Consider the following 57,394-nt stretch of genomic DNA (forward strand, 5'->3'; position numbering starts at 1 on the left):
ATTCCATAAACGTTTGAAGTCCTTGCCTCACTTTTACAAGTCTCACTTGTGGCCGAACAATAAAACAGTGAAATGCCAGCGGCACTCATCCGATTTGCCTGCTTTATCAAAACCTTTTTTGGTGGGCTGGTAATTTCCTCAAATTTTAACGGAAACGGGTTTGTGGACTGAAAAGTTCTGGCCCTGAAGAACTGGTTCCCGGGCTTAATAATTTTAAACAGTTTTAATTTTTTAAAGTCCCGAACTATTCCATCGAACATGCCTTTTGTGTCTGAAAGAAAAAATCGCTTTTTATGCTTGATAAATTCACAATATGAAGTCCAGTCCTGAAACATCACATCACTTGGATCATCTGAGTATGGGTTCTTTTTGCACCACAAGGTGTGCTCAAATGCACCCCGAACGGCATCCAATACACAGGGATTTTCAACCTCAACCAATTCCTCTAAAAGATCGTAGGTGTCAGTTGTACTGCCCAGGTATCCGCCCTCAGCAGTTTCATAGGCCATATGTTCAGCGGGATCTTCATAGTGGCCCCGTATGGCTTCTGAAATTCGTTCAATAACATCATTAATATTTCTACTTTTTCGTTTTTTGGCGCCGACGTCTTCACAATAGTCGCACCCGACGCCATCAGAACCTTCGATAATAAATTTTTTGAGTTCATCGTCTACAAAACACCGCGTGCAAACTTGGGAATCTTCGATAGGGGCCCACTTTTCCTCTTGCCGCCGTTCCCACTCTCCTTTTGCCAGGCCCATTTCCACCTACCTAAATTAACCCTGATATAAATTTTCCCTTGCCGCCGTGCTTTTTAATTACCTTTTCGATTTCGACAATTAGGTCTGCCGTTAAATCTTGGGTCTTCGTTCGAATGTATTCACCCTCTTGTTCTGAGACCCCCATCCATCCTTTTAATAATATCTCAGCCTGCGCGGAGGCGGCCTCGGCCTCAGATTCAAATTTATATTTACCCATTTTATATTTCCTTTTTCATGCGAGAAATTGAAAATTAATCTTCTGAAGATCAATTTTAAAAACATCTTTATTTTTCTTCGCCAATGTCAGGCTACTCTTTAGGTGTGCAAATTTACCATCGATGAGGCCTTTGATCGTTGTCATGTTTCTATGTCCATCTGTTCCAGCCTTGTGATTAATAGAATTCAATCCAAAGGTGATTCCGGTAATACAATCAACCGGAAATACATAGTTGGTAGGCAGCCTGAATGCTCTGACTTCTTCTTCATATGACCAGCTACTAAATTTATACTTGATATAATTATCAAACGTCGGGCTCGCAAAAATGCTAAACTCAGGTACCCGCTCGACATATTCAACGTCTATCCATTTAATTTTATCCGGCCCGTTGGCACAGGCATTCAGTTTCTCAATATCAAACTCAAGACAAAATCCACTGTGGCTTTTACAGTAGTGAGACCACATTAAAATTATGTCTGGGGACTTGCTGAAACAGCAGATCCCAAAGTTAGAAAATAATCCCTCCATGTTCTTCCAAACATTGTTTAGTTTTAATGTGGAAAGATATTTCTCGACCTCAACCTCCGAATTCATTCTGTGAATAAAATCACTATCAGGATTTCCGGCCTTTAAAACTTTGAGTTTTGTTTTCCAATCAGCACTTTGATTTGCTTTGAAGTAAAACTCATAGGGGTCGTTGAAGTTTTTGTAGGTATTAAAATAGAGATAGTTGTCCTTCAGGGGGGCCTGCCAGTATCCTTTCTCATCAAAGGAATAATACTTGTATAACTTTTTGTGATTCACAGGTGTTGCGCCTTTGGTTCGAAAGAAACTTAGGAGGTCAAACATCGTGTTCCAACCGTTCTACCTGGAATATCTGATGCCGAGCACTAGGGTTTTTCCTCTGAATCTTTCTTGCCCTTACCCTTTTTTGGGGTGGATGATTCCGGCAGTGCCAGAACTGGCGAACCATCAGTTTTTACGAAGCCCAGTGCTTTAGTTTTTTCGGCAATCTCTATATAATACTTTGAATCATCATCAGGTTTAGCAGCCGAATCCTCTTCTTCTGACTCCGGTGGTTCGCACCTAATTTCTATATTAAATCCACGATCAATTCGGTTCGCGATTTTATTCATCGAAAGTTTTAGTTCAATTTCCAGTTCATTCTTACGTCCGGCGTCCAGCTTTTTAATTGATCGCTCTTTCAGGATTTCTTTGGCTGCCTTTTCAATTCCGTCGCCAATCATTTTATTGAGGTGGGCTTCAATTCCCTCTAAGCTCTCCTTGGGGACATCCTGACCCTTCAATTCATTATGAAGTTTCTTGATCTCGAGATAATTTTTATACATAGCCAAAATTCGCTCCACGGCAATTGCGGTGCATGCCGCTACCTCGGGAGCCATATTCAAAAATATTCCGAAATCGCTTGAGGATATTGATTTAACAGTAAGGCCTGGTCTGGAGCCGGTTGTGATTTCCTCAAAAACAGAGAATATGTCCTGTAGTTCTTCGAGTTCTTTGCCTAAATCAGGTAATTTATTGTCTACAAAGGCTCTAGGAATTAATACTCCAACTTCACATTCACCCGCATCTAGCGTTTCAGACTCCAAACCCAAAGCATTAAACGACGTGACTACTTGGTCAATAGCCGCGCTTTTGCTCTTTAGTGAGGCCTGGATTTCTTTAATTCGTTCATGTGCCGTAGCTGGTGTAATTTTATTGTGCTCAAAAATTTCAGCTATGCGCATTGACAGCCGCTCACCCAAGAGATCACTCAGGCCCAGCTCAGCAAGGACTTGGTGCCATAAGGGCGAAAAGTCATTAACCTTTGATGCCTTTAGATTTTTTGTGAGCTGTTCTAGTTGATTGCTGAGTTGTTGTTGATGCTGAGGTTGTTGCGGTTGACTAACCACATTTTGAAGGGTGCTCGCCAAATTCCCAATCAAGCTTTGGAGCTGAGTTTCTTTCAGGTCGGCCTGTAAGGTCTGAGCAATTGAGTATAATTTTTCAGTGTTCATCCCCCGCGCCTTTCATCAATCAATTTCAAACATGATTTATAATTCACCCTAATGGGGCTCTTCGCTCTGCCTAAAATTAAATTGATTGAGTTTATAGCACTTTGCTTTAGGCGATACCAGTCAAATGATGCTTGGGCAGGCTTCGTGGCGATGAGGAAGTTGTAAACGTCAGCCGAACTGATTTTAAAAAAAACTATCTTCAATAGTGGGATTACTCATTCTGGAGTGACACTTTGAGTAAAACTTTTGAAGCCATCCATCGACCTGTAAACGCTGTGACGGCGACAATTCGATCTTTAAGTCCGGCCTTGAGAGATCCATTAGGCAGGATTCCTCGTGATAAAGTCTCGAACCGATGAGACTAATAGTGCAACTTGATCCTTTGTATATTTGGAATAGTGACCGTGGGCAGCATCATTTCTAAGACCAAGCCAAGCTGTTACATTTTTTTGGTCCAACTTTGTTAAAGCGCCAGCCGAAGCCAAATCAGTATTCATGGCCTCTGCTTTTTTAGGTGAACCATCTGTCTTGGTAATGTCTACTCCAGATTTCATGCACAGTTTTCTCAAATGTTCCTCCAATACACCACCCGCCAATACTGCGGCGGGGTCCTTGTAACCCTCTGAATTTAGATGTTCCGCCATATCTAGAAAGTCGGAGAAAACGTCTCCATGAATCAATTCCTGGATACTCAATAAAGAACCTGAAGCATATTCAGCCTTCAGTGCACCTAGAATACCAAATAAAATCTCCGTGCCATGACTGTTGGCCACTCCAAGTTGTTTAATGCAAGCATCCGCGTTTGAAATGTGCTTACTTCCGGCAGGAGAAAATCGGGCGATGGTTGAGTGGATTGCAGACGTTGCCTCTGCAAGGTGATTGCTATCTATCTCCTGATAGACTCCTGATTGATTAATTCTGCTGACAATTCCTGCGTACTTTTGAAGTATGCCATCAATTTGTGAAACTACAGCCTGTTGAGATAATCCAGCCATTCGAACTCCCCAATAAAAAATCTCGAACCGCTACCCTCGTTTCAAGTACGGGTTTTTTTTTTTTTTTTTTTTTTTTTTTTTTTTTTTTTTTTTTTTTTTTTTTTTTTTTTTTTTTTTTTTTTTTTTTTTTTTTTTTTTTTTTTTTTTTTTTTTTTTTTTTTTTTTTTTTTTTTTTTTTTTTTTTTTTTTTTTTTTTTTTTTTTTTTTTTTTTTTTTTTTTTTTTTTTTTTTTTTTTTTTTTTTTTTTTTTTTTTTTTTTTTTTTTTTTTTTTTTTTTTTTTTTTTTTTTTTTTTTTTTTTTTTTTTTTTTTTTTTTTTTTTTTTTTTTTTTTTTTTTGGTTGCGGGTTACGGGTGAACATTCTGCACCAAATTTTTATTGAATTTTAAGAAGGGCCCGTAATTTCCAATACCTACAAAGTCAAAATTGGCTCAGGTGGAGGGACTCGAACCCCCGACCAAGCGGTTAACAGCCGCTTGCTCTACCAACTGAGCTACACCTGAACACAGAGGTGGAGAACTTAAAATTCCCAGGATACTTTGTCAACTTTCTTCACCAAATCAATCGTTTGAGTTACCCTTTTGGCTAGGCAGGATTTCCAACCGCTTTTTGGCCTCATCAAGGTCCGAAGAACGAAAGGCTTGATTTTCAGCCAAATAAACCCCACTTTTTGAGCTCAAAATATGCAATTGAGGCCCAGAACAAAAGAGAAAACCAGATCAGGCGAAAAAGAGCTAAATCAAGGCCCTCAATCGGCACCGAAAATGGATAAGCTGCATGACTGCGCGAGCCAATTGCTAACAGCAGCAGTCTCCAACCATTCCTTTTTTCCAATTTGAAGCGTCCACTTGTCGGTTTTCCCTAAATACTCGACGGCCGCCAGCTTCGATCGCTGTAACCTGAGACAGGCACCAACTCCATACGCGAGACTTCTCGACATTTTCAGTTAGAACGTCATTGTTCGGCGCGCCAAAGAGATCATTCATGCCATCTCTCAAACCTTCAGATTTCAATCGAATCATCAAAAAGATGACGACAATGAGACCCAGAACCAAAAAATTGATCTTTAAAATTTGAGCAAGTTTCATATTCAAAGTACCCCTCAACCCGCACCGGCGATCATTGCAATCTTTTTAGAATTCGCCAAGAAATTTTTGCTTTTAAAAGATTGATCTAGGTGGACCAAGGGAAAAAATGTCAGCTACGCCCCGAGCCCCAAAGGGATAGGATTGTCTCCGTGACAAATTGCTTTTCAACCTCTAGAACCCGCTTCTCCAAAGTTTCCGCCGTATCGATTGGGAGTACTTTGACCTCTCTTTGAGCCAAAATCTGGCCCTCATCGTAATGCTCATTCACGTAATGAATTGTGATCCCCGTAACTGGGTCGCCGGCGGCGATGACGGCCTCGTGAACTCGACGACCGTACATTCCCTTGCCCCCGTGAGCAGGCAAGAGAAGGGGTGCGAATTAAGAATACTGTTGGGAACTGCTGGAGTACGGCGGGGCCGAGCCTCAGGAGAAAGCCGCTCATTAATACCCTTTCCGCTCCCCAGGCAATGAGTTGTTCACACAAAGCTTTATCCTACATCTCATCCGATGAAAAATCTCTTTTCAATCGTGACTGAGGCGATTCCATGGTGACGAGGCAAGCGCAATGGCTCCAATCCCAGGGCGACTTGCGATGAGGCCAACTATCTGCAAAGCGGAATCGGATTTCTTTGCTCGCTTCAATCAAAGGAGCCAATACCCGCCCCCTGCCCACTGGCCAAAACGGCAACTTTCACCCTTGCCGGCCCCAAAGATTCCCAGGATTCCGAAACCTTCTTAGATCCCTTGCCTGATGCCTGCTTCTTCTCTGTCATTATTAACCTCTCCTGGAGGCAAAAAAACACTCGAATCTAGATACCTCCAATGGTTCCTCTAAAGCAAACGAAGGAATGAGGTTCACGATGAACTCAGAAGCCCGCACCGCGATTAGGCCTAAATCCACTCGGTATTGGCCAATTTTGATAATTTTTACAATTATTCGCTTTTGAGGGCATTGATAACTGTCCCCTTTTGTGGCACGTCAGTTGCTGATACTACAATTTATTGGTCCCCACGCTCTTATACTCGAAGGGTCACTTGATGAAGAGATTTTCAGTTTTTGTGTCAAACCTTGTTGCTGTTGGTTTACTCGTCCTCCCTGGAATCGGATGCCAAGACGGGAAAAAAACACCATTGTCACCAAAGAAAAGGGCTCTTCTGCAAGGGAGAAGCTCCTTCCGCTTCCCAACCAAGAGGCAAGGGATAGACGCTTGCCTCGATTTACCTGCATTTAATTAAAGATTTACACTAATCGGAACAGGTATTGTTCGAGTCTTCACCGTTGATCTTTTTGTGTCGAATATTGAATCAAAATCGCTGGAATTGAGCGATGGAGCCACCAGTATTGACTCCGTGGGGGTCGATCTCCTTAAGCGCTCAAAGCCTCATGCTTCCCTGCCCTTTGCCAAAGAGTTTGAACATGGATGGATTGAGTTTCCGTTCAAGCAAGATGAATGCCGCTCCGTCTCCTTTCTCCAGACTGGAGACTCCAGCCAAGTTCCTGCCGATGGAACAGCCGCGCCCACCGCCTCAAAAAATGTGGATCAAAAGGCCACACAGTTCCCGAGGATTCTGGTGACTTCCCAGATTGTTGAAAAGAGTCAGCGTTCTATCGTTTATGATTTTATGGTGGGCAAATCCATTACTCGCTATAGGATTTACGCACAAGGTGCAGATTCAATGCTTATAAAGATAGCTTCCTATCGTCCCCCCCCCTCTCACCAGAGGGAGGCGAAAAAAGACATATCTCAACCTTCGAATCTCAAAACGCGTCCAGTGGGGAAACTTAAAAAGCGATGTCACTATCAGTCTCCGTTTGGCTCGGATTTGGATAAAAGCACTTGGCGAAGAGCAAGCCCCTCGAGTGGTTGTGGAGAGAGTAAAGAAGCAGAAGCCAGATGCGGACCCCGATAGTTTGATTTCGATACCCCTAGATGCCTATGTTGCTATGAATGCATCAAAAGAACTGCAGAAATAAAATTGCACCACAAAAGCAAGGGTCCAAGGCGAAAAGGATTAGCGTAAATGAATTCGGTTTGGATAAATATATGTTACAATTGTGGAAATTTAATATGTATTATATTTGTTCACCGGTTTTTTTCCTGTACCTCAGAAAGGAAACCCGCAACAAAGCCGGTGTCCCCCAGGTCGGGTCGCAACAAGGTAATGGCCAATACCAGAAGCCTGATCCCAAATTGTGTTTTGCCCAGAGGGGCTACCGAAGTTAAAAATTATCCCATGACAAATCAATTTTCGAAGGTGGATTTTATATATTTCTCCCGGAGATTTATTTGCAGAAAGCGAGTTCCCCACCGGCTCCCCAAAACTTCAAGCAAACAGAAGTCCAAGCGTGAGTCCAGGGTTTTAAATGGAAGCCGTGTGGAAACCGCGCCGGCTGTTTGCGAGGTTATATATATCAGGAGAGGGCTCCGACGGCGCCCGAGGCCAGACTCCATAAACACCGGACTTGTGGTGCCTCAAGATATAGGTAGGGTCCTTAATAAGCCGAGGGGGTGATAATTTAATGATAAGAAAGACTGTAGTAATTCTGTTTCTTGAAAGACAGGGCGATGATGCAAACTCGATCTTCCCTGATGTCCGGGGAGTTTCTACCTGCAATTGAAAGACTTTATTTATTCAGTGTATTCGGAAGGATGCGGGCAAAACCGCCTAGTGCTTGAAGACAAGATATTAAACAATTAATAGAACGGTAGGGGATTTACTCCGTTGGGCGTCTCCGAAAAAAAAAAAAGTTATGACGAGTAGAGAAAGATTTAAGGACCATAGAGGGTCGGGTTTCCCTTCAAGGCAACGGATGAACTAAACCATTTATTTAATGTTCAAAGTGGCAGGGATAAATGTAGAACTGAATTGGTTCAGTGAGATCCGGACATCTGACAATTGTCGGTAAGCAAAGATATCCGATGTCTTATTTTTCCCACTTAGTGACTCGCTGAAAGATTGTTCCAAACAGGCTGTTGCCATTTTTGTCCTTCATTTCAATCTTTACGGAGTCTCCAACCTTCATAAAGGGAGTTTTAAAAATGCCTTCATGAAGCTTTTCAAGCATCCTTTTCTCAGCCAAACAGCTTGATCCTCGCCCCTCTTCTTCGTTCGAGACCGTCCCGCTCCCAATTATTGTTCCAGCGGTTAGATTTCTTGTTCGAGCAGCATGTGCAATCAGTTGCCCGAAATGAAAATGCATTTGACCCGCATCGGCTCGTCCGAAAATCTCGCCATTGTATTCAACATGAAGAGGCAAATGAACGCGACCCCCTACCCAAGCACTTCCCAATTCATCGGGAGTTACAGCAAAAGGCGACAGAGTGGAACTCGGCTTACATTGCAAAAAACCAAGTCCTTGAGTCATTTCGTCGACAGCCAAACCCCTTAAGGATACGTCGTTTACCAGAACGACCAATAGAATATATTTAAGCGCATCATCTGAACTTACGCCCATTGGCACATCATCTAAAATGACGGCAACCTCAGCCTCAAAATCTGTGCCGTGTCCGGAATCAATTTGAGGGATATCTTCCCGAGGTGCAAGATAGCAGTCGCTTCCGCCCTGATACATAAGCGGAACTGTCAGCATATTCTCAGGCAACGGCATATTTCTAGATTGACGAAGCAATTTGACATGATTGATAAAAGCAGAACCGTCTAACCACTGAAATGATCGTGGCATCGCTGCGTGCATTTGGTTCTCATCAATTTCAAATATTCCATTTACATCGTTCTTGTTTAGCAAATCCTCAAGAACTCTTAGCTTGGGATAGCATTCATTCCAATTCTCAACAGCCTCACGGAGAGAGGGAGCGACTGCTTCCGCCTTCACACCGCGTTTGCCATCTCGACTCACGACAATCAATTCGCCATCTCGAAACTTCGAACTTTTAAGAGATCCCAATTTCATTTGTTCACCTCAGTTATATTGCTCATTTTAAAAGAAAGATTAAATCGAGACTTTTCTTATTTATAGGGCTTTTGTCACAAAATCCTCCAAGTCGGAGAGGCTATCGACTGAATTTATTTCCGCGATTGACCTGACAAATTGAACGAGAGCCCAACGATCAAGCTTATCCAAATGTCGATAAGACCCCATCGAAGTCCCGTCAATCCCTTCAGAAATGGTGACGAAAAGTTCTTTCGATGAACCGCCCTTTCTCCATCGAGCGGCGACCAAATCACGAGGAGGAGGAACGATACCTGCCCCACCGGGCCCGTCTCCGCGACCTCCCTTTCCATGACACGAAACGCAATACATTGTAAAGACCTCTTTCCCGCGGCTAACCATTTCCTGCGAATGCTCCCAAGGCCGTCGACCAGAAGGTCGGTTGCCCCCCAAAATTGAATCGTTCTTTGTCTCATTTTTCGAAGAACGAGGACGCACAAGGGTGAAATAGCAAGTAACCAAAATGATGAAAAAAAACAGGACTGAAATTGAAGAAACTAAGAAAATCCTAAACTTTGATTGAAAACGCTTGTGAGCCATAATTAATAATTCATCGATTCGCTGAATCGCCTCAAAACTGGCTTGCGACCAATACAAATAAAAAAAAGTAGATAATTACCAGTATCTCAGCTCGAAGTTGTTGAACAGGCATTATAAAGTCTTTCAGCCTTTCCTGTGGACTTTTCATGGCCTGCCAGCCACTCCCCCCCAGGTTTAGAGAAATTATTGCGATATTTGTTAAGGTTCGCTATACACCACAGTGCACCCTGCTTAGTCAAAACCATTGAAACACGAATTATCGATACAAATACGCTGAAAATCATTTAAATGGCACTTCCTCCGACTAATTCGGGTAAACTGACTCATTATGAGATTTGCCCTCCCCATTTTTGATTCTGCGCACTAGACTAAAGTGGAGGCGTTCTCCTCAGAAATTGTGGGGTGCCCCACCCGCCTCTGGAAAATGATGAATAGGACTGTCTAACATGATTGCTCGCCACTGCGTATGGCTCTCAGTGAAGCTACTCTTTATTGGATTTGTCTTTTCAACGGCAGGATGCTCAACGCCAGCCCATATGGCCTTTGATACGATTCAAGTTGGTCAGTCAAAATCAGATGTTGTAGAGATCATGGGTTCACCCCAGAGAACTTTTCGCGTTAAGGATCAGGATCAGTGGGTTTTTGTCTTTTTTCAGGGTGATGAACAAATCGTCAAAGGGGTCTCCTTCGAGAACGGACGAGTTGTGACAATCGAACAGTTCCGCTCAGAAACTCCTTTGGAAAGGGAACTGAAAAATGTTTCCTCTATGCATGAATATGAAGAGAAAATAAACTCTTCGCGTCAAAAAACCGAAAACTTGAGATCCATTGATCCTGTCGAGGAAGAAAAGGCCCCCCAAAAATGAATATCAAGAAAGAAACCACTTCACTTACTAAAAAATGTGCGGGGCGCGAAGGGTTTAATTGATGCCAGTCGGTTTCTCTTCTCCGGAATTGTCGTCTGACGGCAGATAGAGATTCCTCCCCGTCCTTTCAAATTTAAATTTGGGGACGAATCCATCAAATACCATTGAGTACAGAACGCGACTCGCTCGTCCCTTTAGCAGATCTCGTGGAACTGTTCCCCAAGCCCTGCTGTCGTTGCTGTTGTCTCGATTATCTCCCATGAAAAAGAAATGGTCATCGGGCACTCGAAATTTGATTGCATCGTACTGTTCCCGATAAGGTAGCCGCTGAACCGTGTGCTCATGTCCGGACATCAGCTCATGATACTTAATACCGAGTCCATTTTTGTGAGCGTTCTTCAATTGTTCGGGAGGGTCCTCTCCCGGAAGAAAGAATGTCTCTCCATTAACTCGTATGAATCCCTCTTCTATTTCCAAAAAATCCCCGGGGAGTCCAATCAGGCGCTTTACCATCACAGTGTGATCGCCGGGCTTTTCGAAAACCACGATATCTCCCCTGAGTGGTTCACCCAACTTAAATAAAACCAAGTTTGTGAACGGAACTTTTACCTGATAGGTTAGTTTATTGACGAAAATTCTATCACCGATGGCAATTGTGGGTTCCATAGATCCGCTTGGAACATGGTACTGATCGGCAATGCTCACCCTAAAGAGAACAACAAAAACAAGAAATCCGACAAAAACCTTATTGGACTCCCAAAATTGAATTAACTTCTCACGCATTTTGACACACCCTTGAAAATTTGGGGCATAGTACCCCCTGATCAACTCTGACTCAAGCTCATTTCACCAATCGAATTCTCTCGTCCTTTTGTATGCCCTCCTTGCGATGAGAAGAAGATGGCGACCGCTTTCCGCCTGAATCTGCGGTTCCGGATAACTTCGCGTCTGGCCCCTGAAAAGGCGCATATTTCTTATCAATTTTTCTTTGATGGCAGAGAGAGAAGCATCAATTCCCATTTCCCTCTCGATCTGATCAATCGTCCGATTTTTCATCGGAGCGTATTGCCGCTTTGATTCATTTCCTTTTTCGGGAAACCGATAGGTCAAATCTTTGAGGGTTTGATTGTACTGGCTGATCGACGCTTGCAATTCAGCATGCACACGCAATATTTCTTCGACAGTTTGATTTCTGGAAGCAGCATCAGAAGCAGAATTTTTTCGAAGTATAAGTGCCTCTAGGGCTTTCTGATGAGTCGAGATTTCAAGCTCAAGATTCGACTTCTGCGAATAAAGTTTCGTGTATTCGTTACCGCCGGTCTTGGAAAATGATACATCCGCTCGCATCAGAACAAGAATGAAAATAAGCATTTGATAGAGCACCGGTATTATATCTCTCCTCAAACCTTGTTAATTGCGGACTGTTCCCAACGGACTTCCAAAGGAAGACCCTTGATTCTCTCAATAAAGATAGCGGCTTTCAAAGGCGTTAGACTTTCGATGACCAAACAACCCGAGTTAATCGTTCGCATTATTCCCTCGACATCCCACAAAAATTTTCTGTCCGTCAAAGCACCCTTCACTTCTTCACGTATCTCTGGCGAATCAATCCCCTCGACAATAACCCGTACTCGAAGAGGTCCCTCTCTGCCCATCGACTCCTCAGAATTGCCATAGGCGGCCAGATCATTCATGTTGGATAAATTACCCACTGACCCATTCTGGTTCTGGCTGATATTTTGATCTGTGCCGGAGGAATAAACTTCTCCTTGATTTAAACCGAGATCCCCATCCAAAAAATTTTGATCTAATCTCAAATCCTCACCCTTTTGTGAATCATCAAGTCCCTGATCATCAGCTTGAGCGCGACCACGATCCCGGTTTGGATTTGATTCTGACTCTGGTTCATCCTCATTCGGTTCTGAATTAAGGCCGACACCAAGACCAAATTCTTGATCATGATAGGGTCCCTTGTCTTCGAGAAGCATTCCTTCATCTGCGCCCTCGTCCAAGGGAAACTCGACAACAGCCATACTGTCTACAAACTCAATAGATCCATCGCCTCCGCTGATATCTTCTGAGTCGACGGGTTGAATTTGAATTTCTGATGGCCCCAAAGATGGAGGACTTTCCCCTTTTCTATCCTCGTCATAGCTTCGAACTGAGCCATCAATTTCAAAAAACAAGGAAGCGCCACATGTCGGACAGCTCATAAGACCAAAATCTTCTTCGAGAAAGCCATTGCACACAGGACAAAGGACAGCCATATTCAATCCTCGCTCGGAGCCAATCCCAGGAAACAGCTCCCCTCATCCTACTTTGGTTTTAAAATTTAAGCTTCTTCTTGTTCTTTTTTTCCGCCTCGCGGCGCTGGGCACGGTTTAATTTCGGGTAATCATTTGAATCGCCCCCACGGGACAGAAATATCTCCTGTCCCCGAGTCGGGTGACCACCTCGACCTTCGTCAGGACGCGCAAAAGGAAGCCCCGCGCCCGCAGTTGGCGCACCAAACCTTCCAATCGCCTCCTCTTCTGGTCCCTCATAACTGTATTCTGATTCATTAAAATCACGGGCGCGCTCCTCAGAGAACTCTTCAGCTGCCAATTCAGGTGAAGCCACCTGAATCTTCAGTAACTTCTCGATTGTCTCCACCATGATCATTGTATTCATCGCTTCAAATGCCGTGAAGGCTTCTTTCTTGTATTCGATGACCGGATCTTTCTGTGCGTAGGCGCGAAGATTAATCCCCTCTTTCAAGCGATCAATATTTTGCAGATGTTCCTTCCATTTGTGGTCTATCGTCTGCAACAAGATCATTTTCGCAATCTGCTCAAAATGCTCACCAAGCTTGGCCTTCTGTCTATCGTAGACAGCCTTCACTGCTTCGCTGACAACATTTGTAAGCGTGTCACTCGGAAGACTCGCAAGCTGAGCCTTTTCAAATGTGACTCCAAACTGCTGGCGCAAAGCGGTATTTAGCCCATCCAAATCCCATTCGCTGGTTTTTACGCTTTCATTGGCAAAGGTATCTAGGATTTGAGAACTGACTTCCCCCAAGAAGTCCAAAACCGTTCGCTCGATGTTCTTTCCAGCCAAAAGCATTCGCCGTTGCGTATAAATTGCATGACGCTGCTTATTCATGACGTCATCATATTCCAGAAGATGTTTACGTATGTCGAAGTTATGTCCTTCAACTTTCCGTTGCGCTCCCTCAATAGCCCTCGTCACCATGCCAGCAACAATTGGCTCATCCTCTGGAACCTTCAAGGTATTCATTATTTTTTGGATTCGTTCACCATTAAAAATTCTCATCAGGTTATCTTCGAGCGATAAATAAAACCGAGATTCTCCGGGGTCTCCCTGACGACCAGAACGACCCCGAAGCTGATTGTCTATTCGGCGTGATTCATGTCTTTCTGTGCCAATAATGTACAGTCCCCCTGCCGCAACCACTTCTGATCTTTCTCTTCCACACAAATCTTTACACTTAGCAAAAGTTTCTTTGTACTGGTCAGACGACTCTTCCTTTCCTCCCTGTTTTGCCAAAAATTCTGCATTTCCGCCCAAAACAATATCGGTCCCACGACCCGCCATATTCGTCGCAATCGTAATAGCTCCCTTGCGTCCCGCCTGGGCTACGATTTCGGCCTCACGCTCGTGGTGTTTGGCATTCAAAACATTATGGGTCACACCCATTCGCTTGAGGGCCGAGCTCAACTTCTCAGATTTTTCAATACTTACTGTCCCCACAAGGCAAGGCTGGCCTTTTGCATTTCTCTCTTTAATATCCTCAGCAATAGCCTTGAACTTTGCCGTTTCGGTTTTATAAACCACGTCATCTTTGTCTTGACGACAAATTGGCATATTTGTTGGAATCACGAAAACATCAAGGTTATAGATCTTTTTGAATTCGACAGCCTCAGTTTCCGCAGTTCCCGTCATTCCTCCCATTTTATTGTACATTCGGAAGTAATTCTGAAACGTAATGGTCGCAAGAGTTTGATTTTCGCTCTTCACCCTAACGCCCTCTTTTGCCTCTATTGCCTGGTGCAGTCCATCGCTCCACCTTCTTCCTGGCATCAGTCTTCCAGTAAATTCGTCAACAATGACAACCTCTCCATCTTTAATCATATAATCAACGTCAAGTTTATAAAGATGATAGGCTTTCAACCCCTGGTAAATGTGGTGCAAAAGCGCGATGTGACGTGGATCATAGAGATTATCGATACCGAGCATTTCTTCAGCGCGACTATTTCCCTCTTCCGTCAGAGAGGCTGTTTTCGATTTCTCTTCCATTGTAAAATGAATGTCTAATTTCAGATGAGGAATAATCTTATTTATCTCGTAGTATTTATCTGTAGAATCTTCAGAAGGTCCCGAAATAATCAGCGGGGTTCTCGCCTCATCGATAAGAATAGAGTCACATTCGTCAACAATTGCAAAATTAAGCTCCCTCTGAACATAGTCACGTAGGTCAAACTTCATATTGTCGCGAAGATAATCAAATCCAAATTCGTTGTTTGTGCCATATGTAATATCCGCACCGTAACTCTGTTGTCTCTCTCGATCATCCAGATCGTGAACAATTGTTCCGGTTGTCATGCCGAGCCACTTATAAAGGCGACCCATCCACTCTTCATCTCTCTTGGCCAAATAATCATTCACGGTAACAACGTGAACCCCTTTTTTTGTCAGGCTATTAAGGTAAACGGGTAGCGTCGCTACCAAAGTCTTACCCTCTCCCGTTCTCATCTCCGCAATGGCCCCTTTGTGCAAGGTCATCCCACCTATCAATTGCACATCATAGTGGCGCATCCCCAAAACTCGGCTGGCGGCCTCACGGCACACGGCAAAGGATTCAGGCAAAACGCTATCCAGAGATTCTCCGTTGGCGATTCTTTCAATAAAAGCAGGCGTCATGGCCTTAAGGTCATCATTTGACATTGCCTTGAATTTTGGCTCCAAACGATTAATTTCCTGGACGACTGGCTGGAGGAGCTTCATGTCCCGCTCATGTTTTGTACCAAAAAGTCTCGATAAAGTTTTTACAAACATCTCTTATTCCTAAAGTTTGATAATAAACAGGGCCCCATTATGTTATCTAGGTTGAGGATTGGCAACATCAGGAGCACAAAGATTTCTCCAACTGGCACCAGGGTGCCTTGCGCGTCAATCGATCTCCTCAGCTTTCGGGCCTAGAAAAACCGAGAATCACTTGAAATCGAATTGTCTCGTCCCCTCATAAAGAACGACGGCTACCGAAGTTGCCAAATTCAGGCTCCTGATCGAGCCACGCATTGGAATACGAAAAGTTCGCGAGGAGAAAGATGTAATAATTTCCTCCTTCAACCCTCTCGTTTCGCAACCGAAAACCAACCAATCTCCGACCTGAAATTCAATCTCGTAGATCGGTCTCTCCGCTTTCGTCGACATAAAGAATACTCTCGATTTATCCGGAACTGTCTCCCACCAATCGGACCAATTGGAATACTCCGCCCATTCAAGGTGGGGCCAGTAATCCAGGCCCGCTCGTTTAAGCTGCCGATCTGAGATCTCGAATCCGAGGGGACCGACCAAATGAAGAGAGGAATGATAACCAACGCAAGTTCTGCCAATATTGCCGGTGTTCTGAGGGATTTCAGGCTGAATCAATACGACATTAAACAGATTCACAGGGTATTTCATGCCACTCCTGATCACAGCGAAAATTAGCCGCGAAAGTTTTACCAAATTGACTCACTCGATTTCCCTCACCAACTCCCCCCTTCGCCTGGCGTGTGGGCACTGGAATACCACTGATCACATGTAATTTACAGTTTGACTGAAGAATTTGTTTTGGTATGTTCTCGCAAACCCGCCCAGAGAGAATAATGAAAAAGATTGAGGCCATAATCAAGCCCTTCAAATTGGATGATGTTGTCGAGGCCCTATCCGAGCTCGGAGTAGAGGGCGTCTCCATAACTGAAATTAAGGGATTTGGACGCCAAAAGGGGAGAACTGAGATCTACAAGGGCGCTGAATATGTTGTGGATTTTCTCCCAAAAGTTAAATTGGAAATTATTTTGAACGATGCCCTTGTTGAGCCTGCGGTTGAAACGATCCAGCGAGCAGCTCACACGGGAAAAATTGGCGACGGCAAGATTTTTATTCTTCCTGTTGAAGGTGCCTTACGAATAAGAACTGGCGAGAGAAACGAGGAAGCTGTCTGAACTGCAGAGCTTCGCGGACCTCTGTGGCGCGAAGCCACATGGCCACAGATGATGAAGAATGACCAAGTTAGTTGCAAATAAATTAACTGTTTAAATCTAAGGAGAAAAAATGAAGCCAGCAGATGCCATAAAGTTCGCAAAAGAGCGCGGATGTAAAATGGTGGATTTTAAATTCACTGACCTGCCAGGAATGTGGCAACACTTCACCATCCCGATAAGTGAGCTGTCCGTTGAGGTTTTTGAAGACGGCCTCGGCTTCGACGGGAGTTCGATTCGCGGTTGGCGCAATATCCACGAGTCAGATATGCTCGTTATGCCTGATGCAGCGACGGCACTTGTCGACCCATTCATGCAAGTTCCCACTCTTTCGCTCACCTGCGATGTTGTTCTTCCTGAAACTGGGGAACCCTACGATCGAGATCCTCGTAACGTCATCAAACGGGCGAACTCCTTCCTAAAATCCACTGGACTTGCAGATACGGCCTATTTTGGACCCGAAGCTGAGTTTTTTATCTTCGATGACGTTCGCTATGAGCAAACGGCCTATGGTGGCTTCTATCAGGTCGACTCGGACGAGGCGACTTGGAATTCGGGTCGAGATGAAGGCCGAAATCTCGGATATAAACCACGCCACAAAGAGGGTTATTTTCCGGCTTTACCCTCCGACACGCATCATGACTTGCGTACTGAAATCTGCTTGGAACTCGAAAAATGCGGAATGATTGTTGAACGACAACATCACGAAGTCGCGACGGCCGGTCAGGGCGAAATCGATATCCGATATGACGCGATGATTGAAATGGCTGACAAAATGCAGTGGTTCAAATACATCGTGAAGAACGTAGCCCGACGTCACGGGAAATCGGCCACGTTTATGCCGAAGCCAATTTACGGTGACAACGGATCTGGAATGCATACTCACGTTTCTCTTTGGAAGGGCGGAGAGCCTCTTTTTGCGGGCGACAAATATGCTGGCCTCAGCGAGATGGGTCTCTACTTTATCGGAGGCATCTTAAAGCACGCCCCTGCCATCTGCGCGTTTACTAACCCAACTACAAACTCTTATAAACGTCTGGTACCTGGATTTGAAGCGCCCACCAAGTTGGCCTATAGTTTTCGCAATCGCTCTGCGGCAATAAGAATTCCCAACTCAGGACCTAACCCGAAGGCAAAGCGCTTGGAATTCAGAACACCAGATCCAAGCAGCAATGTCTATTTTGCGATGTCCGCAATCCTTATGGCTGGACTCGATGGGGTTATGAATAAAATTCATCCTGGAGATCCTCTCGATAAAGATATCTACGGATTGCCACCAGAGGAAGCAGCGAAGGTCCCAAGCGTTCCAGCTACACTTGACCGATCCCTCACAGCTCTTCAAGAGGACATGGATTTTCTTCTTAAAGGAGATGTTTTTAGCAAGGATCTGATTCAGACTTGGATTGACTACAAATACGAAAGAGAGATTATTCCCTCATTGCAGAGGCCTTCTCCCTTTGAATTCTATTTGTATTACGATCTTTAGGTCATGCGTCCTCTCCAATAGTGGGGCTTTTTGGCCACATAAGCAAAACCGACTTCTCAAAGAGTCGGTTTTTCTTTTGGCAGATAGGAGGACCTTTGCTAGTCTCTTATTTCATTTTGAATAACGTGAATTGAGACAGGGTAGATAACATATGGATGATGTAATTACTTACATGGGATATGAGTGGATTCAGGCCGAGGAAGACGGCATTATTTCTATTGGAATTAACGAAGCCGGTCTTGATGAATTTTCAGAAATTTTGAGCATTGGCCTACCCGAAGAAGGTGAATTTGTCAGCCCGGATGGCATTTGTGGCGAGCTAGAAACAGACCAGGGCCCCTTAAATCTTTACTCACCCTTAAAAGGGCGCGTGGTTGAACTCAACGATGCCGTCATTGAAAACCCCTCTCTCATTCTTGAAGATTGCTATGGCGATGGATGGCTATTCAAAATAGAGGCGGATCGAGCCGAGGATGTTGACCGTCTTGCGAGAGCCAGCAGCTCTGATGACGACGATGACGATGACGGTCATATGAAGAATCGCGACACGGAAGAGGACTAGATCTTAGGCCTTTTTGTCAGTTGGATCTTCATTGGCCTCACCAACAGGAAGATCTGAAAGCAGAATTGTCTTAAATTCCTTTCCGTCGAATTTCACAACTCGACGTTCATTATCAAGAACTGTAGCCACATTGATGGGTCTCCTCCAGACAGTAAACATGTTTTTCATCGTGGCCTGCATATAGTCCGGCTGCATCTCTACGCCCTCATATGAATGAGTCAAAAGAAGTTCGCCGCGATTCTCAAAATTAGCATCGACTATATTGATGATTGGCTGACCGAAGTTCGTCAACTGAAACAAGAGCTTTGATTTTATCGCCTTGAAATCCCGAGTATCTACTTCAAACTGTCCCGTACGTTTATTGAATTTATAAACAAACATCCGATTTCGAACACAGAAATCTTCTGTCAAATATTCATCAATAAATGTGACGTCATTGTAGTTTCGACGAATCTGGAAAATCTTTTCACGACCCTTGAACTCTTTTGTATCCCAATTCTTACGGGCATCCATTTCTTGGCACTCTTCCCACTGTTTTCCATATTGGCCCTTATTCCAACGCTCCTCAATATCTCGAAACAATTCTATGCCGACTTTATAGGGATTAAATCCCGATGGCGACATGGCCATCGTCCCACTGTGCCGATCGGCAAAATCAATGATCTCAGAATCCGTCGCTATTCGCTCTGTCATTAGGCGAGAGTGCCAATAGGAAGCCCAACCCTCATTCATAATTTTGGTCATCCCCTGAGGCACAAAGTAGTACGACTCCTCCCGAATGATCGACATGACATCTTGCTGCCAAGATTCTAGCGGTGCGTAATGAATTAAAAAGTTGAGGATGTCGCGAACAGGCTCTGGAGGGAAATGGCGACGCTCAAACTTAGCCCTCTCCATTCTCTCCTTCGCCTCTTCCGCCATGATCTCTGGAGGATTGATATATTTCTCCATGTAATCACGGTGAACATTAAATCGAGAACCTCCGGATTCATTTGAAGCCGAAGACTGGTCACTTTCTGATCCACTCGAAGCTCTCAATTGGTAAGGACTGTGCCTATCGATCAAGTTCTCGAGACTTAGGCAAACATCGATGAAGTCTTCAACTGTGTCCATGCCATGGCGGTCCATATAACGACGAATTCGAGTGCCATGATTGGCCATTGTATCCATCATCTTGCGATTTGTCGGAGCAAACCATTGGTTATTTTTAAAGAAATCGCAGTGACCAAAAACATGAGCCATCACCAGCTTCTGATCAACAAATTCATTGCCCTCCATCAAATAGGCGTAACAAGGGTCGTGATTGATAACAAGCTCATAAATTTTAGATAGGCCGTACTCATAGCCTTTTGCGAGCTGTTCATACTCCATTCCAAACCGCCAGTGTGGATATCTGACGGGAAAACCTCCGTAAGCGGCAATTTGGTTCATTTGGTCATACGTGACCAATTCAAAAATTGTTTCGAAAAAATCAAGGCCGACGTCCTTTGCTATTTTGCAAATTCGCTGCCGCTCTCTTTCCAATTCAGGGGTAATATTAGCCATTAGCTATTTCCCTTTTCCCAAAAAATCCTTAATTGATTGTAGAATCTTATCTTTGCTCTCAATTTTACTGATCACCAATTTGTCTTCAGCTGGAAAAGCTTTTTCAAGATCCTTCAGAAACTGTCCGCTTCCATACTTACTCTCTACCTGGCCATATCCAAACATATTCACCTTGGGGAAAAAAAATTTTTGGAGAAGCGCCAGACAAGCCCTCGTGTCCTCCCCACTCCAATTGTCTCCATCGCTAAAATGAAATGGATAAATATTCCAATGTTCCACTGGATAATCAGCCTCAATTATCTGTTGACAGAGCCGGTATGCGGAACTAATCAGCGTGCCTCCGGATTCACTCGTGCTAAAAAAAACTTTCTCATCCACTTCCTTCGCTGCAGCATCATGAATAATAAAACGAGTCTCCAAACCTTTGTAATTTCGCTTTAGCCAGGCATTAATCCAGAAGCTTTCCATACGAACGATGTCTTTTTGCTCATCTCCCATCGAACCAGAAACGTCCATCATATAAATGACAACCGCATTGGCCTGAGGCTTAATGACTTTTCGAAAAGTCTTGTAGCGCATATCACGCCGAATCGGCACGACAAAAGGTTCCAATGGATCGTAGGTGCCGCTTGACAATGATCTTTTCAAGGCTTCCTTGTAAGACGCCTTGAAATGACGAAGGCCTTCCGGACCCACCGGCGATCTACCCGTATACCTTAAAGAAGCAACATCTGTATTTTTATTGCCCTTGGGTTGAATACGGGGCAACTCTAGCTCCTCACCCAAAATGTCAGCCAGCTCTTCAATTCGAATTTCAACCTCAAGGAAATGTTCCCCCGGGCTCTCGCCAGCGGCTCCAGCTCCCAATTGATCGCCATCCACCTTTTCGCCAGCCTGACCTTGCCCTTGACCGATTCCTCCCGATTGTTTTGGACCGTACTTAAAGCGAGGGATATCGATATGAGGAATTGGTATCTTAACCAACTCCTGCTCCCGACGTCCGGTCATCTCGCCCTGTGTGACATATTTCTTAAAATTCTGCTTGATGCGCCCACGCACGATTTCACGAAAACGGTTGTTATCTTCTCTGATACCCATTTTCTAAGTTTACCTTCCAAATTTATTTCTTATCCTTTACATCACCTCTGGCAAAAATACTCGCAACATAGTGCAGAACATCAGTGGCAGAAATCTCGTCATATCCGAACTCTTTGATCAATCGAGTTTTCACGATATCGATTTTTTCCTGAGTATCCTTGTCAACCACTGAGGAAACCAATGACGTTAGCTTAATACTGTCCTTTTGGTCTTCAAATAACTTGAGTTCCAGCGCCTTCTGCAGCCGCTCATTTGTTTTGTAATCGAACTTTCTGCCATCGAGAGAGATGGCTCCGATATAATTCATAATCTCACGTCTGAAATCATCTTTCCGAGAGTCAGGGATCTCAATTTTCTCCTCAATTGATCTCATCAAACGCTCATCAGGCTCCTCGTTCTGGCCAGTGAAATGATTCTTAACTTTTTCCTTTTGAGTGTAGGCCTTCACATTATCAATATAGTTGGAGCAAAGGCGAGCCAAGGCCCCCTCATCAGCGCTGATGGCACGTTGCACTTCTCCCTTTATGATCTCTTCGTATTCTTGTTTGATGATACTCAAAAGTTCGCGATAGTCTTGCTTGATCTCCTCAGATGAAATCAAGGAATGGTGCCTGAGACCACTATCTAATTCATTTATCATCATAAATGGATTGACCGAACCTCGGTTCGACTGCTGAGCTCTGACGATGGCATTAGACAATTTATCCTGGACATAACGAGGAGAAATTCCATCTAATCCTTCTCTCTTCGCTTCCTTTCTCAGCTCCTTAATATTGTCCTCTGTGTAGCTCGGAAGAGTTTTTCCATCATACAATTTTAGTTTTTGAATACGAGTAAGATTTGCTTTTTTGGGTTTTTCTAAACGAGTCAACACCGCCCACATCGCGGCCATTTCGACCGTGTGGGGAGCTATACTCACTCCACGCATTCGTTGTGAGTTAAAATCCTTTTTATAAATTTTGATTTCATCCTTCCATTTTGTAATATACGGAATATCAATTTTTACAGTCCGATCCCTCAGGGCTTCCATAAACTCATTGTCCTGAAGCTTTCGGTACTCTGGCTCATTTGTGTGTCCAATGATCACTTCATCAATGAACGTCTGAGCAAATTTCTTCGGCTTAACTCGGTGTTCCTGTGAAGCCCCCAAAAGATCATACAAGAAAGCCACATCAAGCTTTAAAACTTCGACAAATTCAATCACCCCACGATTGGCAATATTAAACTCTCCGTCAAAATTAAACGCGCGAGGATCAGAGTCCGAACCATATTCAGCAATTTTTCGATAATTTAAATCACCTGTGAGTTCTGTGCTATCCTGATTTTTTTCATCCTTGGGTTGAAAAGTGCCAATTCCTACTCGATCAGCCTCGCTCAGCGCAAGCCGCCTCACCCTCACATGACTTAATACACGTGCGAGATCACCGCCGTATTTCTCTAACAATCGCTTATAAATATAGCGACTGGGAGGACAAAGATCTCCTGTAATGCCGATTCTAAACTCAGACTTATTCCCACGATTCAGCTCTTCAATCAGCTTAGGACGAACTTCCTCCGGTATCAGCAGGAGCGGTTCCTCGTGCATAGGACTTGGAAATACTCTCACTCCCCGACCGAAAATATCCTCATGTGCGCCAGACTCGTCAACCCACTCAAAAGTGTAAAGTGCACCGTTGTCGGACTTGGAATATTCTTCAATTCCTCTTTTTAATAATCGACAAATAGTTGATTTAGAACTTCCTACCGGCCCATGAAGAAGAATGACGCGCTTTTCAGTCCCATATCCAAGAGCTGCCGATCTTAAAACGTTGACCAATTTCATCAACGGAATATCCAATCCAAAAACGGCATCTTTCCCACCGTTCTTCTCATCATCGAAGAACCTGTAGTGAGTTATCTGCTTCTTTACATCCATGTAATCGACTACCCCAGCTTCCACCACCATGTCATACATGCGCTGAAAGGCGTTGCGAGTAATTTTTGGATTCTCTCTTACCAAATTCAAGTAATCATTGAGTGTACCCGACCATGCCAAATCCTTGTAGCGATCAGACCGATAATGCGATTTAATCAAGTCGTTAATATTCAGATTGTTTCCGCCCAACCCAGTCGACATCGTCTTCTCCTCTGGTGGATGAGATTTCTCAAATTGACCCACTCTGCATCAGTGAGCCCAACCTTATTATGCCGGATTGAGAACAGATCCACAACGAAAGTTGCTGAATTAAACACTCTAATGAAAAAATGGACTGGTCTAAAATTGAGACGCAGGGAAATGATCTCTGGTCCTTTGTCGAGAACATTATTGAAATGACAAAACTTCAAATCCCTTCGGAACATCAAGCGCAAAAAGATCCTTCTTATTTTGGACCTTTCCGGCATATTCAATGAAATTGATCTGTATCTGCGCTCTCGGATGGTCAATTTTTACCATCTTCCTATCCATCACGCGATCTTCCCAGGACATCTCTAAGCTTTCAGATTCCTTTTTACAGGATTGGAGGAAGTCCCTGCTATCTTTCTTGCAATTCCAACCCGAACCACCCACTGGCAAATCGAAAAGAAGATTATAAATCAAGTTCGGATCAAGTGGTGCCAAAATGATTGGTTCCAAAGAGCGCGGAGTACTTTTCCCAACAAAAAATTTTTTCTGGTTCACCAAAAAATAACTCACCTGACTTTTATTCATGACAAAGCTAGCCACATGAGAACCCAATGGAGTTGTGACATCCATTCTCAGGTGTTCACCCAGCTTTGCGTTCACATTAACGTTCAGAATAAATGACTTATCCTGTTTTTTGTCACGTATAAGTACCTTTGATTTCCAAAATCCTTCTTTGGCACCCTCAAACCGGGTCGGAGCCGTTTGGCATCCTGATACCAAAAAAAAGACTCCTAAACCAACTAGATATAAAAAATTCCTATTACTTGCTATCCAGAACGGACGCTGGTTGGCGAATCTCAACATTTGGCGATTCCAATTTATTATCAATTCCAGCAATTTTCTTCCGAATCTTCTCGATCTTGTTACCATCTATCTCAATCTCGACAGCTTTTTGATACATCCTGCGAGCCTTTTCAACAAGCTCGTATTTATAATAAGCGTCTCCAAGGTGCTCGGCAATAATGCTTTCTGTTGATTTGGCTTTATGTGCCGCTTCAAGCAGAGGTATCGCCTCTGTTACTTTTCCTTGCTTAAACAAAACCCAACCCAGCGTATCAAGGACATATCCGTCCTTGGGTTCAAAACCAAGTGCCTTGCGTGCCAATGACTCGGCTTCCTCTAAATTCTGATTGAGCTCAGCGAATGTGTAGGCAAGGTAATTGAGAGCCTGGACATGATTGGTATCAATTTCGATCACTCTTCGCATTGCCTCTATCGTTTGCTTTGTATTTCCCACACGATCCTGCATTGAGCCTAAGAAAAACAGAAGTTGCGTGTGCTGAGGGAACTTGGCAACAGCTCCCGTCAGCATAGAAATAGCTTTTTCGTAAGCTTTTTTATCATCAAGCAGCGAAGCATAAAAGGCGTAGAATTGGGGCAGATCGTCTCTCTGCTGAAGGGCGGATTCTATAATACCTATCGCCGCGTCAAATTTTCCAACCACTTTACTCAGGTAAGCAGCATGTATGACAGCATCTGAATAGAAACCACTGCTGGCGGGAATCTGACGAAAATGTTCAATAGCTTCGTCGTAACGCTTCAGCTCCTCTAAAACAGCTCCTAAATAGAAGCGCGGCCTATCTGCTTGAGGATCGATTTCGAGCAGTCTCTGGAACTTTTCTACGGCCGCTAAATAATTCTTTTTTTCAACATACAAAAGGCCAAGTCTAAATTTCACTGATAAGTCATCTGGCTCAAATCCTTCAATGAATTCCAACTGTTTGGCTGCAGCATCGTACTGTTCTTGGTCTAAATATAAAGTCGACAATTGTTGAGCCACACGTTGATTTGGACCGAATTTTTCCTGATAGGACTCAAGTAGCTTTAGCGAAGGATTGGCTTTCCCTTGCTGCTCATACACCTTGGACAGAGCTAGGACTGACTCCACGTCAGAAGGATTTAGGCTCAATGCGCTGGAGAATGCCTTTTCCGCAAGATTCAGATTTTTTTTCCCACCCTGTTCTGTCCTTATCCTGCCAACGTAATAGTGAGCCTTATATTTCTCAGACTTCTCAAAATAAGGAGAAATGCCCTCGAATTGAGCAATGGCCTCTTCGTATTTTTTTTGCTCAGCGAGAATAGCCCCAATATAGATTCTGGCATCGATATTCCCTTTGTCGAAAAGTAGAATTGCACGATATTGATTCAGGGATTCCTCATACATTTTGAGTGACGAGTAGAGCCCTCCAAGCAGCAGCCTCCCCTCAGTTGACTGAGGGTCAAGTTTGACACCTATCTCGGCTTGCTCAATCGCTTCACTGAGCAATCCCTGTCGAACATATTCAATCGACAATCGAAGTCTCACCATAACGGAATTGGGATCATAGGCCAGAGTGATCTTAAATTCCTCAATGGCTCGCTCTGAATTTCCTTCGAGGCCATAGGACTCGCCCAGAGTAAAGTGGTAATCTGATTGGCTTTGCAAATAGGCGCTGTCGATATTAGGGGCATCTCCCTCCTGGTGGTCTGGAGGATCAAAGGCTTTTGGAGCTGGATTAAGATTAGTAAGATTTGATTCCCTTAAAATCCCCTCTTGTTGGCCTCGACGAACCATAACTGCGCAGGACGAAGCAAAGGCACTCGCCAGCAGCGCCAAAAATAGGTTTGTGCCCAAATCCCTCATTCCTTGCCTTTCCAAGCCAATCCAAACAGTCCAATGGGTTCTTCCTCCCCTCTTCGGAAGCTTCAGTGAGATGCTTGATTCAAACGCAGGAAAGCTCGCCCCGAAATCAACACCACCAGCCCTTGGGCCAGGTCGCAGGTTGCTGCCTTCATAAAAAAATAAGGCTTAGATATTATTGTGGTTTTTATGTCCATCTTCTGGGCATCAATTTGCCGCAGTCCCCAAATTATACTTAGTGTCATTAATAGGTGGTTTTAATGAAAAAGCCAGATTCCCAAGCTTGACAGGCTGTGGCGGGCAGGGCTATGTTCCGCCCGTTGATTCGGCTTGTCTTGAACTTTCGGTTGCGCTTAAAGGCGAAAGCGACGCGCAGGAATCGAGCCGGAGCGCCAGCGAGGAGGCTGGCAGAGGGACCATTTGTGGTCTTAATGGTTGAACTGAGTGGGGAAATACTTCCAGAGGGAGGCAGTCTGGTGAATCAGGAAATTATGGCTAACAAGGCAAATGTGAGAACAAAAATCATCAAACGGTACCAAAATCGTAAGCTCTATGACACGCAGCAGAGTTGCTACGTCACGCTAGACGACATCGCGAAGATGATTCGCAATAGCGAAGATGTTATGGTCATCGATAATAAAACTAAAAATGATATTACCGCAGCCACTTTAACCCAGATCATTTTTGAGGCTGAAAAGAAGGCCTCTCAGTACGCTCCGCTATTTACTCTGCGTGAGATCATCCAAAATGGAAATGGCAGTATTTCTGCCTATCTCGCAAAATTGGGAGCTTTTCCAAAGGATTATGCGTACTTACAGCCTGCTCCGGCGATCACCGAAAAAGTCGAGCCTGTGGAAATCAGCAAGGTCTCTACCGACGATATCAAGCAGTCTTTGGAAGAGAGAGTGGCCACCGCAGCAAATGCTGCCACTCAAAGTAGTGTTTATGGTGGCAACTTGAGTGAAATCACCCCTGATCTTCCAAACTCCAACAAAAGTCTCAACAATTAAGATATTTCTTAGATTTAGACTTAGTAACTCAGATGAGTTAAAACCCGGCGCAAAATGCCGGGTTTTCATTTTTGGAACAGAGCATAGAAGGTGGTGATTTTTTATGACTGATCCTCGGGACGTTCAGCGAACAGAACGCCAATTGATGAATACCTTATTCCCGGCTTTGACAAAAACTTCGACTGGAGCCATTTCTTCGCCAGAGGCCATGCCGGCGTCATTGAGACCTTCTACTTTGACTTTATGAGCCCCCTCTTTTGCCCAAATCCGAGCCACCTGAAATGTCTCTGGCAAGGTTGACCACTGCCGAGTATCAGCGCGGTCTAATATATTCATTCCAATCCAAGCCAGGTCCCCAAGTGCTGAATTTTTTTGCCTGACCTGGTCAGCAACGACTGCCTTGCTGACCAAACCGGCTACCCTCTTGGCGGCAAGGGCTGCATATTGATCACCCAACGTCTTCATGGCAGTGTCCTGAACCGAATAGACAAGCCGGGTTCTCTCCTCACCGACCCCCTCAATGGACATTCTGGCCTGAGTGGTTCGCGATTTCACAGGAAAAAGCTTTGGTAACCTCGGCGAAGAAGGGTCAGGACGTTTCCGCGGACTCCACCCCTGCTGGTAAATAAGAACAATTTCACCGTAACTCTTGTCCTTCCAGTGCTTTCTGGACTCAACTTCGGGGTAAGCCTTCTTGAGAGCCTTCAAGTCTTCTGTTCTTTGAGACAAAGTCGCTGCCCTGATGAGATCCTGGGTGATGTAAGGAAAGTTCGGATGCAATTCGCGGAATTTCTTATAATCTATAGGCATCGTCCCATTTGCGATCAGATTCCCAAATCATTGCCGCGAGGTAATATGCAAATGGGTTTTGCTCATAGTCTTTCTTGGCTTCATATTTGTAATTATAGAGCTTTTGATTAAGCTTACGGGTTTCGACAAGGGCCGCATCATGCTGATTTAGCATCAAAAAATTCACCGCCAAAATCGCATTGACCAATATTTTTTCATAGTCATCGCCTTTGTATTGAACCATCCCCTCATTTAGCAAAAGTGATCCAGCGATACGCGAAACACTATGGTAATCTTTTACCTCAGAGAGCTGGTCGGCCATAAGAAGAGCTTTGGTACTTTCTTCGTAATTACGAGCGATGTGAGCGGCCATCCCGTAGTCAAATAAATAGACCAGCCGATCATCTGAATCCTTCCAGGCCTTTTCTTTGAACTCCATGATGACCTGGTCCAGCTTATTATTCCGAATCAGCTCTTGCGCCTTGTCTGCCCTATAGTCAAAGGTGGCACAGCCAAAAACAATCAGGCTTAAAGAAAAAAAGGCGAGTCCTCTTTGAAGGCTCGCCCGTGTGACTGACAATTTCCTATCACTCATCGCATGTTTTCCCTGCTATCACATGCCAACGCGACGCTTTTGGAAAACTTTGCGAATTTGTTTGTAATCCGACCAAACTATAATTCCCGACTTAAGATTAGTCATATTGAGAGTAATTTTATAATAGACCGATTTATCCTTGCCGGCCTGTTGTACAATCGAGTCCAAGCGACCATTAATAATGAAGTCCGCACCAATCTGGCCACCAGCCGATTTTTTGGTCTCTCGATTCACCATTCCTGAGTCCTGATACTCGTACTCGTCCTTTATATCCTCCCGCGCTTCTTTGTCGACAAAAGCAACGCGACCACCCCGAGAGAGCTCCACTCGGACCATATCCATAATGCTCTGAGTGTCAATGTGCTCGCTCGTCTTGTTCTGAAGTTGAGTGACCATCACGACGGGCGGGCGCTTAGCGCTAGATATAGAGTAATGACTTGTCGCGCTAGACACCAAGTCGCGAACCGCATTCTGCATATCTGATTCTGACCACTGGTCGTTGAGTAAGTTAGTTCGATTCACATCCTCATCGTATTCGCCTTTAACAAAGGCTTTTGGCCCGCAAGAACTAAGAATAAAAAATGCCAAGAGAGCAACGAGTGAATAGGATTTCCGGTTCATGGTTAAACTCCTCAAAAAGATAAGTCATCTTAGAGAGAAAACCCAGACCGAGGCAAGCCCTTAAAACAGCTCTTTGTACGCGACTCAAGTTTCCGTCCATGTCCGTTTAGCGCGCCGCGCTGCACCTGATATGAATTCTAGCCTGTGAGGGCTATTTCGCAATTTTTGCACCGATACCCGAAAAATCGGCAAGCAAAAATATGGATTTCGAACTGCAAGGGGATGGAGGATGGAAATCGTGACCAGCGAGAGCGCTGCCCAGTTTTTTAGGTCCAAAATGGATTTTGAAGTGGAGGAATTCTGGATTGTGGGGCTCTCATCTTGCAAAACAATTATTTCGGCAAAATGTCTTTTTCGAGGCACGGTCGACTCGTGTTTGGTTCACCCTCGGGACATCATTCGATTCTCTTGTCTCACAAATTCCTCAACAGTGATTATCAGCCACAATCACCCCAGCGGCGATCCAACTCCATCCCTTCATGATATTCGTCTGACCCATAAGTTGCAGAGGATCGGACGTCTTGTACAGATCCCAGTGCTTGATCACGTCATCGTAACTCGACATAGCTTCACTAGTTTTCGAGAGAACAAATGGTTCAAACGATCTTTGGTTCAATGAGAGCCGCTATTACTGGGGTCGAATGGATCGGGCCTCTTATTCACAGAATCGTCGACCCGTCTAGGAAGGCGCAGAGGAACATCTTTCGCAATCGGCTGAATAGCAACGACTTCTAGTTTATCGTTGATCGAAAGATGAAAACCATCTCTCTCTGCATTTTCAAGTAACTGCCTCACAAATTCCTCGCGACTTCTTTTGTCATAGTCCAATCTAAATAGCTTTTGCTGCAAAATGGAATCCATCCTTAAAACGGGATCCCCATGGCTATTGTATTTCACAGTTCCACTGACATCCGCAAACACTTTGCCCGAATTGTCCTCAGATTCCTCTCCAATATATCCTTGATCAAGTTGTCTTTCTCTTTGGATGTACAAAAGAAGAATCGGTCACAGGCGCTGGCGCCAAACGACGATTATCCAATTCGATTCGCAGCGCATTTAATTCAGAGATCTTCGCCGCATCCTGCATCTGCTTGTCAAGATAGTCATCGATACGATCCATTTTTTTAACCGCAGAAACTTTTGGCTTCTCGATTGAATGTTTTCGTTGCTTAAAGACACCTTGGCTTTCCAAAAGTACCGCAAGCAAAGCCAAAATAATTACAAAAGGAAAAAACCCTGAAGCCTTCCACCCTCTTCTGAATCAGAAAATGAAGACTCCGATCCGCCTTGCCCCGTCCTTATCGATCTGGTATTCTTGGCCGTGGCCATCGTTAACCTCACAAATGAACATTAGGTGCAAATTATCCGCCAGAATACTTTCCGTAGCCACTTGATTTCAATGGTGTTTTTGAAATTGGATCCATTGGAACACGACAGTCATTTGACAGCTGAAAAATGATTGTACAGATTTACTCCTGAATTCCTCGCCGAGGCAGAATGATCTTAAACTGGGTTCCCTTTTTTAATGCGGATTCCACCAGAAGTTCTCCCCCGTGTTTTTGAACTATCCCGTAAGAAATGCTGAGTCCTAACCCGGTGCCCTTGCCTATCGACTTGGTTGTAAAAAAGGGATCAAAAATCTGCTCTACAGTAGATTGCGCCATTCCCCTTCCCGTGTCTCGAATCGAAATAAAAATTCGGTTCGAATCGAGCTTTCCTGTTTCAATATAAATTTCACCTTCACCTTCAATGGCCTGGGCCGCATTGGACAGAATATTCATAAAAACCTGATTAAGATGACTGGGATAGCAGACAATATGGGGAATCTTTCCAAATTTCTTGTGAACCTTGATTCGATTTTTGAATTCGCCAGTTAAAAGCCTCAAAGTTTCTTCGATTCCCTCATGAATGTCTGCCTCCTTGATTTGGCCTTCCTCCAATCGAGAAAAACTCCTGAGCCCCAGGACGATGTCTCTTGTCCGGCGCGCTCCTTCCTCACAGGAGTGAATCAGTTTGGGAAGGTCTTCAACAATATAATTAAAATCAACTCGCTTCATTTCACCCTTTAATTTTTGGGGATCCTTCTGGGCAATCTCAATCAATTTTATGAGTTTTTCAGAGTACTCATTGAGGTGGCTCATATTGCTATATATGAAGCCAATGGGGTTGTTCAATTCATGAGCGACTCCAGCAACCAACTGACCCAGACTTGCCATCTTTGCGGAATGCACGAGTCGAGCCTGAGTTTCTCTGATCTCACTATTGGCGCTCTCAAGTTCGTCGATCTTTGCCTTTAAGTCCTTTTGTACTTGATAGACACGTTGAGACATATCATTAAAGCTCTCGACCAATAGTCCGAGTTCTGTATCTCCCACGCCTTTCACTTCGATTCGACCTCGGTTCATGTCCATTTTCCGAAGTCCTTCCAACAATTCATAAAGAGGTCTCAGCAAAATTTTAGAGGAAATAATACTCAGAACTACAAGTAACAAAATAATCATTCCAACGACCGAAAAAAAAGCATAATTCACATTTTGCAAAATGGAACGTGAAGCGCTTTTTGATGCACCCAATCCCACAAAGAATTCAGAGTCTCCCCAACGTATGGGTTGAATCCTAAATCCGTAAGGAGAACCTTGAACCGTAAGATCAAAGTATGTCGACGTACCAGCAGCCAGGAATTTACGAAAAAATCCAGCCTTTAGCAGACGCAAATCAGCATGACTTGAAAAGATTTCCTCCCCTTGATTCTCAAAAAAGAAAATTTCCAAGCCAAGACGATTCTTTATTCCTTTGCGAAAATTTTCGTCCAAACTGATCACTTCTTCTAAGTAACTAATTGTCCGTCCCACTGAGTTTTTAATTTTTAGAAATACAGTTAAGTCTACACTTTGAGTAGTGACTCGACCCTTGCCATCCTTTTGTGTCCGAAAATCAACCAGGGTTACCTCATCCTTACCCTTCACTTTGTCTAGAAATTCGCTCTTTAACTCAACCGGCCCCCCTTCTATATTGTGACGTCTTTGAATTCTTCCATGTCCATCACGGTACAAAGCAATTTCGAGGCGTCCCTGCCGATCGTGTATCCATAAGCGATTGGCGTAGTGGCTTTTCATAGCTTCAATAACCAAATCACGGGCGGAAGAATAGGATCCTTTAGACAGTTGAAAAATAAGAGCATTGGACTGAGCAAGTCTTCGCGCTTGGACAAGCAGTCCATTTTCGAAATCAGAGATAATGACACTGATCTCTCGAGCATTTCCAGTTAGGCGCTGATTCAGCTCTTGATCAATTGCCTGCTCATATTTGACGAGAGAGTATCCGGTGATAAAAGTCAGCGGTATTATGGAAAAAAGAAGAAAAGACAGAATCAGAAGCGTGCGTAGAGATTTCTTGGGCTTTCTCGTTACTGCACTCATTCGTATCCATGTGGGTTGCGGCCCGTGAGCTGAGTTAATGAATCAATGCACTACTTTAATTTATTATCTTCAACCCATAGAATAAATCGAATTTGTCCCTGTGGCACCACCCGCCAGTGTGGTTCTTTGTCGATCCGGACTGGACCAAAGGTTCGCAACATTTTTAAAAGCTCTTCATAATTGGACTCAGGTATTGAAAAATGAAAATAACTTCCCTTTGGTTTCTTCCAACCCAATTCGACTTGCCCCGCTTTTACTCCACCAAGCCGCTTAATTTCACTCGCTATCCGAGAACTCCCATCCTCCAATTTATCTAAACTCATAAAGGCTCTGTACACAAAATTCTTCATTGGTTTATCACTCGGGGTCGAACTCTGAGCTCTTTCTTCACTGTCAACCTCAGCTGCCCCAGAAGAATCGACTTCCTCATCTTCCAAATGCCTAGCCTCTGAATCCTCGTGACGAGAAGAATCTGACTTCGCAGCAGAAACAACAGGCTTTGCAGATGGCGGGGACTTAGCAAGCTTGGGCGCCTTGTCTGCCTTGTCTGGGCTGTCCGCCGGAGGACCGAGTGGCTTGACCGGGGTGGTCGTTACATTGAGTGAAGCAGATACGTGTCCCTCGCCCTCATCTGAGCCTTCGTTGCCTTTGTCTGTTGTTTCCTGCTTGTCTTTGTCGGACTTTTCAACTTCCACCAAGATAACTTTGTCCGAAGCTTTGGGTAAAAGCTCGCCAACTCTTCCCCACGGAATTTTTATGGCTACCAAACCAGCGATTGAAGAAATCAGAATGGCCTCTATTCCCCATTTTACAGCGTCCGGCCAATCCTTCCAAAGGCGACCCTCTCGCATCCTTCCCCATAGATCCTTATGATCTCTTATTTCTTCTATCAAGGGTTGCGATATTTTGGTGAAGGACAGTTCATTGCAATATTTCAAGCCCTCCTGAATATGCTCTAACTCGCGTTTTGTTTCCCAATCTTGTAAAACAAATTCCTCAACGGCCGCCATTCTGGCGCTGTCAAGGTTCCCGGTTATAAAATCATAAAGCATTTTGCGCGCAAGAAAACGACTGAGCTTCCGTTTTGGAGGAGAAATGGAATCTCGACTGTCACTATTCATTGGCGAAATTCCCCACGACGAACGGCGCCCAAGATCACAAGCCCTCTTGCCACTCGATGGCGGATAGTCCCAACTGTCAAACCAAGCCCTTCTGAAATGGCATCTTCAGAAATTCCTAAAACTTTCGACCAAAGCACCGCCAGAAATTCATCTAGATCCGCCTCTTTCTGAAACTCCATCCACGGTCCAAGATCGACACCCTCTGGAATGAGCCAGCCAGCCTCATAGGAGATAGCTGCAGGACGACTTTTGGTCTGTTTTAATTTGTTAAAAAATGAATGAGTGACATGAACAATAACCGAAGGCCATTTCTCGGCGGGCAAATTCCCGCGTCCAATTCGATTCCGACATCGGTGAAGCGCTTTGATTGCAGCAATTCTGGAAAATTTCTCATCTAAGGCGGCAAAAAAGAAAAATAGCGCCAAGGATCGAATCCGGGCCTCACTATCCATGTTTAGTCCACTGTTAACTGCTTAAGAAGATCTAGTTCGTCCAGTACCTTACCTGAGCCCAAAACCACGCAAGACAGTGGATCCTCAGCAATTGACACGGGGAGGCCCGTTCTCTCCCGCAGTAAAACGTCCAAATTGGCTAAGAGGGCCCCGCCGCCGGTCAACACAATTCCATTGTCAACGATGTCAGAAGCTAACTCTGGCGGCGTTTTCTCTAGTGCTGTTCTCACCGCATCAACGACTTCACTCAAAGGATCCATCAAAGCATCGTTCACTTGAGAAGAAGAGATTTCAATCGTTTTTGGAGCCCCTGCGACTAAATCGCGACCCTTGATTTCGAGAATTCTCTCGTCCTCGAATGGATAAGCATTGCCTATCTTAATTTTAATTTCCTCTGCCGTTCTCTCCCCAATCAAAAGATTAAATTGACGACGAACGTAGTTAATTATCGCTTCATCGAATTTATCACCGGCTACCTTAATGGATTTGCAGTACACAATTCCGCCGAGTGAGATGACGGCCACTCCTGTCGTGCCACCTCCCATATCGACAACCATATTTCCAGTGGGTTCAGTTATGGGAAGTCCCGCGCCAATTGCTGCGGCCATTGGCTCTTCAATCAGGTAAACCTCTCGGGCCCCAGCCGAATGTGCCGATTCTTTGACCGCACGTTTTTCTACCTGGGTAATGCCGTATGGAACTGCAATAATAATTCTGGGACGAACAAGACTCTTCTTGGTTCCCGTTGATTTTGTTATGAAATATTTCAGCATTGACTGAGTCACTTCAAAATCTGCAATGACTCCATCTTTGATGGGACGAATTGCAACGATGGATCCGGGCGTTCTCCCCAACATGTCCTTGGCTTCCTTCCCTACTGCCAACACTCGATTTTGAATTCCACGATAGTTTTTTTGTACCGCAACGACCGATGGCTCATCTAGAATGATCCCCCTCCCCCTTGCATAAACAAGTGTGTTGGCCGTGCCCAAATCAATGGCTATATCGTTTGAAAAATACTCAGAAATCTTATCCACAAATCCCATGGTGCCACTCTTTATTGAATTGATTGATTCTCATCCAGAAATCCCACTCCTACTCTAGGCTAGACACAAAACGAGAGTCAATACAGGAAGTTACTATGCCGTGTTGACTTCGCTGGATTGGTCCGAGAAAATCGCAGGTCAAGGGTGCATGCAAAGATCTGGAAACTAGCCGGATCAATTGCAAAAAGGAGTGCCAATGCCTTCGAGTGACCCATTTTCCATTGTCCATCTATTTTTTACGACAAACCCAACACCCAAAGAGGCTCTTCGTCACCTTAAAGCTGGACATGAAATCCGCCTTCTGCTTGACGGACGTGAAGAATGTGCTCTCTTCTACCAACAGGATCAGGTCTTTTTCGAAAAACGAAAGGTGCCAACTGCCGATGTCGAATTCACCGTCGGGCCCGAGGCCATTCGCCAGTTGGCTAATTACCTCGGTGGGGGTGTCGGTCAGCTTGGAATAACGGTCATTAAGGAAATCTTGCTCGGGCATGTCCAAATTCGAGTGTGTGGTTCTGTCGTGAGAATACTCACTGGTGGATACCTGAAAATTATCGCCTCTGGAGGCCCTGAGTTATTGAACTTTTTGACCCAATATGGACTCAACACCCTTCCCAAAATCGCCCGGTTTATCCGTTCCTTAAAAAGATAGATTTTCAATCTTTCCAAAAGAGTTCTCTCTTCAATTCCAGTTGAAATTCCTGGACCTCTTTGTTTCGCCTAGCATCATCCCAATCCAAAGCATTCGAAAAGGTCTTTAAAAGAGGACCTATAAAGGATTCCCCATGGTCGCGTTTGGCAAGAAATAATGGTGTGCGCCTCAAAATAAAATCTGACAAATGAAAGCACATTGTGTTCTGAATGGCGAACTGCGCCTCGCATTGCCACATCCTTGTCTCGGGCGACTCTGAACTCGGGAGGCTCCGATAAATTTCAGCCAAACGCTCCGCTTCCAAGCCATGTCGCAAAATCAAAGAATGACCCACTGACTCTGGAATTCGCCAAAGGCCGGCATAAGTCAGTGAGTTTCTCCATGTTCCCTCATACTGTTGAACTGAGATCAATGGATTGAGCGGTTCCCTTGTGCAATTGCGGCCATACCGCGCCTGGTCTTCTGAGGGCAAGGTCCCAAGGACAATTTCCAATGTTTGCTCGGCCATATGACGATATGTCGTGTATTTACCTCCGGAAACAAAAGTAATTCCTGATGGATCATGAAGTATTAAATGTTCACGACTGGTTTTGCCTTCTGTGCTTGAACCATCATCTACCAGAGGTCTCACTCCTGCGTAACTACTTATCACATCATTGTAGGAAATTTTAATCCCGGGAAAATACTCGTTGATAACTCCTAAAAGATAATCAACATCTGCTCTCTGCGTACTTACGTTTGATGGGTCATCCAAATAATCTGTGTCTGTCGTTCCAATGATCACCATGTCGGGGCGAGGAATCGCAAAGATAATACGGCTTTGCTTATCTGCCGCCATAACCACAGCACTCGATAGAGGTAAGCGATCCCGCGCCAGAGTCAGATGAATTCCCTTCGATGGACGAATGATTTTTCGCCATTTTGGTATCAGGGCTTCTCCCACCTGATCTGTCCAAGGTCCTACCGTACTCACTATGTGCTTTGCCCTAACTATGATTTCCTTTCCACTCTCCAAATCTTTACAAATCAATTTTTGAAAGTGACGGGAATCCAAAATCCTCCCGACTGCCTTCACATAGCTAACGCAACGTGCTCCCCCATGAGCAGCCGATCTCAACGTCTCAAGAACCAAGCGATCGTCATCCATGTACGCGTCTGAATAAACATAAGAGCCCAAAAGATTCTTCGATTTCAAAGAGGGAACTCGGCTCAAAGTCAGACTGCTGTTGAGACGTTCATGCATTTCTGGGACTTCAAAAAGGGCCAAGGTGTCGTATAGCCACATTCCTAAGCCCATCTTGAACATTCCAACGCGTCCACCTCTATAAAGGGGCAAAACAAAACGAAGAGGGTGAACCAAATGAGGAGCTATTTCCATCAAAATTCTTCGCTCTCGCAAAGATTCAAAAACCAAACCAAACTCAAGATTTTCTAAGTAGCGAATTCCTCCATGGATGAGCTTACTCGAGCGTGAACTGGTACCAGAAGCAAAGTCCTGTGCTTCGACCAAAGCGACCTTCATACCCCTGGAAGACGCATCGCGAGCCACTCCAGCCCCATTGATTCCGCCGCCAATTATGGCCAAATCGTAGATTTCATGAGAGAACTCATCAATAAACTTCTGTCTTTCAGAAAACGAAAGCCCCTGCATGCAAGGTCTCCTTTGAAGGTGACAGGTTTCGGGAGTTTGGTATTTTGAGTATAATTGAACGTTAAACCTTCGTCGTCGAGGATTTTCATGAATGATCTCTCCGTGAGTTTGGTTGGAAAGATTTCTGACGCTATAGATAAGGCCATCAGTGAAACCAGTGGTCCTTTGATTGCTGCCTTTGATGCTGACGGGACTCTTTGGGACACAGATATGGGAGAGAATTTTTTTTTCCATCAAATTGAGCAAAAGCTCTTAAAAAATCTTCCTCCTGAGCCATGGGAGCACTATCTCAGATTAAAAAGGGAGGTCTCTCCGCAAGTCGCCTACCTATGGTTAGCTCAAATTAATGCGGGTCAGCCCCTCAAGCAGGTTCGCAAATGGAGTGAAGAGTGTGTAAAAGCTCACTCGCCTCTCCCAATCTTTAACGGACAGAAGAGGCTCATTGATCTGCTCCATTCTAAAGACGTCATAGTTTATGTTGTGACCGCAAGCATCAAGTGGTCTGTCGAACCTGCAGCAGCTATTTACGGAATTTCGCCTGACAGGGTACTTGGAATAACCACAAGAATTGACGGAGAAGGTCTGGTCACCACAGAACAAGACGGACCTATCACGTGGAGGGAAGGAAAAGTGGAGGGACTTTTGAAAACCACAAACGGAATTCGACCCTTCTTTTGTTCTGGAAATACTCCCGGGGATCTCGCGCTTCTTGAATCAGCAACCCATGTGCGATTGGCTATGGCGGCTTCGAAGGGCGACCCAGAACTTTTTGAAGACGAGCTGCGTCTCGTTGAAATTGCTAAAAACAGGGGCTGGTTTTACCATTTGCCTGTTTCGGACGGTCCCTTTTAGGAAGCGTTCAATACTTTTGGATCTTAGTCCAGATTACAGTTTTTTCAGACCTCTGCACCGATCTTTTTTCTCTTTTTTTCACTTTTCAAGATAATTATTAATGATAGCATTCAAACAATGGATGAAATATCAAGACAACAGAGGCGTTCGTTTTTGTTTATGGTGGCAGGGGCTCTTCCAGGTATTGGACTCTTCGGGGGTATTTCCTCAATTTTTGGTGGTAAAACATTCGTCACCAACTATACCATCCACCTTGATCACTTAGATGAGAAAGCCTTTTCTGCCTACAACGGAGACGTTACAGCGATTCCTTTTTTGAAGATTGTTCTTCCAGATCTTGATTCCTCATGGGCAGATCGCTACCTATTCGTCAGAAAGAACTTTGCTTCGAATAGATCTTTGATTCGTTCTTCAAGAGTACTCGGCAAAGACTCGAAGAGTGTCAGCTTTGTCAATGTCTGGAAGTCTCGCGAGGCATTTACCTCTTACTGCGAGTCTGCTGACATGAAGCACTTAGATTCTAAATTCCGTGCAGCTGGCTGTCAGCCCTCCCTCTCATTTCCCAGCTAATGATTTTCAGCCTTTCGAAGGCTGTCATCAGTTTCCTTTCAGATTACTTACGCAGGAATTGCTCGCAGCAAAGGCCGGAATTTGGCAGACCCCGCCCGTGCATTCAACCGGGTGAGCTTTGGCCTCATAGCTTTTCAATTGATCTTCCAGCTTTTTCCAATTTTCGGTGTCATCGGTATCCACGCTCGTCAAGGCCCGCTTTTGAAGTTGAACAGCTAAACTCAGCCGATTGGTTTTGGCGTAATATTCTGCGACCGGCGGCAAAAGAATCCAACGATATTTTAGAAACTTCTCGCGTAATTGGGGATCCGAATGGTTTTCAGTCAGATCGACAGCTCGTTCAGCCGCTTCATCTCCCAGCTTTAGGTCCCATTTCTCAGATGAAATCGCGGGGTGGATGATCATTTCCAAAATATTTGCCAGCACCTGGACGTGGTCAAAATTATTTCTGATCCTCGCTTCTATCAGACTCTGGCCTTGCTCATGTTGGCCATCTTGAATCAAAGCCTCTATCAGGTATTTGGCAAACAACGCATCGGCCATAGGTGTGTTAAGTGCGAGTCCCTCTTCAGCCACCCGGATCATGTTTTTCCACTCAGCTGCCGCTCTTGCTTCTTGCACCTGAGGTAACAAGGACGTTGCCTTTTCCTCGGCCTCAAATGCCAGCTTTTCTCTTTCCGCATATTGCTTGTAGTCCGCGCTGGACTCCCAGGTACCGTTCACAATCTGTTCCAGAGGGTTTCCCAGCTCCGGTTCATCCAGGTCCATAGGATGGCCTATGAACAAGATTGTTCCCGAGCCATTGACCACCATGGCGCGAGGAATTCCAGGGGCGGCCGAAGCCTTTAACCATTTTTCCTTCATCCAGCCCGTGCTATCAAAGGCCACCGCGTAGCCCATCTCTGTTGATTCCAAAAATTTAGCGAGTCCGGAAATTTGTTCTTCGCGCGTACCTTGTTCGCTGGAAGCGATTCCGATGACAGTCAGACGGCTGCCATATTTAGCTTGCAATTCATTTAAGTGGGGAATTGAATCGACACATGGACCACACCAAGTTCCCCAAAATTCTACGACATAAACATGGCCGGGCTCAAATTCTTTGATCTCGGGTCCCTTCAGCCATTGTTCTACTCTCAATTTGGGGGCCGTTGAGCCCATCCGCAACTCAGGCAAAGCTTGGGTTTGAACAGTCAAAAACGCAAATCCGCAAGCCAGGATACCCCTCAACATATTCTCGTCTCCCTTTGATAGAAAAATCCATTGGTGCGGTTTTGAAATAGAGGAAACAAATGAGGGCGTCAACATAAACTGAAAACTTTATTTCCGCTGAAGGCTGCGACTCAAAAGTCATCCTAGACCAAGCTCACATTGAGAAAAAATGAACTCGATGCGCTCAACGAAATTGAGGACAAGCCCTAGTTTCTTGCCAAATTTTTCTCGGCTAAAACATGGGGACCAAATTCGTACTGCGACAGAAGCTTGCCTGCTGTAAATCCGCATTTTATATAAAACTCGAGAGCAGCCATGCGAGGCATGGTCCAGAGGACAGTCCGCCCCAATTTCAAGGACTCCTGCTCGGCTTTAAAAATCAGCTCTCTGCCAATTCCTGTGCCTCTCTCCTCCGGATGAACCCATAGTCCCCTGCACCGAAAATGATCCTCCGAAGTGGGAAATGCACTCAGCACAGCTACCAATTGATTATTTTTACCCCTAAATCCGCCCCAGAAAAAAACAGGATTTAGCCTTCCCATTTCTAAACTGAGTTCACCCAAGTGATCAATTATGCTTGTCGGCTCAATTCTGCTCCTCCGACTTGGCCAAAGACAATGCTCCCAAATAGGAAGAATTTCTCTAAAAGAAATTTCTTGTATCAGAATTTTCATTTTTTGTATCAGCACTATCTGTTGAACATCGACGACCAAAAATAGTAAATCTAAAAAAGGATCTCCCAGGGTAGCGGAACAGTCTCTCGCCTGCCCATAATATCTCAACAAAAGGAGAGACTTGCCTCTCAAAATCTTTGAGACTCTTTGGGGAATCAACGTGAGTCTTGTGGTCCATATCCGTTGACTGTAAGAGCACTTTGGTTCCGTCAGGGATGCTCTTCAACCATTCGCGAGAAGAAAAATGCTCGCAGGAGGAGTTAACGATCAGGTTGGGATTTTGCGAGAAAAAAGACTCATCCCCTTTTAAATCATTGCAATCCAATTGAAAAAAACTCGCTTCGAACCCAAAACACATCCAGTTTTCGAGCATTCCTCTTGAGATATGCAGCGCCTCTGCATCTAAATCGAAAAGACCCAAAGATCGAATTCCTATTCTCTCACGAGACAAAAGAAGAAATGGCAACATCCCATACCATGAACCATAGACCCACAAAACGATCGGTTGAGAAGATCCGAACTCCCTTTCAATAATCTCACAGAGCCATAGCTTTGATGATATCTGTCCGCTTGACCAGGCTTCTCCATCGACCTCAAATTTTCGAGGCGGCATGTTTAATTTGAGTTCCCCATCAATTGAAGTAAATGGCTCATTAAACACAAATGGTCCTAGGGTTGAAATGGAAAAAGGCTTCCATGATAACAATAAGTAATCAAAAATGAATATGCTCCAGTTTGAGTGATAAGGAAATAATTTTATGCGGCCTTTCGACAATATTGAATTCTCGATTTTGGAATCAGTCCATTCAGATCAGATCGTCGGGTTAAGACGCAAAGAGTACCTCAGGTACTACGGCAGGAGAGTCGTATCAGATTGCTTAAATTGGAATCAAACTGATCAAAATTCTCTTCATCTTGGCTTTGTAGACAAAATTGACAAGAAAATCGTATCTTGTCTGCGACTTTCCCTTTTTCAATCAAAGGAGAAATTGGAATTATCCACTCTTCTGCCAACACCCGCAGAACTGCAGCCGACCTATGGTCTGATCGCTCGAGCTGCTTGTGATATGAGCCACTCTCGGATTGGACTGCATAGTATCTTGCGTTGTCGGGCGCTGGAAATCTGCCGTGAGCTCGGCGTGACAAGCATCCTCGGAACCACCGAAGCTTCAGCGGCTCAGTTGAACTCCTTAATAGGGATCGGCTGTCGCATTCTCGGAAATACCGACAGATGGGGCGATTCAAGCACAATTCGAAATAGCGGGGACGTGCTCCTCATCGGCATCGTGAATGCCCACGATCGTGACCTTGCCATCGAAAAATTAAGGCAAAAATACCGCCTCAGTCCCATCAAGTTTGATTCTTCACTCGCGCCTATGATAAAAGGTTGATCCGCTTCAGTCCAAAGAGAGAGAGCCGATTATTTCTTCCATCTCATCTACCTCTTTTAGTGCTGCATGAGTCAAATTTCGATAGCCTGTCTCAGTCACAGCAATATTATCTTCGATTCGAATGCCCAATCCACGTAATTCCTTTGGTGCCTTTTCATCGCTGCGAGGAATATATATTCCCGGCTCTACGGTAAAGCACATTCCCGACTCCAATTGTCTCGATTCTCCACCGATTTCGACCATTCCCGAATCATGAACGTCCATCCCCAACCAGTGACTCACTCCATGAGGGTAATATTTCCGGTATGAACCAGTCTGGATGATCTCTGATTTTGATCCGGTTAAAAGCTTTTCATCGATCATAACTTCAACCAGTCCCTCAATTGTTCTTTCTTGGAGTTTTGAAAACTTTAGACCGGGTTTTACCATCTCTATCAATTCCTTTTGTAGACCTAACACCTTCTGGTAGATTCTCCTTTGAGTCTCTGTAAATTTTCCGTTAACCGGATAAGTGCGAGTGATGTCTCCCGTGTAGAAATAATATTCACCTCCGGCGTCAACGAGCATTAAGTCCCCTTCGCGCAGTTCCTGGTCGTTAAAAACGTAGTGAAGCGTCGTGGCATTAGCTCCTCCGGCAACAATAGTTCCGTAACCTTCTCGTGCAGCACCCCTCTTCATTATTTCAAAAACAAAACGACCCTGAATTTCACGTTCATTCATCCCGGGTCGAACGTATTTCATGACTTCCACGTGAGCCTCAGCCGAAATCTGACAAGCTCGTGCCATGGTTTCGATCTCATATGGGGACTTTATGAGACGCATTTCGCCTATCTGTGGATAGGCGTCTGATATTGGCAAGAGTCCAAGTCCACTTCGCCGTCTCATGTCCCTCAGATTTAATATCACTCGACTGACTCTCTCATCAAACTCAATGTCATGAAAGAGCGTGTAGTAAACTCTCTCAACCTCGGCGAGAAGTTTCGGACATTCCTTTTCAAAATCTTCAATCAAATAGGCTTGATCGATTCCGAAATTTGCAGTAACTCCCTCAGGACCATAGCGAAACCCCTCCCATGTCTCACGCAGAACATCTTTGTCTCGAACAAACAATACGGATTCGGGCTTCTTTCCTGGACGAAAAACCAAAACTGATTCGGGCTCTTCAAACCCAGTCAAATAAAACAAATTTGAGTCTTGGCGGTAAGGATGGTGAACATCGTTATTACGGATATATTCGGGTGCTGCCGGCGCAATCAGCGCCCCTCCCTCAACTTTGTGGGCCAAGCGTTCCCTTCTCTCCTTGAAGACTCTCATATCATGAACAGGCCTTCTCATTAAACCTCCTCAAAATCCATATTTCTCAGCAATCTTTCGAGCCAGCCGTGCGCCCGCCAACTCTCCGACGTTCACAAGTCCCGTCCGGTTATCAAAATCATACATTTTAAAATCTTTTGTCTCAACGTCAATGATGTCAGTTACGTATTGTCGCGCTTCAATATTGGAGCGACGTATTTCCTGCCAGAGCAATGCCGATTGATACTCTTCTAATAATTCATCCTGCGCCAACAGCTCACCTGATCCCAAGACATTGATCAAAATGATGACATCATAGTCCCTCTTCTTTAGATACCTCACGGAATCCACCACTGAAAATGCCGCTGCCATCCAGGGACTGCTCGGCTTGAATAAAGGAGGATAGGGCAAACATTTGCTGATAACCCCCATCATATCTCCTCGATCCTGCCAAACGAGAGTTCCGCTCCATAGAGAGAGAGAAGGGCATCCAAAGGCAATTCGCGTCCGGTCTGCCTGATTCCCCTTGAGATTCCGATGAAAATAATCATTCAGAACTTTAATAGACTCGGCCTTAAAACGCGAAGAAAAGAGGCCTTTTCCAGGGAGATCGGCCTTCTGTAACTTATAAAGCTTCCATTCGACCTCATGGACCTGCCCATTTTGCGCGAATATTCCTGCGACCAAGGCGCCCCATTCAATTCCAACGACGGCAGATATTGGAATCTTCGCCTTTATCAGCTCTTTTAATACGCCCGCATGCGCAAAGCTCTTAACCCCTCCAGGCCCCAAAATAACAGCCACCTTCGGAACATGTCCTCCAGCTCTGGCACCTGCTCCTGAAATTGAAGTTGGTTCCCCTGCCTCGGACTCAGATTTCTCGGCCGTGTGCTGCTCTTTTGTCGCTTGTTTGTGGGATTCCCCAGGCTGATTGATTGTCTGATCGCGAGTTTTGACCAAACCACAACCCAACATTGAAAAAAAACACAAAAGAAGACCTAGCCTTTGAATATTCACTCCCCATTCCTCTCAAGAAAAATAAAAAATTCCTGATTCCCGTCGGCTCCTATCAAACCACTTTCAAAATAAGCTAGCACTTTCAGATTTTCAGATTCGGCACAATTACGAATTTTTACCTGCACCTTGTCATACTCACTTCGAGATCTTACCACTCCGCGTTTAGTCAAATTCTGTGCCCCGACTTCAAATTGAGGTTTTACCAAAGCCAAGGCCTTTGCACCTTTTTTCATCAATTTCGCAACAACGGGTATGACCTGAGTGAGGGATACAAAAGACACATCAATCACGACGAGCCCGTAAGCCTGATTGAAACTCGAAGAGAGTTCGGGATGGAGGTGAATCCCCCTTACGTTGACTCCCTCAAAACTCACGACCCGAGAATCTGCTTTAATTTTTGGATGAAGTTGGCCATGCCCCACATCGAGTCCAACTACGGCCTTGCATCCTGCCTGCAACAAGCAGTCAGTGAAGCCGCCAGTTGACTGACCTATATCAAGCGCTGTGATCCCTTCAACGGATAGATCTATGCGTTTTAAGGCTGCTTCCAATTTTAATCCAGCCCGAGAAACATATTTGAGTAAATCTGGTGAAACAAGTCGGACCAAAAACTCCTCTCCCGATGGAACTCCCCAGTGAGGCAAATTCATAACCGTCCATCGGCCCTTCCAGCAGATTTCGACTTGACCAGATTTAATTAGTTCCCGTGCCTTGGTCCTGGATGGTGCCAGACCTTGTCCTACCAGCCATAAATCCAATCGCATATTTTTTGATTTTGGCTTTTCCAAAAAATAGACACCCGCCTAGAGTCGATAAATGCAGTTTTTTATAGAACCTACCAAAAGACCAGCGAATAATAAAGAATGAGATCCAAGGGGAGAGAAAATGAGCCCGTCAAAAGCATGCTTGTTCCTGTTGTACATCCTTATGATGCCATACTATTTTATCCTCGTGGCTCCGCTGGCCGAAGCCGGAACAATCGGCAGAGCCCCTGCCATTCTTGACAAGGATCAAAATGCGAATGGTGCCTATGCGGCCATGACTCTTCAGCAATTGGGTCTCCTCGATCACCGCTCGCGCATCCAGTACATAGAACTGATGCGTGAAACCCTTCTTGAATTAGAAAAAGTGCAAGGGGCCTTTCAATTTGAAGTTGCCCAAAACTCACGTGGCCAATCCGAATTCTATGCCCTTATTTTTGGCCTGGACGTCTTTGCCGCAGACAAGAGCAAGTTTTACCGCAACCTCAACAAGGAAGTTACAGATGAAGGTTGCATCTACGGTGGTCACTTCTCTCAGTATGCAACAACGGCGAGCGCCTATGGTTGCATTCGACCTCCGTGCACCAAAAAAATTCAGCAAGAATGGAAAAGTGATTACGCTAAAGGCAAAACGTTCGGCGAAGGCTACGTTCAGTGCAGTTTCACTTCTTTCGGAATTGAAATGTGCGTCACTCCAGGAATTACTTCCACTGCGGAGTGCGATAAGAAGGCTCGTGACATTGAAAAGAGTCACAAACCTTCGGTCGACGCTTTTTAAAGGAAAATATCACTCCTGAGTGGATGAGAAAATCAGCTGAAGAGCGCTTGAAACTCGTGGGAGAGTTAAAAATTCGGGCCTTCGATCCGCGGGTGATGTCTCATCTCGTGAAATTGGCGGCAGATATCCAGAAGAGTCAAAAAAATTTCGATCAAGTACCAGAACTGCAAGATTTTGAAGGTTTCAATGTGAAAGCCAAAGGAATGGATGCACTGTTTAGAAAATTTAAAGATCACTGCATCAAAGAGCTAGATGAAGCAACAGCCGTCAAAAGTGTCGAGACTGAAAAAGGCCCCTGGGCCACCAAAAGACGCGCCTTTCTAAAAGAAGTGAGAGATAAAGGTAAACCTCCGCGAGTGGGCAGTGTCATTCAACGAGACGAATGCGAGGTTCTTATAGGTAAATACAATTCCGACACAGATGAGTTCGATGGCGGCAGATACAAGCGTTTTGTAGACAACTACAAAGAGATCATGACAAAAGGCTATCCGGATGGAATGCCAAACAGACCTCCACCTCCACAAGCAGGACCTCAAATTGCGCAAAGGGGACCGGAGACTCCTGCGGAGCCCCCTCCGCCAGCGGAACCTCCCGTGGATCCAAATGGAATTACCATCAGTGCCACGACTGGCTGCGATCCTTCCCACGAACTCCTCGTTGACCGAGGCATGCAATGCGCCAAGTGCATCGCAGAGAAATACTACACCGAAAGTGAATCGGGAAATCACTACTCGTCCCAATCTGGTGTTTCAGAAAAATGGCTTTCTCTTCTCACAACGATGATTCACCAGTGCAGCAGAGCTATGGGACGAGGCACTCCCAACCCAAAAGACATGGCCCATTTGGCGCTCAACTACTCTCAGGCATTCGGGCACTGCAGTCAAAACGAGTACGATTGGGATGCCCTGACTCCAGAACAGGCTCGCTTGACCACCTCATGGCAAATGGGATGAGATCTCATGAGAGCTGATGCCCCAGGAAAAAAAGCCAACCCGTTTGAGGAAATCTACGGAATTGATATGAAAACAGCGCAGGAATTATTTTGCCCCGGACCAGGTAGTGGGGGCTACCAAAATAACTCCGCAAGATCCAATGCCGGCAACCCTCGACGGCAGTGGGCTCAGCGTCGTTTGCAAATGTTGGAGGTCTACGAAAGTAAAGTAAAATCTGGATTTGCAAATATCTTTGGATCCCCCAGCAGCGCCCGAGCAGGGATAGGGCGATGTTTGGAAAGCATTAAACAGCGCCACAACAATGGAACTCTTTTTTCGACCTCTGATGGCGCCACCAGGTGTCAGGGCTTTGTGAATGTTCAACCGAGCAACATGCAAAAGGCAACTTTCTCAGCTCTATCGGAACAGCCCGTTGTGGCCATCGACAACAATGGCCATTGCTACGTCTCAGATACAAGCTATCTTTACAACAATGGGAAAACCTCACTGATCTTTTCTAATCCGCGCACCGGCGGTTCTCCTCGACCCGTTTATGTCGCCGATAACAACGGAGTCGGCAGGTGGACAAACACGGGTGGGACGTCGATCAGCTATGTTTCAGTCGGGGGAGAATCTCCTGAACGCTCTTATTGTCCAGATGACAGAGGACGCAAAGGGTACAGACTACCTCCGACCCCACCACATCAAGCAGACAGCCCAAGTGAAGAATCAGGGTTCGGAGATAAGAGATCGAATAGCACGTTTTGACCAGGCCTCATTTGTCTGTGCAGTGATTCGAGAAGCTTGATCCTTTTTCGTAATCCACTTTTTAATAGAACCTGCAAAGAGGGTAGCTCCCAGATATAATATGTAAAGTTTACCAACTATCTCTGCCAATTGGATCAATCAATCTCCTATTTTAGACTAAATGCATAACGCATCATTTGGCAGGGGGGATTCGCCGATGAAACAAAAAGTTTGGTTGATAACGTGTTTGGCTTCCTATCTTTTTCTGGTTCCTTTATCAATTGCTAAACCCTCGTATGGAGTTTCACGACTTCCCGGTTCCTTCGTAGCAAACCAGGCAAATTTCAATACAATTATCGGGATGATCTGCACTCTACACAGCAACAACGCACAAGAAAGGGACGCGGATTCCATACGAAACGGGTCAAATTTTTTCCATTATTGGAAGTTATCGACATCAGCCAGCGAATCTACCGTGAATGGGTTTTGCTCTCTCAAGCTCAATCCATACACCAAAGAAATTGAGCCCGGAGCTCCTCTCTCGCTCAATTTCGAAACTGAAACACTCGCCCTAAAAGATCCTGTTATCAAAGGGCGTTTGGGTGAGAAAAAAATTGTCCTCAACTTTCTGGATCAAGGCGACTTTTCGCCCAATGAAAATCGAATGGTTTTTTTTCGAAGTCTTAAATCAGTAGATCTGGGAAAAGGGCTTTTTGATATACTTCTCACTCAACGATCAAATCAAACTCTTCATACTCAATCGACCGAGGTCTGGTCCTCATCAAAGTATTGGTCTGGTTACGAACCAATAAACTTAGATTATCGAACAATGGGATACACCGGAAAGCTTCGCAGACTGACTATTTCTTCTGCTCTAAATCCCAGGACACTGCTGATAAAATACGGAAACTATCTCCACGCAGAGGAAGGTAGCATCGCATTTTCACCCTCTGAAAAAAGCCGCGCAAATAATATATTTCTTTCGGCCGGACCAGCTCATGTCTTGGGATGCACTTTGATGATCTATCCTGGCGAGTTAGATGCTCCTGAGATGATCACTGAAGAACAATGTCGTTCAATGATTCAAACTTTTCTTAACGACGACGATCTCCGCAAGGAAATCAATTTACCTTCTCTGACCGAGTTAAGCCCCTCTTTAAAAGAGGGTTCTGAACAAAATGAGAGAGTGAATGAAGCCGCGCTAAAAAGAAGAGCAGAAGCACAACTAGTTGCCTTTATTAAATCTAACTATCCGTCCTACAATTTCTACTGCCAGAAACCCAATATTTTTTCTCAAAGCTGTCGCGCTTGGTCTAGAAATGACAAAAACAGAGGATTTGTTAACCTGAATGTCTCCTATGTCCTCAATTCAGAAAAAACAGAAGCACAGCTACACATTCTAATGCTGAACCTCAGTGGACAATCTAAAACTGATGAAAGGCGTGTCATTTACCAAAATAGTCAATGGCTCGATCAACCCTAACCTAGGTGTTGATCGAACCGACTCGGTCAAGATTGAATTTCACCAATCGATGCAACAGATCTGCTTTGCCACCAAAAATCGCAAGGGCTGCCGAGGCCAATTCAGCCACCCTTTTGAGATAGACTTGTGTCTCGTGTATTCCAACAACGTTGATATAGCTCGTCTTTTCAGGCTGATTCGGATTGAAGTCCATGATGTCATCTGCCAACTGAAAGGCCAATCCTAGATTTCTGGAGTATTCTTTGAGAGCCAACATTTCTTCGCTACCAGCTTCGCAAATATGAGCGGCCGCCTCACAACTGACAGCTATCAAGGCTCCGGTTTTAAGATCATGAATCCTTCGCATCAAATCTTCTGACCTCTCCTCTGATATGAGCTGCATATCCAATGCTTGGCCCCCAACCATGCCGAACAAACCAGCGGCTGATGCAAGCATTTCAATCACTTTCAACCCAACTTGAGGACGATCCTGATACCCCTTTGCCAAAACACAAAAGGCTTCCGTTAAAAGTGCATCACCAGCCAATAGCGCAGTGGCTTCTCCGAACACAACATGATTTGTTGGTTTTCCTCGCCTGAGCGAATCGTTGTCCATTGCAGGCAGATCGTCATGAATCAGCGAATAGGTATGAATAAATTCAACGGCTGCTGCCAGAGGCAGAACTCTGTCCGGAGAACTTCCCAGAACTTCAGCCGTCAATAAGGTGAGTACTGGGCGAAACCTCTTACCACCAGACAAAAGAGAATAATTTATAGATTTATTAAGCTGGTTCAAACCCTTGCTCGATAGCTCGCTCGTTTCAGCAAAATAGTGAGGCAGGTGATTCTCAATAAATTGCAATTCCCTGCGAAACAAATCCTCAAAGCTAGTTTTTTCCATGGAAACGAAAGTCTCCTTATTCACTTTTCATCCCCTTCCATGTTAAATTCTCCGAATTCTGCCTGGCCCTGATCGTTGACGCTGAGAAGAACCTTCACCTTTTGTTCAGCTTCATTCAATTTTCCATGACATTCTTTTGCCAGCCCAACTCCTTCTTCGAATAATTTCAAAGAATCATCCAGGGAACATTCTCCTTCTTCCATTTTCTTAATAATCGCCTCAAGCCGACTCAATTTTTTCTCAAAACTCACGTGAACTCCCTTTTTTTATCTGAACCGATCTTACCCGGCTAACCTCGGCCTCAATCACACCGTCAGCGATCTGAATTTCTACCCCGCTTCCAACAACCACGCCCTGAATTTTTTTGATAATACGATTGTCACGATCTCTCAGGATAGCATAGCCGCGTTCAACCACTCTCAGAGGGCTCAATGAATCGAGGAGCGTAGAAAAGTGTTCCCATTGAGACCTGGATCTTTCCAACCTGAGCAGCATGCCGTATTCCAGTCTCTCGGTCAGCTCATCACAGCGAAGAATCAAATCCCTCAACTTTCTCCGCGGATCTACTAAACGCCTTGAGACATTCTCAATCTTATGACGAAAAAATTGAATTCGCCTTTCTAAGGAAAGATAGAGACGGCGACTGCAAATATGTAGCGCGGCGATTAAATCATCCGCATTTTTAACAACAAGTTCTGCCGCGGCCGAAGGAGTCGGAGCCCGTAAATCAGCTACAAAATCAGCAATCGTAAAATCTATCTCGTGACCTACAGCCGAAATAATGGGCCTTTTCGATGAAGCTATGGCTCTCGCCACCTGTTCCTCATTAAACCCCCAAAGGTCCTCTATCGAACCTCCCCCACGCCCAATAATAATCACATCCACATCGGACAGACGATTTGCATTTTCGATCCCCTTAACAATACTTTCTGGTGCCTGCCCCCCCTGAACAATCGCAGGAATAACAGTGATACGCAGTCCACGACTTCGTCTTCGTAAAACATTGAGCATGTCCCGAATGGCCGCCCCACTTGGAGCCGTCACCAGCGCCACATGTTCAGGAAAGCTCGGCAAGCTCCTCTTTCGTGACTCATCAAACAAACCTTCCTTCTGCAATTTATTTTTTAACTGCTCAAAGGCTATCTGCAAAGAGCCCGCTCCCAAAGGTTCCATCGTCTCACATAAAATCTGATAGTTGCCTCGCTGCTCGTAAACGCTGACCTTGCCGCGAACCAAAACTTCAATTCCATCCTTTGGTTTAAACTTCAAATGCCGGTTAAAACCTTTGAACATAACCGCAGAGATTTGGGCTTTTTTATCTTTTAAACTAAAGTAGTAATGACCCGAAGGATGCGCCTTGAAATTTGAAATCTCTCCCTGTATCCAGAGAAAATCAAACTGACCTTCTAATAATTGGCGAATAACCTGATTCAATTGGCTAACTGCGTAGACCTGAGGCCCTTTCTGCTCGATAAACTGCGCGCCGACAGCGTCAATTTCAGCTTCCATTTTTTGAGGGGTCTTCTCTTCGACGCTTTTTAAATCCAGAGTCATCTGTTTCATCGCGATCGAACTTACTGACAGGAACCAGGGGTGTCAACTGAGGAGCAATCTCCGGCAAAGCCTGCTCCTGCCTTCCTCGTACCTTACCCTTTCCTAGGAAAACCAGAGGCATTGAAGGGACCAAAAAAAACCCAGAATCAAACATATCAGCGCCAAAACCCTATGGCTCTTCATTTGGAGGATCACAGAATGAGGCATTCGCTTCTCGGCCAAGTTTACTAGGTGTTTCTGGTGCAATACGATTGTCAAGAGAGCACCATAAAAAAATAAAATAAAGGGAAAAATGGCATCCAATTGACTGGGAATCATTCTATTTGATCGGAAAGGCCCTTCCGTCATGTAACGAGACTTACGTAGAAGAGGAGGTCATTTTTTTCTCCAACAGATAGAATCATATCTGAGGCATTTCCTCATGTCCCCATTGTGATTGCGTGCTTTTTTTGATATCATTTGAGGTGTTCTGTGGGCTCATGACAAAGTAAACCCTACAAGCATATTTTTGGGGACTGTCCCTGGCAATGGTGAGCAAGCTCATGGCGTAATGAGAAGCCTAAAGTTGCTATCATGGTCACCCACCTTAGCGAACCCGGGTTTACGGATCATCGAGCACCACAGAATTTTTTGCCTTTGGTCCAGCCCTAATCACTCTGATTTTGGTTCTCCTTTCTTTCTCAGGTAGACTATGAATTGCGGGTTTTTGAGTACAAATTGCCTTGTTTTATGGTGATGGCACCCAACTTGCTCAATGTATACCCACTGAGGGAGATCAAAATGATCGCATTCAAACTGTTTAAAGTTCTGACACTTGGATGTTGTGTTGCTATTAATCTGGTTTTGTTATCAGCTCAGGGGGCCTCACCGGCAACCAGTTCACCTCTGGTTCTTCAGCAGCCGAAAGATATTTGTTCAGATAATGATATGATGAGTGGCTATGCAGATACATTGTGCGAGAACAAGAAGTTTACAAATGCCACCGAAAAATCGACTTGCATAGCTAAGGAAAAAGACAAAATGATCCGCGGGTGCATCGCTAAGAGCAACGGCGGACAGTCTGATCTCCAGGATTGCAACAAAGCTTACGAAAAATTCACTGAAAATGACGGAAAATTAGCTGCAGCTTGTGGGGCTGCTGGGATCGATGGCGACTGTTTCGCCCACATAGATAAGTGCCTCAAGTGCCAGGGCACGGAATCGACAGATCCCGTTTGCGCGAGTCTCGACACAGAAGAAATTGAATCGACGGATCCTGGCAAGCGACCAGCCTCGATCTCAGATTTTATGGGGATGGGGCAGGGATCTTCTGCATCAACGGGCAAATACACCCCTGATCCGAATAAGGCGGCCCTCAGATACAAGAATTGCCCTGCATTGGCCGGTGTCGATCTCAAAGAGTGGATGACAAAGGTCAAAGACGCTCAGAGGGAAGTGGCTGATTCAAAAAAAGAAGTTGTCGACTTGACCGAAAAGAATAGTGAAATTGAATCGCAGCTTCGAGACACCAAACTAGAAAAAGATAAGGCCATGACTGAAGCAGTCGACGAGGCCGCAGAGGTGAAACAGAATATGAACGACCAAATGAGGGCCGAAAAGAATGAAGCACGAAAAACGATTTCCCAGCTCCTTGAGCAATCGTCCGCAATAGAAAATCAAATCATTGCCGCCGAGAAATCATTCGATGACGCTTACAGTTCCTACCTCAATGCCTTGGCTGCCCTCGATCAACAGTGTCATGCAGCAGCTTTGCAAAAGCTTGCCGCCCTGCAAACGGCTATGCAGGCCAAAATCGACAAAAGCACTTATTCGACTGGGTCCTTTAACAAATTACTTAACGAAGTCGGTGTATCGAGCCGAAAAAAATCTCAATCCATGGTGAACAGAGATTTTCAGCGCTGCAAAGCAGACCCTGCCTACACTTCGACTGCTCAGGCTGCTAAACGATCCCTTGATAGCACACGCACAGCCGCAAACAATGCAATCAAAGCACTTAGAGACAAGAAGGATCAAATTTATTTCACAATCAAAGATGCGAATGAGCGAGAGTTACCCGAAGCCCTAAAGGGCGTCGTAGAAAGTGCAAATCTTAAACTCTCAAAAGTGCAGAACAAGATAAAGCAGTTAGCGCTCGAAAAACAATCTGCTATCGATGATGCCAACAAAAAAACCATCCTCAACAATCAGCGCATTGCCCTTGCCAACCAGAAAGTAGCTGTTGCCGAGCAGGTTCTCCAGCAAACCCAGGCCTATCTTAATCAAAAAATGGTTGCTTCTGGCGAAGTCGAAACAGATGGCAAAAAAATCTCCGAAGCACTGAGCGCACTCACTTTGGTTAGATCGTCAGCCGAGACGGTTGTGGCAAGCTGTGGATGCAATTCTGACTCAGATGGCTCACAGAACACCTCTTACTGCAAATCGGCTTGCACTGTTCTTGTTAAATCGCATGAAGAATGGGAACCAACCGCTAAGATTACCGACTCCATGCTCAGCGGGCAATGCTCTTCCTATTCCTCAGGCATCAAAGCTTCCGAAACTTCTGTTAGGTCAACGACGTCGCCCCCTCCCGCCAACCCCACTAAAGGAAATCCTCCAAAACCAGGACGTCAAGCCCCAGTCCCGGCCCCAGCTCCAACGCCAGAATCTGCCGAGAGTGCAAGTCCAGGCTGGGGACAGAAGTAGGAGGTCCGGCAGGGATCCTTCTGAAATAATCATTGCACCGCGCCATCGGCCTCCTTCTTGAGGCCCTCCTGCTGACAAGCTATAGTGGCCAATAATTTCTGTTCGCTCTGATTCTGATGTTTACTACTCTCATGTTTGTTGCTATCTGGGGAGGCTCAAAGATATGTCGATAAAGAAAATCATCGCGGCTCTATTAGGATTGCTATTCATTGGGATTGGCGCCGGATCTATATTGGTCCTCTCTCTCTCCGCAGATCTTCCAAAAATGATAAAAGTTGAAGATTATGAGCCTCTTTTGGTATCGGAAGTTTATGACCGCGAAGGCGGGAAAATAGGCGAGTTTTTTCGCGAAAAGCGCATGCTCTTAGCCTATGAAGATATCCCCCAGGCGATTATTCAAGCTTTTACCTCAGCCGAAGATGCCACATTCTTTAAACATGGTGGGATCAATTACACCTCAACACTGAGAGCTCTGCTTGCCAATATTCGCGCCGGTCGCAAAGTGCAAGGCGGTTCAACGATCACTATGCAGGTGGCTCGCTCTATCCTTTTGACTCCCGAAAAAACTTACACCCGAAAAATTAAAGAAGTCATGCTTTCCTACCGCATGGAAAGCAATCTCACTAAACAGGAAATTCTCTATCTTTACTTAAATCAAATCTATTTGGGTCAGGGTTCCTACGGAATCGGCGCTGCAGCTGATATTTATTTTCGCAAATCCGTTAAAGATCTCACTCTCCCCGAGATCGCCCTGCTCGCTGGGCTCCCTCAGGCACCAAGTCGCTATTCACCAATATCAAATCCTAGCTCGGCCAAAGAAAGACAGCGTTACGTTTTATCTCGCATGGCAGAAGAGGGCTACATAACCTCCGCCGAGGCCACCCAGGCCGCGGCCGCTCCTGTTCAAGTCTATGTTCGAAAGGACTACAAGGAGCTTGCCCCCTATTATTTGGAGACTGTGCGGCAGCTGCTCGTGAAAAAACTTGGTGAAGAAACGGTTTTAGATAGAGGAATTAAAGTTTTTACCGGGCTTGATATCAAGAAACAAATAGCAGCGCAGGATCAAGTCCGATTAGGACTTCGCCAGTTAGACAAACGCCAAGGTTATCGTGGCCCAAAGGGAAATCTGACAGGAACTGATAAGGTCGCCGAATTTTTACTTAAATCGCGCAATGACCTCATGGATGAAGCAAGCGCTATCCGCACTCTTAAATCAGACGGCTCAGTGGAGGACAAAGGAAAGCTCAATTTGACTGGTTTAGACAAAGCAGGAAAACCCCTTCCAAATCTTCCCTCCTACATCAGCCTCAATCAAATTGTTCCAGCCATTGTCGTTAAAATCGACGACAAATGGGGGCTCGTCCATGTCAGATTTGCAGAATCCAGAGGAATGATCGATTTTCAATCTATGAAGTGGGCGCGGCGACCAGATCCCGGCATCAGAGCTGAGGGCGCAGAAATTCTTAAGGCCAGCGACGCGCTTAAGGTGGGTGACCTCATTGACGTCAAAGTCATCGACCCTAAATTTCGATCGGATCGAATCTCAGAGCTGCTCACATCAATGAAAAAAAAGGCCGGGAAGAACTATTCTGCTCCTAGCGATTTGCCGGAGTGGAGTAATTTCTGTCTGATCGAGCTGGAACAAGATCCAACTGCTGAGGGCGCACTTGTTTCTATTGATCAAAATAACAATGATTTAATTTCTCTTGTTGGCGGAAAGGATTTTACTCACTCAGAATTCAATCGAGCCCTCCAGGCCGCGCGCCAGACCGGTTCCGCATTCAAAACGCTCGTCTACGCGTCCGCCTTGGATAAGGGGTTTACTCCAGCAACCTCACTGATCGATTCTCCAATTGTCTACGAAGACGATGATGCAGAAGTTCAGGATATGGACACAGATGCCATTCTCAAGAAAAAATGGAAACCTTTGAACCATAGCAAAAAGTTTAGTGGCGAGACTTTATTTCGTGGAGCCCTCATTCAGAGTCTAAACGTCCCCACCGTAAAAATTATCGAGAAGATTTCGGTTGAATGGGTGGCCGCATATGCTCACCGCCTCGGGATCTTTAGTCCTCTGAATTATGATTTTACTATGGCGCTGGGTTCAAGCGGAATCACCCTCTATGAAATGACGAAGGCGTTTGCTACTTTCGGACGCCTGGGACGTCGGGTATCTCCAATACTGATTCATCGGGTTGAAGACAAAAAAGGAAACATCTTGCTCGAAAAAATTGGCCTGGATGAAAGATTCGAATCGGAGCTAGGGCCTCAGGAAAGCGAATTCGAACAGCGTCGCGTCGCTTACTTACGATATCAAAGTGAAGTGAATCCCAAAGATCAAGATTCAAACAACAACAACACAAACGAAAATAACGAAAACTCAAAGCAGACAGAAAAGAAAATACCGGCAAGCAATCTAGGCAAGACCGGATCTAATCAAAATGAAGCGCCCTCTTATCTCCTGAAAATCGAAGATACTGGCAAGACAATTGACCTCCGCAAAGAACCTCCTTTTTATTTCGACGATCCTGATCAACTTCTTCGTCCAGAGACATCTTATGTCATGACGACCTTGCTTCAAGCGGTTGTTGAAGAGCCTGGCGGCACAGGCCGAGCCGCTCGTGCCCTGGGGCGCCCAGCTGCCGCCAAGACTGGCTCTACCAGCGGCTACTATGATGCTTGGTTTATGGGTTACACGCCGGATATTGCAACCGGGGTTTGGGTTGGGTTTGACGAAGAAAGATCTCTCGGGAAAGGAGAGGTCGGGGGAAGGGCGGCACTCCCTATCTGGACAGAGTACATGAAAATTGCCCATGAAGGCATCCCCATTCGAAATTTTCCAATTCCGGACGGCATTGTATTTGCCAACATCGACAATACCACCGGCAAGTTGGCTTCTAATGCAACTCAATCAGAGAACGTTATTCGGCAAGCCTTCATTGAAGGCACAGAGCCAAGTGAGTCGGCTGCAAAGAATAATTCACAGGAAGAAAAGGATTTTATCAAAGAGGATCTCTCTCAATGAAGAACATCCATTTATGGGGGGTTCGACAGAATA

58 protein-coding genes, 1 tRNA gene and 1 other RNA gene (2 of these 60 only partly in view) are annotated in these 57,394 nt (G+C 45.0%); 20 read left to right on the forward strand and 40 right to left on the reverse strand.

What is annotated here, in order from left to right; genetic code table 11:
- The 9 genes from IPJ71_15775 to IPJ71_15815 all read right to left on the reverse strand — a co-directional run.
- Window positions 1-761, reverse strand: partial view of an RES domain-containing protein gene (locus IPJ71_15775; protein MBK7845117.1) — the 5' portion only. 412 nt of this gene lie to the left of the window's left edge; the window shows 761 of its 1,173 coding nt (coding positions 1-761); its start codon is at window positions 759-761; its stop codon lies beyond the left edge, outside the window.
- A gap of 10 nt (window positions 762-771) precedes the next feature.
- Window positions 772-978, reverse strand: a complete 207-nt coding sequence (locus IPJ71_15780) for a hypothetical protein (GenBank protein ID MBK7845118.1) — start codon at window positions 976-978, stop codon at window positions 772-774.
- Window positions 979-993: 15 nt separating this feature from the next.
- Entirely contained in the window at window positions 994-1,782 is a 789-nt protein-coding gene (locus tag IPJ71_15785; protein MBK7845119.1) for a DUF2971 domain-containing protein, read from the reverse strand.
- A gap of 86 nt (window positions 1,783-1,868) precedes the next feature.
- A complete protein-coding gene (locus tag IPJ71_15790; GenBank protein MBK7845120.1) occupies window positions 1,869-2,996 on the reverse strand; it encodes a hypothetical protein in 1,128 nt (375 codons plus the stop codon).
- Between the two features lie 320 nt (window positions 2,997-3,316).
- The gene (locus IPJ71_15795) at window positions 3,317-3,991 is read right to left on the reverse strand and encodes a hypothetical protein (GenBank protein MBK7845121.1); all 675 of its coding nucleotides are present in this window, start codon (window positions 3,989-3,991) and stop codon (window positions 3,317-3,319) included.
- Between the two features lie 30 nt (window positions 3,992-4,021).
- Window positions 4,022-4,351 carry a hypothetical protein gene (locus IPJ71_15800; GenBank protein ID MBK7845122.1) on the reverse strand — a complete coding sequence of 110 codons (330 nt, stop codon included), beginning with the start codon at window positions 4,349-4,351 and terminating at the stop codon, window positions 4,022-4,024.
- Window positions 4,352-4,417: 66 nt separating this feature from the next.
- Window positions 4,418-4,493 (reverse strand) — tRNA-Asn (locus IPJ71_15805).
- A gap of 294 nt (window positions 4,494-4,787) precedes the next feature.
- Window positions 4,788-5,078, reverse strand: a complete 291-nt coding sequence (locus tag IPJ71_15810; GenBank protein MBK7845123.1) for a hypothetical protein — start codon at window positions 5,076-5,078, stop codon at window positions 4,788-4,790.
- Window positions 5,079-5,187: 109 nt separating this feature from the next.
- Complete coding sequence (locus tag IPJ71_15815) at window positions 5,188-5,418, reverse strand: hypothetical protein (protein MBK7845124.1); 231 nt, start codon at window positions 5,416-5,418, stop codon at window positions 5,188-5,190.
- A gap of 951 nt (window positions 5,419-6,369) precedes the next feature.
- On the opposite strand from IPJ71_15815, the gene IPJ71_15820 reads away from it, so the two are divergent.
- Window positions 6,370-6,990, forward strand: coding sequence for a hypothetical protein (locus tag IPJ71_15820; protein MBK7845125.1), 621 nt, complete (start codon window positions 6,370-6,372; stop codon window positions 6,988-6,990).
- 1,015 nt (window positions 6,991-8,005) lie between these two features.
- Here the strand turns inward: IPJ71_15820 and IPJ71_15825 are convergent.
- Together IPJ71_15825 and IPJ71_15830 are read right to left on the reverse strand one after the other, a co-directional pair.
- Entirely contained in the window at window positions 8,006-8,992 is a 987-nt protein-coding gene (locus IPJ71_15825; protein ID MBK7845126.1) for a fumarylacetoacetate hydrolase family protein, read from the reverse strand.
- Window positions 8,993-9,052: 60 nt separating this feature from the next.
- A complete protein-coding gene (locus IPJ71_15830; protein ID MBK7845127.1) occupies window positions 9,053-9,571 on the reverse strand; it encodes a cytochrome c in 519 nt (172 codons plus the stop codon).
- A gap of 476 nt (window positions 9,572-10,047) precedes the next feature.
- On the opposite strand from IPJ71_15830, the gene bamE reads away from it, so the two are divergent.
- Entirely contained in the window at window positions 10,048-10,437 is a 390-nt protein-coding gene (gene bamE / locus IPJ71_15835) for an outer membrane protein assembly factor BamE (GenBank protein MBK7845128.1), read from the forward strand.
- A 54-nt stretch (window positions 10,438-10,491) separates the two neighbouring features.
- Here the strand turns inward: bamE and lepB are convergent, their stop codons facing one another.
- The 5 genes from lepB to IPJ71_15860 all read right to left on the reverse strand — a co-directional run bounded on the left by lepB (window position 10,492) and on the right by IPJ71_15860 (window position 16,104).
- Window positions 10,492-11,220 carry a signal peptidase I gene (gene lepB, locus IPJ71_15840; GenBank protein ID MBK7845129.1) on the reverse strand — a complete coding sequence of 243 codons (729 nt, stop codon included), beginning with the start codon at window positions 11,218-11,220 and terminating at the stop codon, window positions 10,492-10,494.
- 63 nt (window positions 11,221-11,283) lie between these two features.
- Window positions 11,284-11,784, reverse strand: a complete 501-nt coding sequence (locus IPJ71_15845) for a hypothetical protein (protein MBK7845130.1) — start codon at window positions 11,782-11,784, stop codon at window positions 11,284-11,286.
- A 53-nt stretch (window positions 11,785-11,837) separates the two neighbouring features.
- The gene (locus IPJ71_15850) at window positions 11,838-12,704 is read right to left on the reverse strand and encodes a hypothetical protein (protein MBK7845131.1); all 867 of its coding nucleotides are present in this window, start codon (window positions 12,702-12,704) and stop codon (window positions 11,838-11,840) included.
- Window positions 12,705-12,762: 58 nt separating this feature from the next.
- Window positions 12,763-15,492 (reverse strand): preprotein translocase subunit SecA, encoded by a 2,730-nt coding sequence (secA, locus tag IPJ71_15855; GenBank protein MBK7845132.1) that lies wholly within the window; start codon window positions 15,490-15,492, stop codon window positions 12,763-12,765.
- 156 nt (window positions 15,493-15,648) lie between these two features.
- Window positions 15,649-16,104: a tRNA (cytidine(34)-2'-O)-methyltransferase gene (locus IPJ71_15860; protein ID MBK7845133.1), complete on the reverse strand. Its 456-nt coding sequence runs from the start codon at window positions 16,102-16,104 to the stop codon at window positions 15,649-15,651.
- Window positions 16,105-16,307: 203 nt separating this feature from the next.
- Between IPJ71_15860 and IPJ71_15865 the strand changes: the two genes are divergently transcribed.
- From IPJ71_15865 to IPJ71_15875, 3 genes are all read left to right on the forward strand, one after another.
- Window positions 16,308-16,646, forward strand: a complete 339-nt coding sequence (locus IPJ71_15865) for a P-II family nitrogen regulator (protein MBK7845134.1) — start codon at window positions 16,308-16,310, stop codon at window positions 16,644-16,646.
- 109 nt (window positions 16,647-16,755) lie between these two features.
- Window positions 16,756-18,168 (forward strand): type I glutamate--ammonia ligase, encoded by a 1,413-nt coding sequence (glnA, locus tag IPJ71_15870; protein ID MBK7845135.1) that lies wholly within the window; start codon window positions 16,756-16,758, stop codon window positions 18,166-18,168.
- A 151-nt stretch (window positions 18,169-18,319) separates the two neighbouring features.
- Complete coding sequence (locus IPJ71_15875; protein ID MBK7845136.1) at window positions 18,320-18,730, forward strand: glycine cleavage system protein H; 411 nt, start codon at window positions 18,320-18,322, stop codon at window positions 18,728-18,730.
- A gap of 3 nt (window positions 18,731-18,733) precedes the next feature.
- On the opposite strand, the gene IPJ71_15880 is transcribed toward IPJ71_15875, so the two are convergent.
- The 5 genes from IPJ71_15880 to IPJ71_15900 all read right to left on the reverse strand — a co-directional run bounded on the left by IPJ71_15880 (window position 18,734) and on the right by IPJ71_15900 (window position 26,160).
- Window positions 18,734-20,275, reverse strand: a complete 1,542-nt coding sequence (locus IPJ71_15880; protein MBK7845137.1) for a SpoVR family protein — start codon at window positions 20,273-20,275, stop codon at window positions 18,734-18,736.
- A 3-nt stretch (window positions 20,276-20,278) separates the two neighbouring features.
- On the reverse strand, window positions 20,279-21,373 hold the full coding sequence (locus tag IPJ71_15885) for a DUF444 family protein (protein ID MBK7845138.1): 1,095 nt from the start codon (window positions 21,371-21,373) through the stop codon (window positions 20,279-20,281).
- 22 nt (window positions 21,374-21,395) lie between these two features.
- Entirely contained in the window at window positions 21,396-23,489 is a 2,094-nt protein-coding gene (locus tag IPJ71_15890; GenBank protein MBK7845139.1) for a serine protein kinase, read from the reverse strand.
- A 186-nt stretch (window positions 23,490-23,675) separates the two neighbouring features.
- Window positions 23,676-24,257 carry a hypothetical protein gene (locus IPJ71_15895; protein ID MBK7845140.1) on the reverse strand — a complete coding sequence of 194 codons (582 nt, stop codon included), beginning with the start codon at window positions 24,255-24,257 and terminating at the stop codon, window positions 23,676-23,678.
- 40 nt (window positions 24,258-24,297) lie between these two features.
- Window positions 24,298-26,160: a tetratricopeptide repeat protein gene (locus IPJ71_15900; protein MBK7845141.1), complete on the reverse strand. Its 1,863-nt coding sequence runs from the start codon at window positions 26,158-26,160 to the stop codon at window positions 24,298-24,300.
- 235 nt (window positions 26,161-26,395) lie between these two features.
- Here IPJ71_15900 and IPJ71_15905 point away from each other — a divergent pair, with 235 nt between their 5' ends.
- Both IPJ71_15905 and IPJ71_15910 read left to right on the forward strand, forming a co-directional pair.
- Entirely contained in the window at window positions 26,396-26,596 is a 201-nt protein-coding gene (locus IPJ71_15905; protein MBK7845142.1) for a hypothetical protein, read from the forward strand.
- Between the two features lie 34 nt (window positions 26,597-26,630).
- Window positions 26,631-27,167, forward strand: coding sequence for a polyhydroxyalkanoate synthesis regulator DNA-binding domain-containing protein (locus IPJ71_15910; protein ID MBK7845143.1), 537 nt, complete (start codon window positions 26,631-26,633; stop codon window positions 27,165-27,167).
- 123 nt (window positions 27,168-27,290) lie between these two features.
- Here the strand turns inward: IPJ71_15910 and IPJ71_15915 are convergent, their stop codons facing one another.
- The 3 genes from IPJ71_15915 to lpoB are packed head-to-tail and all read right to left on the reverse strand — an operon-like array spanning window position 27,291 to window position 29,172.
- The gene (locus IPJ71_15915; GenBank protein ID MBK7845144.1) at window positions 27,291-27,977 is read right to left on the reverse strand and encodes a hypothetical protein; all 687 of its coding nucleotides are present in this window, start codon (window positions 27,975-27,977) and stop codon (window positions 27,291-27,293) included.
- Window positions 27,961-28,551, reverse strand: coding sequence for a hypothetical protein (locus IPJ71_15920; GenBank protein ID MBK7845145.1), 591 nt, complete (start codon window positions 28,549-28,551; stop codon window positions 27,961-27,963). Before IPJ71_15920 ends, IPJ71_15915 begins: the two co-directional genes overlap by 17 nt.
- 18 nt (window positions 28,552-28,569) lie before the next feature.
- Entirely contained in the window at window positions 28,570-29,172 is a 603-nt protein-coding gene (lpoB, locus tag IPJ71_15925) for a penicillin-binding protein activator LpoB (protein ID MBK7845146.1), read from the reverse strand.
- Between the two features lie 229 nt (window positions 29,173-29,401).
- On the opposite strand from lpoB, the gene IPJ71_15930 reads away from it, so the two are divergent.
- Window positions 29,402-29,791, forward strand: coding sequence for a JAB domain-containing protein (locus tag IPJ71_15930; GenBank protein ID MBK7845147.1), 390 nt, complete (start codon window positions 29,402-29,404; stop codon window positions 29,789-29,791).
- Here IPJ71_15930 and IPJ71_15935 read toward each other — a convergent pair.
- The 6 genes from IPJ71_15935 to IPJ71_15960 form a co-directional block, all read right to left on the reverse strand.
- The gene (locus IPJ71_15935; GenBank protein ID MBK7845148.1) at window positions 29,785-30,165 is read right to left on the reverse strand and encodes a hypothetical protein; all 381 of its coding nucleotides are present in this window, start codon (window positions 30,163-30,165) and stop codon (window positions 29,785-29,787) included. The two genes, IPJ71_15930 and IPJ71_15935, sit on opposite strands and share 7 nt — an antisense overlap.
- Window positions 30,137-30,292 (reverse strand): hypothetical protein, encoded by a 156-nt coding sequence (locus tag IPJ71_15940; GenBank protein ID MBK7845149.1) that lies wholly within the window; start codon window positions 30,290-30,292, stop codon window positions 30,137-30,139. Before IPJ71_15940 ends, IPJ71_15935 begins: the two co-directional genes overlap by 29 nt.
- Before the next feature lie 349 nt (window positions 30,293-30,641).
- Window positions 30,642-32,591 carry a two-component sensor histidine kinase gene (locus IPJ71_15945; GenBank protein ID MBK7845150.1) on the reverse strand — a complete coding sequence of 650 codons (1,950 nt, stop codon included), beginning with the start codon at window positions 32,589-32,591 and terminating at the stop codon, window positions 30,642-30,644.
- Window positions 32,592-32,641: 50 nt separating this feature from the next.
- Window positions 32,642-33,712: a hypothetical protein gene (locus IPJ71_15950; protein ID MBK7845151.1), complete on the reverse strand. Its 1,071-nt coding sequence runs from the start codon at window positions 33,710-33,712 to the stop codon at window positions 32,642-32,644.
- Window positions 33,709-34,164 carry a hypothetical protein gene (locus IPJ71_15955; protein MBK7845152.1) on the reverse strand — a complete coding sequence of 152 codons (456 nt, stop codon included), beginning with the start codon at window positions 34,162-34,164 and terminating at the stop codon, window positions 33,709-33,711. The genes IPJ71_15950 and IPJ71_15955 overlap by 4 nt, the downstream gene beginning before the upstream one ends.
- Before the next feature lie 2 nt (window positions 34,165-34,166).
- Window positions 34,167-35,210: a rod shape-determining protein gene (locus IPJ71_15960; protein ID MBK7845153.1), complete on the reverse strand. Its 1,044-nt coding sequence runs from the start codon at window positions 35,208-35,210 to the stop codon at window positions 34,167-34,169.
- Window positions 35,211-35,406: 196 nt separating this feature from the next.
- Between IPJ71_15960 and IPJ71_15965 the strand changes: the two genes are divergently transcribed.
- Window positions 35,407-35,862 carry a hypothetical protein gene (locus tag IPJ71_15965; GenBank protein MBK7845154.1) on the forward strand — a complete coding sequence of 152 codons (456 nt, stop codon included), beginning with the start codon at window positions 35,407-35,409 and terminating at the stop codon, window positions 35,860-35,862.
- Between the two features lie 4 nt (window positions 35,863-35,866).
- Here IPJ71_15965 and IPJ71_15970 read toward each other — a convergent pair whose 3' ends face one another.
- Complete coding sequence (locus tag IPJ71_15970; GenBank protein MBK7845155.1) at window positions 35,867-37,513, reverse strand: glycerol-3-phosphate dehydrogenase/oxidase; 1,647 nt, start codon at window positions 37,511-37,513, stop codon at window positions 35,867-35,869.
- 87 nt (window positions 37,514-37,600) lie between these two features.
- Here IPJ71_15970 and IPJ71_15975 point away from each other — a divergent pair, with 87 nt between their 5' ends.
- Together IPJ71_15975 and IPJ71_15980 are read left to right on the forward strand one after the other, a co-directional pair.
- Complete coding sequence (locus tag IPJ71_15975) at window positions 37,601-38,365, forward strand: haloacid dehalogenase-like hydrolase (protein ID MBK7845156.1); 765 nt, start codon at window positions 37,601-37,603, stop codon at window positions 38,363-38,365.
- 117 nt (window positions 38,366-38,482) lie between these two features.
- On the forward strand, window positions 38,483-38,935 hold the full coding sequence (locus IPJ71_15980; protein ID MBK7845157.1) for a hypothetical protein: 453 nt from the start codon (window positions 38,483-38,485) through the stop codon (window positions 38,933-38,935).
- Between the two features lie 27 nt (window positions 38,936-38,962).
- Here IPJ71_15980 and IPJ71_15985 read toward each other — a convergent pair whose 3' ends face one another.
- From IPJ71_15985 to IPJ71_15995, 3 genes are all read right to left on the reverse strand, one after another.
- The gene (locus tag IPJ71_15985) at window positions 38,963-40,165 is read right to left on the reverse strand and encodes a TlpA family protein disulfide reductase (GenBank protein MBK7845158.1); all 1,203 of its coding nucleotides are present in this window, start codon (window positions 40,163-40,165) and stop codon (window positions 38,963-38,965) included.
- 185 nt (window positions 40,166-40,350) lie between these two features.
- Complete coding sequence (locus tag IPJ71_15990; protein ID MBK7845159.1) at window positions 40,351-40,818, reverse strand: GNAT family N-acetyltransferase; 468 nt, start codon at window positions 40,816-40,818, stop codon at window positions 40,351-40,353.
- On the reverse strand, window positions 40,787-41,431 hold the full coding sequence (locus tag IPJ71_15995) for a hypothetical protein (protein MBK7845160.1): 645 nt from the start codon (window positions 41,429-41,431) through the stop codon (window positions 40,787-40,789). Before IPJ71_15995 ends, IPJ71_15990 begins: the two co-directional genes overlap by 32 nt.
- A gap of 145 nt (window positions 41,432-41,576) precedes the next feature.
- On the opposite strand from IPJ71_15995, the gene IPJ71_16000 reads away from it, so the two are divergent.
- Entirely contained in the window at window positions 41,577-42,209 is a 633-nt protein-coding gene (locus IPJ71_16000) for a hypothetical protein (protein ID MBK7845161.1), read from the forward strand.
- A gap of 6 nt (window positions 42,210-42,215) precedes the next feature.
- On the opposite strand, the gene IPJ71_16005 is transcribed toward IPJ71_16000, so the two are convergent.
- Genes IPJ71_16005 through IPJ71_16015 form a run of 3 tightly spaced genes read right to left on the reverse strand, consistent with a single transcriptional unit; the run spans window position 42,216 to window position 45,283 of the window.
- The gene (locus IPJ71_16005) at window positions 42,216-43,544 is read right to left on the reverse strand and encodes an aminopeptidase P N-terminal domain-containing protein (protein ID MBK7845162.1); all 1,329 of its coding nucleotides are present in this window, start codon (window positions 43,542-43,544) and stop codon (window positions 42,216-42,218) included.
- A gap of 9 nt (window positions 43,545-43,553) precedes the next feature.
- Window positions 43,554-44,519, reverse strand: a complete 966-nt coding sequence (locus IPJ71_16010) for a hypothetical protein (GenBank protein MBK7845163.1) — start codon at window positions 44,517-44,519, stop codon at window positions 43,554-43,556.
- Window positions 44,516-45,283, reverse strand: a complete 768-nt coding sequence (locus tag IPJ71_16015) for a TlyA family RNA methyltransferase (GenBank protein ID MBK7845164.1) — start codon at window positions 45,281-45,283, stop codon at window positions 44,516-44,518. Before IPJ71_16015 ends, IPJ71_16010 begins: the two co-directional genes overlap by 4 nt.
- Before the next feature lie 121 nt (window positions 45,284-45,404).
- Here IPJ71_16015 and IPJ71_16020 point away from each other — a divergent pair, with 121 nt between their 5' ends.
- The 4 genes from IPJ71_16020 to IPJ71_16035 all read left to right on the forward strand — a co-directional run bounded on the left by IPJ71_16020 (window position 45,405) and on the right by IPJ71_16035 (window position 49,220).
- Window positions 45,405-46,058, forward strand: a complete 654-nt coding sequence (locus IPJ71_16020) for a hypothetical protein (protein ID MBK7845165.1) — start codon at window positions 45,405-45,407, stop codon at window positions 46,056-46,058.
- A 23-nt stretch (window positions 46,059-46,081) separates the two neighbouring features.
- Window positions 46,082-47,011, forward strand: coding sequence for a hypothetical protein (locus IPJ71_16025; GenBank protein ID MBK7845166.1), 930 nt, complete (start codon window positions 46,082-46,084; stop codon window positions 47,009-47,011).
- A gap of 6 nt (window positions 47,012-47,017) precedes the next feature.
- Window positions 47,018-47,758 (forward strand): hypothetical protein, encoded by a 741-nt coding sequence (locus IPJ71_16030; GenBank protein ID MBK7845167.1) that lies wholly within the window; start codon window positions 47,018-47,020, stop codon window positions 47,756-47,758.
- Between the two features lie 196 nt (window positions 47,759-47,954).
- Window positions 47,955-49,220, forward strand: a complete 1,266-nt coding sequence (locus tag IPJ71_16035; GenBank protein ID MBK7845168.1) for a hypothetical protein — start codon at window positions 47,955-47,957, stop codon at window positions 49,218-49,220.
- A 1-nt stretch (window position 49,221) separates the two neighbouring features.
- On the opposite strand, the gene IPJ71_16040 is transcribed toward IPJ71_16035, so the two are convergent.
- From IPJ71_16040 to xseA, 3 genes are read right to left on the reverse strand one after another with little or no spacing between them, the layout of a single operon-like run.
- Entirely contained in the window at window positions 49,222-50,124 is a 903-nt protein-coding gene (locus IPJ71_16040; protein MBK7845169.1) for a polyprenyl synthetase family protein, read from the reverse strand.
- Window positions 50,121-50,351 carry an exodeoxyribonuclease VII small subunit gene (locus IPJ71_16045; protein MBK7845170.1) on the reverse strand — a complete coding sequence of 77 codons (231 nt, stop codon included), beginning with the start codon at window positions 50,349-50,351 and terminating at the stop codon, window positions 50,121-50,123. Before IPJ71_16045 ends, IPJ71_16040 begins: the two co-directional genes overlap by 4 nt.
- Window positions 50,341-51,609: an exodeoxyribonuclease VII large subunit gene (xseA, locus tag IPJ71_16050; GenBank protein MBK7845171.1), complete on the reverse strand. Its 1,269-nt coding sequence runs from the start codon at window positions 51,607-51,609 to the stop codon at window positions 50,341-50,343. The genes IPJ71_16045 and xseA overlap by 11 nt, the downstream gene beginning before the upstream one ends.
- Before the next feature lie 508 nt (window positions 51,610-52,117).
- On the opposite strand from xseA, the gene ssrS reads away from it, so the two are divergent.
- The 4 genes from ssrS to uvrA all read left to right on the forward strand — a co-directional run.
- Window positions 52,118-52,285: non-coding RNA, 6S RNA (ssrS, locus tag IPJ71_16055), on the forward strand.
- Between the two features lie 149 nt (window positions 52,286-52,434).
- The gene (locus IPJ71_16060; protein ID MBK7845172.1) at window positions 52,435-54,336 is read left to right on the forward strand and encodes a hypothetical protein; all 1,902 of its coding nucleotides are present in this window, start codon (window positions 52,435-52,437) and stop codon (window positions 54,334-54,336) included.
- Between the two features lie 163 nt (window positions 54,337-54,499).
- Window positions 54,500-57,361, forward strand: a complete 2,862-nt coding sequence (locus IPJ71_16065) for a transglycosylase domain-containing protein (GenBank protein MBK7845173.1) — start codon at window positions 54,500-54,502, stop codon at window positions 57,359-57,361.
- Window positions 57,358-57,394: the 5' end (the start) of an excinuclease ABC subunit UvrA gene (gene uvrA, locus IPJ71_16070; protein MBK7845174.1), read on the forward strand. The gene runs 2,978 nt beyond the window's last position; only the first 37 of its 3,015 coding nucleotides appear in the window; it begins with the start codon at window positions 57,358-57,360; the stop codon falls past the right edge of the window. Before IPJ71_16065 ends, uvrA begins: the two co-directional genes overlap by 4 nt.

The sequence above is a fragment of the Bdellovibrionales bacterium genome (genome assembly GCA_016714165.1).
Taxonomy (GTDB): Bacteria; Bdellovibrionota; Bdellovibrionia; order Bdellovibrionales; family UBA1609; genus JADJVA01.

Excerpts from the sequence above, each read along its gene's own strand:
- IPJ71_15880 (MBK7845137.1), bottom strand. The coding sequence starts at position 20,275 with ATGGCTAATATTACCCCTGAATTGGAAAGAGAGCGGCAGCGAATTTGC.
- IPJ71_16030 (MBK7845167.1), top strand. The coding sequence starts at position 47,018 with ATGAGAGCTGATGCCCCAGGAAAAAAAGCCAACCCGTTTGAGGAAATC.
- IPJ71_15980 (MBK7845157.1), top strand. The coding sequence starts at position 38,483 with ATGGATGAAATATCAAGACAACAGAGGCGTTCGTTTTTGTTTATGGTG.
- IPJ71_15940 (MBK7845149.1), bottom strand. The coding sequence starts at position 30,292 with ATGGATCGTATCGATGACTATCTTGACAAGCAGATGCAGGATGCGGCG.
- IPJ71_15780 (MBK7845118.1), bottom strand. The coding sequence starts at position 978 with ATGGGTAAATATAAATTTGAATCTGAGGCCGAGGCCGCCTCCGCGCAG.
- IPJ71_16015 (MBK7845164.1), bottom strand. The coding sequence starts at position 45,283 with ATGCGATTGGATTTATGGCTGGTAGGACAAGGTCTGGCACCATCCAGG.
- IPJ71_15795 (MBK7845121.1), bottom strand. The coding sequence starts at position 3,991 with ATGGCTGGATTATCTCAACAGGCTGTAGTTTCACAAATTGATGGCATA.
- IPJ71_15845 (MBK7845130.1), bottom strand. The coding sequence starts at position 11,784 with ATGCGAGCGGATGTATCATTTTCCAAGACCGGCGGTAACGAATACACG.
- IPJ71_15950 (MBK7845151.1), bottom strand. The coding sequence starts at position 33,712 with ATGAATAGTGACAGTCGAGATTCCATTTCTCCTCCAAAACGGAAGCTC.
- IPJ71_15975 (MBK7845156.1), top strand. The coding sequence starts at position 37,601 with ATGAATGATCTCTCCGTGAGTTTGGTTGGAAAGATTTCTGACGCTATA.
- lepB (MBK7845129.1), bottom strand. The coding sequence starts at position 11,220 with ATGCGTGAGAAGTTAATTCAATTTTGGGAGTCCAATAAGGTTTTTGTC.
- IPJ71_15900 (MBK7845141.1), bottom strand. The coding sequence starts at position 26,160 with ATGAGGGATTTGGGCACAAACCTATTTTTGGCGCTGCTGGCGAGTGCC.
- IPJ71_16065 (MBK7845173.1), top strand. The coding sequence starts at position 54,500 with ATGTCGATAAAGAAAATCATCGCGGCTCTATTAGGATTGCTATTCATT.
- IPJ71_15865 (MBK7845134.1), top strand. The coding sequence starts at position 16,308 with ATGAAAAAGATTGAGGCCATAATCAAGCCCTTCAAATTGGATGATGTT.
- IPJ71_15985 (MBK7845158.1), bottom strand. The coding sequence starts at position 40,165 with ATGTTGAGGGGTATCCTGGCTTGCGGATTTGCGTTTTTGACTGTTCAA.
- IPJ71_16020 (MBK7845165.1), top strand. The coding sequence starts at position 45,405 with ATGAGCCCGTCAAAAGCATGCTTGTTCCTGTTGTACATCCTTATGATG.
- lpoB (MBK7845146.1), bottom strand. The coding sequence starts at position 29,172 with ATGAACCGGAAATCCTATTCACTCGTTGCTCTCTTGGCATTTTTTATT.
- xseA (MBK7845171.1), bottom strand. The coding sequence starts at position 51,609 with ATGGAAGCTGAAATTGACGCTGTCGGCGCGCAGTTTATCGAGCAGAAA.
- IPJ71_15830 (MBK7845127.1), bottom strand. The coding sequence starts at position 9,571 with ATGGCTCACAAGCGTTTTCAATCAAAGTTTAGGATTTTCTTAGTTTCT.
- IPJ71_15915 (MBK7845144.1), bottom strand. The coding sequence starts at position 27,977 with ATGCCTATAGATTATAAGAAATTCCGCGAATTGCATCCGAACTTTCCT.
- IPJ71_16035 (MBK7845168.1), top strand. The coding sequence starts at position 47,955 with ATGAAACAAAAAGTTTGGTTGATAACGTGTTTGGCTTCCTATCTTTTT.
- IPJ71_15945 (MBK7845150.1), bottom strand. The coding sequence starts at position 32,591 with ATGAGTGCAGTAACGAGAAAGCCCAAGAAATCTCTACGCACGCTTCTG.
- IPJ71_15890 (MBK7845139.1), bottom strand. The coding sequence starts at position 23,489 with ATGTCGACTGGGTTGGGCGGAAACAATCTGAATATTAACGACTTGATT.
- IPJ71_15815 (MBK7845124.1), bottom strand. The coding sequence starts at position 5,418 with ATGTACGGTCGTCGAGTTCACGAGGCCGTCATCGCCGCCGGCGACCCA.
- IPJ71_15930 (MBK7845147.1), top strand. The coding sequence starts at position 29,402 with ATGGAAATCGTGACCAGCGAGAGCGCTGCCCAGTTTTTTAGGTCCAAA.
- glnA (MBK7845135.1), top strand. The coding sequence starts at position 16,756 with ATGAAGCCAGCAGATGCCATAAAGTTCGCAAAAGAGCGCGGATGTAAA.
- secA (MBK7845132.1), bottom strand. The coding sequence starts at position 15,492 with ATGTTTGTAAAAACTTTATCGAGACTTTTTGGTACAAAACATGAGCGG.
- IPJ71_15955 (MBK7845152.1), bottom strand. The coding sequence starts at position 34,164 with ATGGATAGTGAGGCCCGGATTCGATCCTTGGCGCTATTTTTCTTTTTT.
- IPJ71_16025 (MBK7845166.1), top strand. The coding sequence starts at position 46,082 with ATGAGAAAATCAGCTGAAGAGCGCTTGAAACTCGTGGGAGAGTTAAAA.
- IPJ71_15825 (MBK7845126.1), bottom strand. The coding sequence starts at position 8,992 with ATGAAATTGGGATCTCTTAAAAGTTCGAAGTTTCGAGATGGCGAATTG.
- IPJ71_15960 (MBK7845153.1), bottom strand. The coding sequence starts at position 35,210 with ATGGGATTTGTGGATAAGATTTCTGAGTATTTTTCAAACGATATAGCC.
- IPJ71_15850 (MBK7845131.1), bottom strand. The coding sequence starts at position 12,704 with ATGGCTGTCCTTTGTCCTGTGTGCAATGGCTTTCTCGAAGAAGATTTT.
- IPJ71_16000 (MBK7845161.1), top strand. The coding sequence starts at position 41,577 with ATGCGGCCTTTCGACAATATTGAATTCTCGATTTTGGAATCAGTCCAT.
- IPJ71_15970 (MBK7845155.1), bottom strand. The coding sequence starts at position 37,513 with ATGCAGGGGCTTTCGTTTTCTGAAAGACAGAAGTTTATTGATGAGTTC.
- IPJ71_15990 (MBK7845159.1), bottom strand. The coding sequence starts at position 40,818 with ATGAAAATTCTGATACAAGAAATTTCTTTTAGAGAAATTCTTCCTATT.
- IPJ71_15995 (MBK7845160.1), bottom strand. The coding sequence starts at position 41,431 with ATGCCGCCTCGAAAATTTGAGGTCGATGGAGAAGCCTGGTCAAGCGGA.
- IPJ71_15965 (MBK7845154.1), top strand. The coding sequence starts at position 35,407 with ATGCCTTCGAGTGACCCATTTTCCATTGTCCATCTATTTTTTACGACA.
- IPJ71_15810 (MBK7845123.1), bottom strand. The coding sequence starts at position 5,078 with ATGAAACTTGCTCAAATTTTAAAGATCAATTTTTTGGTTCTGGGTCTC.
- IPJ71_15920 (MBK7845145.1), bottom strand. The coding sequence starts at position 28,551 with ATGAGTGATAGGAAATTGTCAGTCACACGGGCGAGCCTTCAAAGAGGA.
- IPJ71_16060 (MBK7845172.1), top strand. The coding sequence starts at position 52,435 with ATGATCGCATTCAAACTGTTTAAAGTTCTGACACTTGGATGTTGTGTT.
- IPJ71_16005 (MBK7845162.1), bottom strand. The coding sequence starts at position 43,544 with ATGAGAAGGCCTGTTCATGATATGAGAGTCTTCAAGGAGAGAAGGGAA.
- IPJ71_15885 (MBK7845138.1), bottom strand. The coding sequence starts at position 21,373 with ATGGGTATCAGAGAAGATAACAACCGTTTTCGTGAAATCGTGCGTGGG.
- IPJ71_15790 (MBK7845120.1), bottom strand. The coding sequence starts at position 2,996 with ATGAACACTGAAAAATTATACTCAATTGCTCAGACCTTACAGGCCGAC.
- IPJ71_15875 (MBK7845136.1), top strand. The coding sequence starts at position 18,320 with ATGGATGATGTAATTACTTACATGGGATATGAGTGGATTCAGGCCGAG.
- IPJ71_15800 (MBK7845122.1), bottom strand. The coding sequence starts at position 4,351 with ATGTTCACCCGTAACCCGCAACCAAAAAAAAAAAAAAAAAAAAAAAAA.